General features: G+C 61.6%; 55 protein-coding genes and 1 riboswitch (1 of these 56 cut by a window edge). Of the genes, 32 read left to right on the top strand and 23 right to left on the bottom strand.

The genetic code is table 11. The features are described 5' to 3' along the window. The first annotated feature begins 265 nt into the window (after nt 1-265). The 4 genes from NEZ08_RS16510 to NEZ08_RS16495 all read left to right on the top strand — a co-directional run bounded on the left by NEZ08_RS16510 (nt 266) and on the right by NEZ08_RS16495 (nt 4,637). Nucleotides 266-454 (top strand): hypothetical protein, encoded by a 189-nt coding sequence (locus NEZ08_RS16510; protein WP_298108954.1) that lies wholly within the window; start codon nt 266-268, stop codon nt 452-454. 340 nt (nt 455-794) lie between these two features. Next, nucleotides 795-1,262 carry a hypothetical protein gene (locus NEZ08_RS16505; RefSeq protein ID WP_298108952.1) on the top strand — a complete coding sequence of 156 codons (468 nt, stop codon included), beginning with the start codon at nt 795-797 and terminating at the stop codon, nt 1,260-1,262. Between the two features lie 160 nt (nt 1,263-1,422). Beyond that, nucleotides 1,423-2,916, top strand: coding sequence for an ATPase domain-containing protein (locus NEZ08_RS16500; RefSeq protein ID WP_298108949.1), 1,494 nt, complete (start codon nt 1,423-1,425; stop codon nt 2,914-2,916). Continuing rightward, on the top strand, nt 2,913-4,637 hold the full coding sequence (locus NEZ08_RS16495; protein WP_298108946.1) for a response regulator: 1,725 nt from the start codon (nt 2,913-2,915) through the stop codon (nt 4,635-4,637). The genes NEZ08_RS16500 and NEZ08_RS16495 overlap by 4 nt, the downstream gene beginning before the upstream one ends. Nucleotides 4,638-4,676: 39 nt before the next feature. Here the strand turns inward: NEZ08_RS16495 and NEZ08_RS16490 are convergent, their stop codons facing one another. The 6 genes from NEZ08_RS16490 to NEZ08_RS16465 are packed head-to-tail and all read right to left on the bottom strand — an operon-like array spanning nt 4,677 to nt 10,263. Next, nucleotides 4,677-4,937 (bottom strand): acyl carrier protein, encoded by a 261-nt coding sequence (locus tag NEZ08_RS16490; protein ID WP_298108944.1) that lies wholly within the window; start codon nt 4,935-4,937, stop codon nt 4,677-4,679. Continuing rightward, nucleotides 4,934-6,133 (bottom strand): dihydrolipoamide acetyltransferase family protein, encoded by a 1,200-nt coding sequence (locus NEZ08_RS16485; RefSeq protein ID WP_298108942.1) that lies wholly within the window; start codon nt 6,131-6,133, stop codon nt 4,934-4,936. Before NEZ08_RS16485 ends, NEZ08_RS16490 begins: the two co-directional genes overlap by 4 nt. Before the next feature lie 24 nt (nt 6,134-6,157). Further along, nucleotides 6,158-7,165 carry an alpha-ketoacid dehydrogenase subunit beta gene (locus NEZ08_RS16480; protein WP_298108940.1) on the bottom strand — a complete coding sequence of 336 codons (1,008 nt, stop codon included), beginning with the start codon at nt 7,163-7,165 and terminating at the stop codon, nt 6,158-6,160. A gap of 7 nt (nt 7,166-7,172) precedes the next feature. Next, nucleotides 7,173-8,177, bottom strand: a complete 1,005-nt coding sequence (pdhA, locus tag NEZ08_RS16475) for a pyruvate dehydrogenase (acetyl-transferring) E1 component subunit alpha (protein WP_298108938.1) — start codon at nt 8,175-8,177, stop codon at nt 7,173-7,175. Continuing rightward, entirely contained in the window at nt 8,174-9,958 is a 1,785-nt protein-coding gene (acsA, locus tag NEZ08_RS16470) for an acetate--CoA ligase (RefSeq protein ID WP_298108936.1), read from the bottom strand. Before acsA ends, pdhA begins: the two co-directional genes overlap by 4 nt. Next, nucleotides 9,955-10,263: a hypothetical protein gene (locus NEZ08_RS16465; RefSeq protein ID WP_298108933.1), complete on the bottom strand. Its 309-nt coding sequence runs from the start codon at nt 10,261-10,263 to the stop codon at nt 9,955-9,957. The genes acsA and NEZ08_RS16465 overlap by 4 nt, the downstream gene beginning before the upstream one ends. A 445-nt stretch (nt 10,264-10,708) precedes the next feature. Here NEZ08_RS16465 and NEZ08_RS16460 point away from each other — a divergent pair, with 445 nt between their 5' ends. Both NEZ08_RS16460 and NEZ08_RS16455 read left to right on the top strand, forming a co-directional pair. Continuing rightward, a complete protein-coding gene (locus tag NEZ08_RS16460) occupies nt 10,709-11,179 on the top strand; it encodes an aminoacyl-tRNA deacylase (protein ID WP_298108930.1) in 471 nt (156 codons plus the stop codon). A gap of 76 nt (nt 11,180-11,255) precedes the next feature. After that, nucleotides 11,256-11,429 (top strand): hypothetical protein, encoded by a 174-nt coding sequence (locus NEZ08_RS16455; RefSeq protein WP_298108927.1) that lies wholly within the window; start codon nt 11,256-11,258, stop codon nt 11,427-11,429. A gap of 95 nt (nt 11,430-11,524) precedes the next feature. Here the strand turns inward: NEZ08_RS16455 and NEZ08_RS16450 are convergent, their stop codons facing one another. Together NEZ08_RS16450 and NEZ08_RS16445 are read right to left on the bottom strand one after the other, a co-directional pair. Further along, on the bottom strand, nt 11,525-11,974 hold the full coding sequence (locus NEZ08_RS16450; protein WP_298108925.1) for a YbhB/YbcL family Raf kinase inhibitor-like protein: 450 nt from the start codon (nt 11,972-11,974) through the stop codon (nt 11,525-11,527). Nucleotides 11,975-11,985: 11 nt separating this feature from the next. Beyond that, complete coding sequence (locus NEZ08_RS16445; protein WP_298108922.1) at nt 11,986-14,829, bottom strand: AMP-binding protein; 2,844 nt, start codon at nt 14,827-14,829, stop codon at nt 11,986-11,988. A gap of 132 nt (nt 14,830-14,961) precedes the next feature. Between NEZ08_RS16445 and NEZ08_RS16440 the strand changes: the two genes are divergently transcribed. After that, nucleotides 14,962-15,963 (top strand): MBL fold metallo-hydrolase, encoded by a 1,002-nt coding sequence (locus NEZ08_RS16440; protein ID WP_298108920.1) that lies wholly within the window; start codon nt 14,962-14,964, stop codon nt 15,961-15,963. A gap of 11 nt (nt 15,964-15,974) precedes the next feature. Beyond that, nucleotides 15,975-17,126, top strand: a complete 1,152-nt coding sequence (locus tag NEZ08_RS16435; RefSeq protein WP_298108917.1) for a CapA family protein — start codon at nt 15,975-15,977, stop codon at nt 17,124-17,126. Between the two features lie 52 nt (nt 17,127-17,178). On the opposite strand, the gene NEZ08_RS16430 is transcribed toward NEZ08_RS16435, so the two are convergent. The 3 genes from NEZ08_RS16430 to NEZ08_RS16420 all read right to left on the bottom strand — a co-directional run bounded on the left by NEZ08_RS16430 (nt 17,179) and on the right by NEZ08_RS16420 (nt 19,136). Then, on the bottom strand, nt 17,179-17,382 hold the full coding sequence (locus NEZ08_RS16430) for a hypothetical protein (protein ID WP_298108914.1): 204 nt from the start codon (nt 17,380-17,382) through the stop codon (nt 17,179-17,181). A gap of 396 nt (nt 17,383-17,778) precedes the next feature. Continuing rightward, entirely contained in the window at nt 17,779-18,237 is a 459-nt protein-coding gene (locus NEZ08_RS16425; RefSeq protein ID WP_298108911.1) for a hypothetical protein, read from the bottom strand. A gap of 239 nt (nt 18,238-18,476) precedes the next feature. Then, a complete protein-coding gene (locus NEZ08_RS16420) occupies nt 18,477-19,136 on the bottom strand; it encodes a nitroreductase family protein (protein ID WP_298108908.1) in 660 nt (219 codons plus the stop codon). A gap of 384 nt (nt 19,137-19,520) precedes the next feature. Here NEZ08_RS16420 and NEZ08_RS16415 point away from each other — a divergent pair, with 384 nt between their 5' ends. Together NEZ08_RS16415 and NEZ08_RS16410 are read left to right on the top strand one after the other, a co-directional pair. Beyond that, nucleotides 19,521-19,991 carry an archease gene (locus tag NEZ08_RS16415; RefSeq protein WP_298108906.1) on the top strand — a complete coding sequence of 157 codons (471 nt, stop codon included), beginning with the start codon at nt 19,521-19,523 and terminating at the stop codon, nt 19,989-19,991. A 72-nt stretch (nt 19,992-20,063) separates the two neighbouring features. Further along, nucleotides 20,064-21,431, top strand: coding sequence for an RtcB family protein (locus NEZ08_RS16410; RefSeq protein WP_298108904.1), 1,368 nt, complete (start codon nt 20,064-20,066; stop codon nt 21,429-21,431). Nucleotides 21,432-21,436: 5 nt separating this feature from the next. On the opposite strand, the gene NEZ08_RS16405 is transcribed toward NEZ08_RS16410, so the two are convergent. The 4 genes from NEZ08_RS16405 to NEZ08_RS16390 form a co-directional block, all read right to left on the bottom strand. Then, a complete protein-coding gene (locus NEZ08_RS16405; protein ID WP_298108903.1) occupies nt 21,437-22,105 on the bottom strand; it encodes a DUF1614 domain-containing protein in 669 nt (222 codons plus the stop codon). 12 nt (nt 22,106-22,117) lie between these two features. Beyond that, nucleotides 22,118-22,582, bottom strand: a complete 465-nt coding sequence (locus tag NEZ08_RS16400) for a hypothetical protein (protein ID WP_298108901.1) — start codon at nt 22,580-22,582, stop codon at nt 22,118-22,120. Nucleotides 22,583-22,654: 72 nt separating this feature from the next. Next, on the bottom strand, nt 22,655-23,179 hold the full coding sequence (locus NEZ08_RS16395; RefSeq protein ID WP_298108998.1) for an Hsp20/alpha crystallin family protein: 525 nt from the start codon (nt 23,177-23,179) through the stop codon (nt 22,655-22,657). A 156-nt stretch (nt 23,180-23,335) separates the two neighbouring features. After that, on the bottom strand, nt 23,336-23,596 hold the full coding sequence (locus NEZ08_RS16390; protein WP_298108899.1) for a hypothetical protein: 261 nt from the start codon (nt 23,594-23,596) through the stop codon (nt 23,336-23,338). A gap of 458 nt (nt 23,597-24,054) precedes the next feature. Here NEZ08_RS16390 and NEZ08_RS16385 point away from each other — a divergent pair, with 458 nt between their 5' ends. Further along, nucleotides 24,055-24,498: a DUF3775 domain-containing protein gene (locus NEZ08_RS16385; RefSeq protein WP_298108896.1), complete on the top strand. Its 444-nt coding sequence runs from the start codon at nt 24,055-24,057 to the stop codon at nt 24,496-24,498. 184 nt (nt 24,499-24,682) lie between these two features. On the opposite strand, the gene NEZ08_RS16380 is transcribed toward NEZ08_RS16385, so the two are convergent. After that, entirely contained in the window at nt 24,683-25,960 is a 1,278-nt protein-coding gene (locus tag NEZ08_RS16380) for an amidohydrolase/deacetylase family metallohydrolase (RefSeq protein ID WP_298108894.1), read from the bottom strand. A 162-nt stretch (nt 25,961-26,122) separates the two neighbouring features. Between NEZ08_RS16380 and NEZ08_RS16375 the strand changes: the two genes are divergently transcribed. The 4 genes from NEZ08_RS16375 to NEZ08_RS16360 all read left to right on the top strand — a co-directional run bounded on the left by NEZ08_RS16375 (nt 26,123) and on the right by NEZ08_RS16360 (nt 30,222). Further along, a complete protein-coding gene (locus NEZ08_RS16375) occupies nt 26,123-26,608 on the top strand; it encodes a MarR family transcriptional regulator (protein WP_298108891.1) in 486 nt (161 codons plus the stop codon). A gap of 733 nt (nt 26,609-27,341) precedes the next feature. Next, a complete protein-coding gene (locus NEZ08_RS16370) occupies nt 27,342-29,072 on the top strand; it encodes a methanol/ethanol family PQQ-dependent dehydrogenase (protein ID WP_298108888.1) in 1,731 nt (576 codons plus the stop codon). A 104-nt stretch (nt 29,073-29,176) separates the two neighbouring features. Then, nucleotides 29,177-29,632 carry a hypothetical protein gene (locus NEZ08_RS16365; RefSeq protein WP_298108886.1) on the top strand — a complete coding sequence of 152 codons (456 nt, stop codon included), beginning with the start codon at nt 29,177-29,179 and terminating at the stop codon, nt 29,630-29,632. 20 nt (nt 29,633-29,652) lie between these two features. Further along, on the top strand, nt 29,653-30,222 hold the full coding sequence (locus NEZ08_RS16360; RefSeq protein WP_298108883.1) for a Rieske (2Fe-2S) protein: 570 nt from the start codon (nt 29,653-29,655) through the stop codon (nt 30,220-30,222). Nucleotides 30,223-30,315: 93 nt separating this feature from the next. Here the strand turns inward: NEZ08_RS16360 and NEZ08_RS16355 are convergent, their stop codons facing one another. Both NEZ08_RS16355 and NEZ08_RS16350 read right to left on the bottom strand, forming a co-directional pair. Beyond that, nucleotides 30,316-32,634, bottom strand: a complete 2,319-nt coding sequence (locus NEZ08_RS16355) for a molybdopterin cofactor-binding domain-containing protein (protein ID WP_298108880.1) — start codon at nt 32,632-32,634, stop codon at nt 30,316-30,318. A gap of 2 nt (nt 32,635-32,636) precedes the next feature. After that, complete coding sequence (locus tag NEZ08_RS16350; protein ID WP_298108877.1) at nt 32,637-33,089, bottom strand: (2Fe-2S)-binding protein; 453 nt, start codon at nt 33,087-33,089, stop codon at nt 32,637-32,639. Nucleotides 33,090-33,794: 705 nt separating this feature from the next. Next, nucleotides 33,795-33,856: riboswitch (Fluoride riboswitch) on the top strand. A gap of 101 nt (nt 33,857-33,957) precedes the next feature. On the opposite strand from NEZ08_RS16350, the gene crcB (NEZ08_RS16345) reads away from it, so the two are divergent. From crcB (NEZ08_RS16345) to NEZ08_RS16285, 13 genes are all read left to right on the top strand, one after another. Continuing rightward, on the top strand, nt 33,958-34,380 hold the full coding sequence (gene crcB, locus NEZ08_RS16345; protein WP_298108996.1) for a fluoride efflux transporter CrcB: 423 nt from the start codon (nt 33,958-33,960) through the stop codon (nt 34,378-34,380). Between the two features lie 182 nt (nt 34,381-34,562). Continuing rightward, nucleotides 34,563-34,991 (top strand): fluoride efflux transporter CrcB, encoded by a 429-nt coding sequence (gene crcB / locus NEZ08_RS16340; RefSeq protein WP_298108876.1) that lies wholly within the window; start codon nt 34,563-34,565, stop codon nt 34,989-34,991. 2 nt (nt 34,992-34,993) lie between these two features. Beyond that, complete coding sequence (locus tag NEZ08_RS16335; protein WP_298108873.1) at nt 34,994-35,332, top strand: DUF190 domain-containing protein; 339 nt, start codon at nt 34,994-34,996, stop codon at nt 35,330-35,332. Nucleotides 35,333-35,794: 462 nt separating this feature from the next. Then, on the top strand, nt 35,795-36,334 hold the full coding sequence (locus NEZ08_RS16330) for a hypothetical protein (RefSeq protein WP_298108870.1): 540 nt from the start codon (nt 35,795-35,797) through the stop codon (nt 36,332-36,334). Between the two features lie 427 nt (nt 36,335-36,761). Next, nucleotides 36,762-37,883, top strand: a complete 1,122-nt coding sequence (locus NEZ08_RS16325; RefSeq protein ID WP_298108868.1) for a hypothetical protein — start codon at nt 36,762-36,764, stop codon at nt 37,881-37,883. 59 nt (nt 37,884-37,942) lie between these two features. Continuing rightward, nucleotides 37,943-38,425, top strand: a complete 483-nt coding sequence (gene greA, locus NEZ08_RS16320) for a transcription elongation factor GreA (RefSeq protein WP_298108866.1) — start codon at nt 37,943-37,945, stop codon at nt 38,423-38,425. 133 nt (nt 38,426-38,558) lie between these two features. Continuing rightward, nucleotides 38,559-39,548 carry an ABC transporter substrate-binding protein gene (locus NEZ08_RS16315; protein ID WP_298108863.1) on the top strand — a complete coding sequence of 330 codons (990 nt, stop codon included), beginning with the start codon at nt 38,559-38,561 and terminating at the stop codon, nt 39,546-39,548. 28 nt (nt 39,549-39,576) lie between these two features. Beyond that, complete coding sequence (locus NEZ08_RS16310) at nt 39,577-40,590, top strand: cobalamin-independent methionine synthase II family protein (RefSeq protein ID WP_298108861.1); 1,014 nt, start codon at nt 39,577-39,579, stop codon at nt 40,588-40,590. Nucleotides 40,591-40,647: 57 nt separating this feature from the next. Beyond that, complete coding sequence (locus tag NEZ08_RS16305; protein WP_298108859.1) at nt 40,648-41,838, top strand: ABC transporter substrate-binding protein; 1,191 nt, start codon at nt 40,648-40,650, stop codon at nt 41,836-41,838. Between the two features lie 4 nt (nt 41,839-41,842). Then, nucleotides 41,843-42,712, top strand: coding sequence for a branched-chain amino acid ABC transporter permease (locus NEZ08_RS16300; protein ID WP_298108856.1), 870 nt, complete (start codon nt 41,843-41,845; stop codon nt 42,710-42,712). Continuing rightward, nucleotides 42,712-44,514, top strand: a complete 1,803-nt coding sequence (locus NEZ08_RS16295) for a branched-chain amino acid ABC transporter ATP-binding protein/permease (RefSeq protein ID WP_298108853.1) — start codon at nt 42,712-42,714, stop codon at nt 44,512-44,514. The genes NEZ08_RS16300 and NEZ08_RS16295 overlap by 1 nt, the downstream gene beginning before the upstream one ends. Further along, complete coding sequence (locus NEZ08_RS16290; RefSeq protein WP_298108851.1) at nt 44,495-45,229, top strand: ABC transporter ATP-binding protein; 735 nt, start codon at nt 44,495-44,497, stop codon at nt 45,227-45,229. Before NEZ08_RS16295 ends, NEZ08_RS16290 begins: the two co-directional genes overlap by 20 nt. Before the next feature lie 82 nt (nt 45,230-45,311). Next, nucleotides 45,312-45,710, top strand: a complete 399-nt coding sequence (locus NEZ08_RS16285) for an SH3 domain-containing protein (RefSeq protein WP_298108848.1) — start codon at nt 45,312-45,314, stop codon at nt 45,708-45,710. On the opposite strand, the gene eda is transcribed toward NEZ08_RS16285, so the two are convergent. The 5 genes from eda to NEZ08_RS16260 all read right to left on the bottom strand — a co-directional run bounded on the left by eda (nt 45,701) and on the right by NEZ08_RS16260 (nt 52,026). After that, nucleotides 45,701-46,363, bottom strand: a complete 663-nt coding sequence (eda, locus tag NEZ08_RS16280; protein WP_298108845.1) for a bifunctional 4-hydroxy-2-oxoglutarate aldolase/2-dehydro-3-deoxy-phosphogluconate aldolase — start codon at nt 46,361-46,363, stop codon at nt 45,701-45,703. The genes NEZ08_RS16285 and eda overlap by 10 nt on opposite strands. Then, nucleotides 46,360-47,289 carry a sugar kinase gene (locus tag NEZ08_RS16275; RefSeq protein ID WP_298108844.1) on the bottom strand — a complete coding sequence of 310 codons (930 nt, stop codon included), beginning with the start codon at nt 47,287-47,289 and terminating at the stop codon, nt 46,360-46,362. Before NEZ08_RS16275 ends, eda begins: the two co-directional genes overlap by 4 nt. A gap of 122 nt (nt 47,290-47,411) precedes the next feature. Beyond that, nucleotides 47,412-48,614, bottom strand: coding sequence for a DUF2235 domain-containing protein (locus NEZ08_RS16270; protein WP_298108843.1), 1,203 nt, complete (start codon nt 48,612-48,614; stop codon nt 47,412-47,414). 102 nt (nt 48,615-48,716) lie between these two features. Beyond that, entirely contained in the window at nt 48,717-49,739 is a 1,023-nt protein-coding gene (locus NEZ08_RS16265) for an LLM class flavin-dependent oxidoreductase (protein WP_298108841.1), read from the bottom strand. Between the two features lie 118 nt (nt 49,740-49,857). Further along, nucleotides 49,858-52,026 carry a carboxypeptidase-like regulatory domain-containing protein gene (locus NEZ08_RS16260; protein WP_298108840.1) on the bottom strand — a complete coding sequence of 723 codons (2,169 nt, stop codon included), beginning with the start codon at nt 52,024-52,026 and terminating at the stop codon, nt 49,858-49,860. A 600-nt stretch (nt 52,027-52,626) separates the two neighbouring features. Between NEZ08_RS16260 and NEZ08_RS16255 the strand changes: the two genes are divergently transcribed. The 4 genes from NEZ08_RS16255 to NEZ08_RS16240 form a co-directional block, all read left to right on the top strand. Next, on the top strand, nt 52,627-53,508 hold the full coding sequence (locus NEZ08_RS16255; RefSeq protein WP_298108838.1) for an isocitrate lyase/PEP mutase family protein: 882 nt from the start codon (nt 52,627-52,629) through the stop codon (nt 53,506-53,508). Between the two features lie 146 nt (nt 53,509-53,654). After that, on the top strand, nt 53,655-54,590 hold the full coding sequence (locus tag NEZ08_RS16250) for an ABC transporter substrate-binding protein (protein ID WP_298108836.1): 936 nt from the start codon (nt 53,655-53,657) through the stop codon (nt 54,588-54,590). Nucleotides 54,591-54,600: 10 nt separating this feature from the next. Then, on the top strand, nt 54,601-55,392 hold the full coding sequence (locus NEZ08_RS16245; RefSeq protein WP_298108834.1) for an ABC transporter ATP-binding protein: 792 nt from the start codon (nt 54,601-54,603) through the stop codon (nt 55,390-55,392). After that, nucleotides 55,389-55,600, top strand: partial view of an ABC transporter permease gene (locus tag NEZ08_RS16240; protein ID WP_298108832.1) — the 5' portion only. It continues 550 nt past the right edge of the window; the window shows 212 of its 762 coding nt (coding positions 1-212); it begins with the start codon at nt 55,389-55,391; its stop codon lies off the right edge, out of view. Before NEZ08_RS16245 ends, NEZ08_RS16240 begins: the two co-directional genes overlap by 4 nt.

The raw sequence follows: 55,600 nt of genomic DNA, 5'->3' as shown, positions 1-55,600 counted from the left end.
CACTAACAAATGTTGCGTTGACCGCGCTTTTCCGAAGACTATCGAGCAGAATGACCGCGGCCCGGGTTCACTTTTGGACGAAAGAAGGCGGCTTCCCGCGTCTTGAACTGGTTGCCGGAGAAGGAAAGATGACGGCCCTGGCTCGTGGTCCGGCCGATCGAGGGCTCCTGAACTCCGGCGAAAATCCCGGGCGCTCGAGAGCATTGTACTTTCTCCGGCGCGGGAATCACGCAATGATGATTTCGAATCGATTCGCGGTGAAACGATGTACAGGCGCGAAAATCTGGACCGCAAGATCATGGAGCTTCAGCGGATGCTCGCGGTGACGGATGATCAATTGACGGTTGCGCTCTTGAAGATGGCCATCGAAAGCGTTCTCTACGAGAGAAATTCGCTTGCTTCGGACAGGAAATCAGCGGGCGAGGTGACGCAAAACGAGGTGACACCAAACTAAGGACGGGATTCCCAAACCGTCTGTCCCACCAGTGTCACAAGCCAAGCAACTCTCCGAACTTGAGGTTGAATCGAGGATGCGTCGCCAAGGCGAGAGGAAACCATTTCCCTCTCGCATTTTCAAAGACGCCCGCCGGGCCGCTTGTTGGCCCGTTCATCGAGAGGCATCCCGGCGGACCTGCCCTGTGTTCACAATCGTGCATTAGAAAAGGTCTGTCGAACGACGGCTCAATTTGAGTAAGCGACTTATCGCAATATTGCATGAGCGGCACGCAGATCCGGTCGTATTGGACCGAAGCACTTGAAGATAGGTTGCCGGAGGGTTTCTAGAAGCGAGAATCATGAGTTTGGAATCATCCATTCTGTCGCTGTGCAATCGCGTCGAAGCTATGGCGCCCCGATCCAGAGCCGGAGTCAGCATTGCCAGCGTCGACCGTACGCACCTGGCTCGCGCGATCTTTCCTAGTCTGCCGACAACATTTCAATCATCGATCAGGGATCTTGCGATGGGCGCGCCCTACTTCGGGGCATGTACGGCTGCGATGGATGGCAATGCCATAATCACTTCGCAGGACCTGACGAAGGAAGATCGCTTTGATGAACGCTTCGTCGAGGTCTGCATTCTTCATGGGATCCGCTCGTTGCAGTCTCGCCCGGTCCACGGGCGCGGCAAACATCCTATTGGCACGTTCGTGATGGGATATGCCCAACCCGCCGACCTCCGGGATTTCGACGTTACGTTGATGGAGTTCGCCGCGGACGCGGCCGGAGTGCTACTGCAAAAGCATCTCGACGGCGAACTTGGGTGATGGGCGGCGGCTCCGGCAGGGCTACTGGCTTTGGAGCCCGGCTCACCGCGCCATTACGGAAAATCAATCGCGGAAACCCTTCGGTTTGCTTCTAACTGTGGGAACTTAAAAGGTTCCAAAGGCGTTTCAGGCAACCCGCCCACGATCCCCTGCGAAACGGATGACTCTCGCCAACCACACTCTTCTGCGCGCCCAAACTGGAATCCGCGGCCTGGATGATATCCTGGAGGGCGGTCTTGCTCGAAACCGGCTGCACTTGCTCGAAGGTACCCCGGGCACGGGTAAGACGACCATTGCGCTCCAATTCCTGCTTGCGGGAGCCGCCGCCGGCGAAACCGGGCTTTATGTGAGTCTTGCCGAGACTGAGGAGGAGCTCAGGGAAGGGGCGGCGTCGCACGGATGGTCGATCGGCGAGCAGGTGAAAATCTGCGAACTGGTCCCACCCGAAAGCGTGCTCGATCCGGAGCAGCATCAAAGCCTGCTCTATTCGTCTGATCTCGAGCTTGGCGAGACCATCGAGCGCATTTTTGCAGCGATCGAAGAACATAAGCCGCAACGCATTGTCATCGACAGCCTCTCCGAAATTCGGCTGCTTGCCCAGAGTTCATTGAGGTACCGGCGGCAAATTCTCGGTCTCAAGCACTATTTCGCCCGTAATAAGTCGACTGTTATTACTCTCGACGATCTCACAACGGAAAGCACGGATCGGGCGGTCCACTCCATTGCACATAGCGTGATCCATCTCGACCAGCTCGCGCCGAATTATGGCGCTGAACGGCGGCGCCTGCGCGTAGCCAAATGCAGGGGGCAAAGTTTTCGCGGTGGCTACCATGATTTTGTGATCGAACATGGCGGCATACAGGTATTTCCCCGCCTGGTGGCGGCCGAACATCGGGTGGGTTTTGCAGGTGCCATCCTCAAGAGCGGCATTTCCGAATTGGACTCGTTGCTGGGCGGTGGCCTCACGGCCGGCTCGAGCAGTCTCATCGTCGGGCCGGCCGGCACGGGAAAGTCGCTGCTGGTCCTGCAATTCCTGGCGGCAAGCGTTCGGCGCGGGGAACGGGCTGGTCTTTTCGTCTTCGATGAGGAGCTGGGACTTCTGATCTCGCGCGCCAAGAGCCTTGGTATCGATCTTGAAGCCATGCGCAACGACAACAAGCTGTTTATCGAACAGCTGGACGCCGCTGAATTGTCACCAGGCGAGTTCAGTCACCGGGTGCGCAGGTGTGTTGACCGGGAGAACATCCACGCCCTCGCGATAGACAGCCTGAACGGCTACCATTCGGCGATGCCGGAAGAGCAGTTCCTGATCCTTCATCTGCACGAACTGCTGCAGTATCTCAACCGGCGCGGCGCGGCGACGCTGCTCACTGTGGCGCAGCATGGCATGATGGGCGACATGAAGCAGCCTGTCGATGCGACCTACATCGCCGATACCGTGATCATGCTGCGCTATTTTGAGGCGATGGGTCGCGTTCGGCGTGCAATATCGGTGATCAAGAAGCGCGCCGGTGCGCATGAAGATACAATACGTGAATTGAAGATCGGTGGAGAAGGTATCGTCGTGGGCGAGCCGCTGGTCGAGTTTCAGGGGGTGCTGCGAGGCATACCGACCTATGTCGGCAGCAAGGCGCCGCTCATGGAGAGTCTGTGAACAGGGCAGTTCATTCCGAGGGGACGGAGCGAGCTCTGATCCTGGCGCCGCGCGGGCGAGATGCGGTGCTTGCGCAAGCCATTCTGTGCGAGGCAAATCTGCGAGCGGAGATTTGCGAATCGATCAACGAGCTACTATCGGGGATTCATTCCGGTTGTGAGCTTGCCATCGTGACCGAGGAAGCGTTTCGCGGCATAGACACCCGGCATCTTGCGGAATGGGTCACTCGACAGCCGGCGTGGTCGGACTTCCCCTTCATCGTGCTTACCGAACACGGCGGAGGACTCGAGCGCAATCCGTTGGCGGCGCAGATCACCGACACACTCGGAAGCGTCAGCTTTCTCGAACGTCCCTTTCATCCGACGACGCTGATCAGCGTTGTCCGGACGCATTTGCGCGGGCGGCGGCGCCAGTATGAGTGCCGCAGGCTAAACGAAGAGCTCGAATTCCGGGTCCAGGAACGCACCAAGGAACTCGCTGCTGCAAATCGCCAACTTCTGGCTCAGATCGAGGAGCGTGAGCGCGTTGAAAGCACTTTGCGACAAATGCAGCGTCTGGAAGCGGTCGGACAATTGACTTCAGGTGTCGCTCACGACTTTAATAATCTTTTGACGGTCGTCCTTGGCAACATCGCGTTCGTGGAGCGGGAGTTTGCGGCGCGCGGCATTGATGGAAAGCTGTCTCAGCGTCTCGCAATGATGCGTACGGCAGCCGAACGCGGCGCCAAGCTAACGGATCAATTGCTGTCTTTCTCCCGCCGCCAGCGACTTGAGCCCAGGGTGCTCGATCTCAATGCCACTGTCGCCAGCATGCGGGATCTGTTGCAGAGCACGATGGGCGGCAGCATCCAGATCGAGACCGTGCTGACAGAAGGCCTCTGGCATGCGCTGGTCGATCCAACACAGCTCGAACTGGCCGTGCTCAATCTTGCGATCAACGCTCGCGATGCGATGGGTGTAGGAGGACGCTTGCAAGTCTCGACAGGCAACGTTCGCCTTGGCGAACCCGAAACGCCTGAAGAGCCGGGCCCCGGCGAGTATGTCGAGATATGTGTCTCCGATACCGGTTCCGGCATGTCGCCGGAAGTGCGAGCTCGCGTGTTCGAGCCGTTTTTCACCACGAAAGAAATCGGCAAAGGCTCCGGGCTCGGCCTCAGCCAGGTTCTTGGATTTGCCAAGCAGTCAAACGGCGGCGTGCGTGTTGATACGGTTGAATACGAAGGCACCTCGATTCATATCTTCTTGCCGCGTTCTCAGCTCTCTCAAGAGGCCGAACGCGGCCCCGTTCAGGCACAAGCGAGCAAGTCCGAGTTGCACGCGCGGGTGCTGTTGGTTGACGATGATGATGCCGTGCGACAAGTGACCGCGGACATGCTGAACGAGTTGCAATACGAGGTTCTGGAAGCAGGCAGCGCTGGAGCTGCCTTTGATATCCTCGATGCAGAGCATATCGATTTGTTGCTGCTGGACTTCGCGATGCCCGGGATGAGCGGCGCCGAGGTGGCGCGGCGGGTTCGAACGCGCTACCCATCCCTGCCGATCGTGTTTGTGACGGGATATGCTGATCGTGCCGCACTCAATGGTATCGGCGGATCGCGAACGATAGGGAAGCCATTCAATGTCCGCGAGCTCGCTGAAACTGTTGCGGCTGCTCTGATCGGTTCCAATTGTGGTGATTTGACCTCACGGGAAGTGACACGACCAAGTCGTTGTTTGATGTGAATACGCGCACGCCGTAAAATTAAGATGCGGAAAAGTAACCTAAGCGGTCTTGGCCGATTTCAGCTTGGCTTCGAGATAGGCCACCATGCCGGACAGGGTGGCAAGCTTGGGATAGTCGATCTCCGGAATTTCGAGCCCGGTGCGGTGATGCAGAGCGGTCACGAGGTTCAGAAAATCCATCGAGTCGATGTCAATCGTTTCGCGCAAGTCGGCTGCCGGATCGACCGTTGCGATGTCGATTTCAGGAGCAATGTTGTTGAGTTCTTCCTGTACGACCTTCCGAATGTCGGCTTCGCTCATAGCTTTTCGGGCTCCTGCAACAGTTTACCGATCTCGGCGAGAAATAGTGCGCCTGCGTGCCCGTCGGTGACGCGGTGGTCGCCGGCCAGGGTGATGGTCACCACCGACCGCGGCTCGATTGCGCCGTCAACGACCCAGGGCCGCGTCACCACCTTGCCGAAGCCAACGATTGCGACCTGCGGTGGGTAGATGATGCCATAAAGCGCCTCGACGCCGCGCTCGCCGAGGCTTGAGACCGTAATCGTTGGATCGGTCATTTCCGAGCTGCGCATCCGTCCGGCCCGCGTACGCTGCACAAGATCTCGCATCCCGCTCATCAAATCGTCGAGGGACAGCTTGTCGGCATCATGCAGTGCCGGCGCAGTGAGCCCGCCGCCGCGGATCGCGATGGCTACGCCGACATGCACTGCTGCCGAGGGTTCGAATTTGTTGTCGCGGTAAAAACCGTTGAACGCCGGGAAGCGAGCAATAGCCACGGCGACGGCTTTCAGTGCAAGCGCGCCGATCAAAAGGCGGCCATCCGGTGGCAGGGTGGCGTTCCTTGCGGCGAGCCAATGCTCGCATGGCGTGACGTCGATCTGATGCTGGAGATAGTAATGCGGAATGTCGCGTTTTGATCGCGCCATCGCGGCTGCAATCGCTACCCGCATCGCTGCGAGATCGAGGCCCAGGGGACGCTTCGCTTCAGCCGGCGGCGCGGCCGCAGCAAGATGGCGCTCGACGTCAGTCGACGTGATGGCCCCGCCAGGCCCGCTCCCAGCGATCGCTGAGAGATCGATGCCGCGCTCCTCGGCAAGCCGCCGTGCCGCCGGCGATGCCGCTTTTCGGGCTGCGACGCCGGCAGCTGCCGGTAAAGGCACTGGTGGTCGCGCCGGCGGAGGCATCACGGCGGCGGCCGGTTGCGGTATGACCGGGGGCGCCGGCATAGGCGCGGCAGCAGCCGCCAACGGGGGCGGAGCCGCCGCCTTCGCTTCGCCTTCGGTCCTGATCAGTGCGAGCGGCGTTCCGACCGGCACCTTGCTGTGAAGATCGACGAGAAATTGTACGATCTGACCGGGCTGATAGACCTCAATTTCGATCGCGCCTTTTTGCGTCTCGACCACCGCAACGATATCGCCGCGCTTGACGAAATCGCCCGGCTTCACCAGCCATTCCACCAGCGTGCCGGTCTCCATGTCGGCACCGAGAGAGGGCATGCGAAACTCTTCCACGGCGCTGCCTCATGCCCGGCCAAGCGCCGCCTTCGCGGCGGTCACGATCTTCGGCGCCTGCGGGAGTGCCGCATTTTCGAGATGGCGAGGGTAGGGGATCGGGACTTCCTCGCTGCAAACCCGGCCGATTGGTGCATCAAGCGACCAGAACGCCTGTTCGATGATGCGCATGCCGATTTCCGCGGCGAGGCTACCGGAACGCCAGCCTTCGTCGACAACGACAGCGTGCCGTGTCTTGCCTACCGAAGCCATGATGGTGACATCGTCGAGCGGTCGCAGACTGCGCAAATCGACGACTTCTGCCTCAATGCCTTCGGCCGCCAGCGCGGTCGCTGCCTCGAGCGTCTTCCAGAGCGAACCTCCATAGGTAATCAGCGAGACATCGCTTCCCCAACGGCGGACGACTGCCTTGTCGATACTGACCGCGCCCGCATCTCGTGGCAGCTTGCCGGATATGTTGTAGAGCATGACGTTCTCGAAAATCAGGACCGGATCGGGCTCCTGCAACGCCGTCCACAGCATGCCGCGTGCATCCTCCAATGTAGCCGGCGCAAGCACCTTGATGCCGGGGATATGCGCGTACCAGCCTTCGAGACTGTGAGAATGCTGGGCGGCAAGCTGGCGGCCGGCGCCGGTCGCCATGCGGATCACCAGCGGGACGCCGAACTGATTGCCTGACATGTGGCGCACGGTTGCTGCGCTGTTGAGAATCTGGTCGAGCGCGAGCAGGCTGAAATTTACCGTCATCAGTTCGACGATCGGGCGCATGCCGGCCATCGCGGCACCAATGCCGGCGCCGGTGAATCCGGACTCCGAGAGCGGCGTATCGCGAATCCGTTCCGGTCCGAACTCGGCGAGCAGCCCGTGGCTCACCGCATAGCAGCCGCCATAGCGGCCGACGTCCTCGCCCATCAGGAAGACGCGCTTGTCGCGGGCAAGCGCATCGCGAAGGGCAGCGCGGACCGCTTCGCGGTAAGTCAGCTCGATCGGGTCAGTCCCGGGTAGCTCCTGCTGCATGATGCCCTCATTGACCGGTCGGCACGACGCTGTCGGCATAAACGAAGCGGCTGAGCTGCTCGACAGGCTCCCACGTCCCCGCCTCGGCGAAAGCGACGGCCGCCTCGATCTCGGCATCGATCTCCCCGGTCAAGCGGGAGACCTCGTCCGGATGGATCATGTGATTGGCCTCGAGCCACCCCTGGAAGCGTGCGATCGGTTCGCGCGGCCGCCATGAATCGACCTCGGCCTTGTCACGGTAAAGTTGCGGATCGAACATCGAATGCGCGCGCAGCCGATAGGTGCGGCATTCGAGGAAATAGGGCTTTCGGGTGTCGCGTACGGCCTGCACGGCCCGGCGGGCCGCCGCCTCGACCGCGACCACATCCATTCCGTCGACGATCTCGGACGTAATCCGATAGCACTCGGCCTTGCGGTGGATATCGGTTTCGGATTCCGAGATGGCCAAAGCGGTACCCATGCCATAGAGATTGTTTTCGCACACGAACAGCACCGGCAGCTGCCAGAGCGCCGCCAAATTCAGGCTCTCGTGGAATTCGCCTTCCGCGACCGCGCCGTCGCCAAAGAAGCAGGCATTGACGAGATCGTCGCCCTGCATGTGGGACGCAAGCCCAAGCCCGACCGCCAACGGCAGGCCGCCGCCGACAATGGCGTTGCCGCCATAGAAATTTGCGGCGGCGTTGAAGAGATGCATCGAGCCGCCGCGTCCGCGGCTGCAACCTTCCTGCTTGCCATACATCTCGGCCATCACGGACGTCATCGGCACACCGCGCACCAGCGCCTGCCCGTGCTCGCGGTAGGTCGCGACGATCCGGTCGCGCTTCTCCAGCGCAGCGATCACACCGACAGCAACCGCCTCTTCGCCGTCGTAGAGATGCATGAAGCCGCGAATCTTCTCTTGCGTGTATAGCTCGGCGCACTTGTCCTCGAAGCGGCGGATGCGGATCATCTGCCTCAACATGTCCAGCATATGCTCGCGCGACAAATGCGGCTTTGCGGCTGCGACCGTCATCGTTCCTCGCTTTCCAGCGTCGAGATGTCGCCCTCGGGGAGACCAAGTTCGCGGGCCTTGAGCAGACGGCGCATGATCTTGCCACTGCGGGTCTTCGGAAGATTCTGGCGGAACGCGATGTCCTTCGGCGCGACTGCCGGACCAAGGCGTTGCCGCGCATGCCCGAGCAGTTCCTTGCGTAGCGCCTCGCTTGCCGTAAAGCCATCCTTGAGGGCCACATAGGCCTTGACCACTTCACCTGCGGTCGGCTCCGGAATGCCGATCACTCCGGCCTCAGCGACGGCCTTGTGCTCCATCAGCGCGCTTTCGACCTCGAACGGGCCGATCAGATGGCCGGAGCTCTTGATGACGTCGTCGGCGCGGCCGACGAACCAGTAGTACCCCTCGCTGTCGCGCATCGCGAGATCGCCGGTGAGATACCAGCCGTTCACGAAGCACTTCTTGTAGCGCGCTTCCTCGTTGAGGTAGCCTCGCATCATCGATGGCCAGCCGGGACGTAGTGCGAGTTCGCCCATCGCCATGGGTTTGGTGATTTCGCGCACGCTGCCGCCTTCGAGGTGTTCGACAATCCCCGCCGCAATCCCGGGCAGGGGCCGGCCCATCGATCCCGGCTTCACGTCCATCGCCAGGAAGTTCGTGATCATGATGCCGCCGGTCTCGGTCTGCCACCAGTTGTCATGGAAGGGTTTGCCGAAGGCTTGCATTCCCCACAGCACGGCCTCCGGGTTGAGCGGCTCTCCGACGCTCGCCAGCAGGCGCAGTCTGGAGAGGTCGAATCGTTTGGCGAAATCAGCGCCGGTCTTCATCAGCATCCGGATCGCCGTCGGCGCCGTGTACCAAACGCTGACCTTCTGATCCTGGAGGATGCGGTACCAGCGCTCGGCGTCGAATTCGGCCTGATCGATCACCATCGTGACGCCGTTGGTCAGCGGCGAAATGATCCCGTAGGAGGTTCCGGTTATCCAACCGGGGTCGGCGGTGCACCAGAAAATATCGTCAGGATGGAAATCGAGGGCGAGCTTGCCGGTGACGTTGTGGGCCACGACGGCTTCGTGCACATGGATCGCGCCCTTCGGCTTGCCCGTGGTGCCGCTGGTGAAGTGCAGGAGCGCCATGTCTTCGGGAAGAGTTTGCACGGTCTCGCAGACTTCGGACGCTTGCGCGAGCGCCGCGGCAAGATCGATCGTATCCGGCGGCAGGTTGGCCGAGCATTCGGTCAAAAAGACTTTCTCCAAGCTTGCCAGTTCCTTGCGCCAGGGCTCGATCTTGCGACGATAGAGGGCTTCCGTGGTGACGAGAGCATTGGCTTGCCCGATCGTCATTCGCGCCTTGATGGGCTCGGGTCCGAACGCCGAAAACAAGGGTGAAAAGACGCTGCCGTTCTTTAGCGTGCCGAGCGCCGCAAAATAGAGCTCGGGCACTCGTCCAAGCAGCGAGAAAACGCGGTCGCCCTTGCGGATTCCGTGCTCCGCCAATGTGTTGACGAAGCGGTTCACCTGCGCGCCAAGCGCGCTATAGGTGAAGTCGCGAATCTTGGCGTCGCGAGCGATCCAGCGCAAAGCAAGCTTGTCACCGCGGCCCGCCTTCAGATGGCGGTCGATCGCCTCGTAAGCGATGTTGAGGCCGCCGCCCGGCAGCCCGTCAAGCAAGGCACGTGCCTGGTCCCAGGCGAATTTTCCGATGAAATCCTCGTAGTTGGAGAGGTTGGCGCCAGGATAGTCCTCAGGCCGCTTGCGGATTCGTTCATCGCGAGCGTTCGCTGTCGGGTCCATAGTGATCATGAGGAGGCTCCAGCTTGTTGCGGGGGGCCGACGGGCGCGCCCGGCGCGCCCCTCGCACTGTCCGCGCCGAGCATGACCTCGCAAAGCCGCTGCAACATCGGCACACCGCGCATTTCGGTTTCGAAGAACGGCACGATCGCGCGCACGCCATCGTCGAACTTCCGCCAGGTGGCCTGCATGTGCTCCTGTTGCGAAGCGACAGGTGTTTTGCCGAAGCTCTCCATTCTGTCGCAGAACGAGACCGGGTATTCCATCAGTGGTTCGGCTTCCTTCTTGCTGAAGGACAACATTTCGCGGAACAGCACGAGCCTCCTCGCGGTCTCTTCAGCTTCCTGTTAGTTGAAACTGTGGTTCCTCAAACAGGAGATCGTATTGATCTGCGTCAACCGGTGCTGATCGCGCGGCATAAGCTGCGGAGCTTCGGAAATCGGCGGCTCGAAAATCGCTGTCGCTCGGCGGGTTGGAAGCGCGCCGGACAACATACCTCGCAGCGCAACGCGTGCCCGGAACCGCATTGACCGGGCGACATTCACTGCTGAGGGACCGCAAACAAGATGAAGACGGCTACAAAAGTCCTTTCAGTACCTTGAGGAAGATCAACTCCTTGCCGGTGGTGTGTGGAGAAATGAGCGCTGTCTATGACGTGCTTTTGGATGTTGCGGCGGCACGGTTCGGCCGGTCGTCGCAGCGGGAGTCATTCAAATGGCTTCTCTGCGCTTTAGATAATGGGAACTGGATGGGAGGGACGCTATGGGCATTGCAATTACGCTAGCGCGCTATCTCGCCGAACAAGGCGTCAAATATGATGTTGTGGAGCATCCACACACGGCAACGGCATTGGACAGCGCCAAAACGAGCCACGTATCGCTTGATCGCCTCGCCAAGGCCGTGGTGCTGAAGGGGGACGACGGCTTTATGGTGGCGGTGTTGCCTGCCTCGGGCCACATACAGTTCGGCCAACTCCGCAAAAAGCTCGGAGCAGAGGTGGACATGGCCAATGAAGAGCAGATTGAAGCGCTATTTCATGATTGCGAGCCGGGCGCGGTTCCTGCGCTCGGGGCCGCTTATGGGCTAAAAGTCGTAGTGGACGACAGCTTGGCAGGTGCGCCAGAGATCTATCTTGAGGGCGGCGATCATGCGAGCCTCGTTCATCTCAGCGGCAGCGCGTTTCAGAACCTTATGGCCGGTGCCCGGCACGAGCGCTTCGCAGAAGCTCCGTAGGCGTCGCTTGCCGCAGAAAAAAGTGTGGCGCAGGTAGTTTGCGGCACACCTTGTTATAGGCGGTCAGGATTGTACGATGACGAGCCTTGCAAAGCTCCTCGCCGAAAAGCAGCGGCTGCTGGATCGACTAGAGGAAGGTCCGGGCGTGCATGAGCGCGACGAAATCGAGCGGCTTCTTGCCGAGATTGACGAAGCGCTGGCTCTCCTGGATGACAGCAGACCGGGCATCAGTGGAGATCGCGGCGAATAAGCGTGTCATACCTTGCCGGGGCCGCGAGGCGGCTTGCAGATCCTGACAGTCCGCTCGGTACCTCGCCGCGCATCGAGAGGGCTCAAATGCTACGGCTATTTCTCGTACCAACCGACCAGCGTTGCCTCTGCGAGGATGAACTTGCGCGCCTCTCGTTCGACCTCGCGGCAGGACGGATTGGGTTGGACCCGAAGATGGTCGGTCGAGAGCGCGAGCAGGCGGAAATGGTAATGGTGAGGCCCATGGCCATGAGGCGGGCAGGGACCGCCATAGCCTGTTTTTCGAAAGTCATTGACCGCCTGTTTCATCTTCGCCTTTTCCGCAAGGTTTTCGACAAGCTCCGTTGAGGTCGGCGGAATGTCGTAAATCGCCCAATGGTGCCATGTGCCGGCCGGAGCATCGGGATCATCGCAGAGCAAGATGAGACTCCGTGTTCCCTCCGGCGCATTTGACCATTGCAGGGGCGGCGAGATGTCCTCTCCATCGCAGGTGAACCGTCGGGGAATGGCGGCTCCGTCGGCGAAAGCGCTGGAACTGAGTTTCATGGCATCCTCCATCAGGCGGGAGACGTCGGTTGAGGCTTGACAAGTTCTTCGAGATCCGGCTCCCCGCATCGTGCGAGCATCGATCGACGCACCTCGTCACGCAACTGAGCGATGGATTGAAAATCACGACCTTTGGGAGGCACCGGATCATCGATCTCGATGCTGATCGCGCTGTGGCGGGGAAACCATTGGTCGCTGCGTAACACCGTCCGCGTACCCTTGATGATGCCCGGCAGAACGGGAAGGCCGGCATCGGCGGCGACCTTGAAGGCGCCGAGATAGAAGCCGGACAAGCCGGCCCTGCGCGTAAATGTTCCTTCGGGAAAGAACACCAGGAGCCGGCCCTCCCGGGCGAGTGCGCCCAAGGCGGCCGCATCGGCAAGACTGCCGGACACATCGTAACGCTCGACGAAGGGAGTGCCGAGCCGGCGCAATACGGCTCCGGCGATACGCTGCTGCGCTAATTCGCGCTTCGCAACCATGGCTGGCTCGCCCGGGAGGGTCGCTGCGAGCGCAAATACATCCATGTAGCTCGAATGATTGAAGACGAGCACCGCACCTTCCGCCGGGATCTTTTCGATCCCGCGGATCGTAAGCGGTATGCCCATGGCCGCCAGCGCGGCCCGCCCGATCCGCCTCAGCGCGGCCCAGCGCGACCTGGTATTCGGCAGGATCAGTACGACCCCGCATCCGGCAGCGAATGCGCCGCCGAGCATCGTCCACCACCATGCGGCATAGAGATTTTCGCCGAGCAGTCGGCCCAGCCTTCGCAGCCGTGGACCCGCGCTCGACAGTGCGAGGCGTAGCAGCTGCCACCACAGCGTTGGCTGCGTCTGTCCGATCCGACCGCTCAGGTATAGTTCCCGCGCGGCGCTGCGGCGGATCTTTCCACTTGAGGTCTTCGGGACGGTGCGCGGCGGCGCCAGCCCGATCTCGTCGGGCGGTGTGCCCGCGACATCCGTCACAACGCCATGTGCACGCGCCTGCAAGGCGGCGCGCGCGGCGGGATCGCTCTCGCGGGTCTCGACCAGCACGACAACCCGCTCTGTCCCCGAGGCGCGATCGGGCACGCCAAACACTGCCACACCGCCCTTGTGCACGCCGGGTACGTTTGCGACCGCTTCTTCGATCTCCTGCGGATAGAGATGCCGGCCGGCACGGATGATGATGTCCTTGATCCGCCCGGTGACGAAGATGTCGCCGTCTGCCATGTAACCGCGATCGCCGGTGTCGAGCCAGTCGCCGTGCAGAAGTTCGCGCGTCTTGGACTCGTTGCGAAAATAGCCGCGCGTGGCCGACGGACCGCGAAACTCGATTCGTCCTTCCCGGCGCTCGCCCAGTTCATAGCCCGCCTCATCGACAACTCGGATCTCATGGCCTGAAATCGGCTGGCCGCAAGCCGGGATCTCCAGCACGGCCGCATCGTTCGGATCCGCGGCTTCCGCGATGCCATGAATGCTGAGCTGGTCCCGATTGACCCGATCGATGACCGGGAGCCGGCCGAGCGGCGGGAAGGCGAGGCCGACCGAGGATTCGGCCAGCCCGTAGACCGGCGCCATCGCCTGAGCGGGAAATCCATGACGCGCGAAGCGTTCGGTAAACTTGCGCAAGGTCTGGACGCTGACTGGCTCGGCACCATTGACGAGCATGCGCAGGGAGGACAGGTCAAGTCCCTTGATGTCGTCTTCGGTGATCTTGGCGAGACAGAGTTCGAAGCCAAAGTTGGGCGAGGCCGAAAAAGTCGCGCGATACCGGTGCATCGCCCAGAGCCAGCTTTGCGGGCGGACCAGAAAGCTGAGCGGCGACATCACATAAAGCGGCACGGCGAAGTGCAGACATCCGAGCCAGGCACCGATAAGCCCCATATCGTGATAGAGCGGCAGCCAGCTGACGAAGATGTCGGCGGAACTCGCGTCCATCGCGACTCCCAGCGCGCGGATGTTGGCGAGGAGGTTTGCGTGAGAAAGTACGACGCCCTTTGGGTCGCCGGTACTTCCCGATGTGTATTGAATGAGCGCAATTGCGTTCGCGTCCTGCAACTGCGGCAACGTGACCGGCTTCGCCGATGCTTCAACTTGCGGGACGGTCATAACAGTATGAAGGCTTTCGACCAGATTGCCGAGCAAACCAGCCAGCGTTAACCCTTCTTCCGGCGTGATCAGCATGCTCGTGCCGGCGTTGCGCAGGATCCCGGTCTGGCGCCGCAGATGCTCCTCGAGTTGCGAAAGCCGCATGGGCGGGTAGATCGGCACCGGTATCGCGCCCGCATAGAGGATGCCGAAGAAGACCACAAAATACTCGACGCTGGTTGGCAGCATCACCCCCACCCGGTCGCCGGGCAGGATGTCATGCTCTATCAGCCCGGCCGCTATCCGCCTGGCCCTGGCTGCCAATTGTCCATAGGTGAGAGAGCCGAGAACCGTCGCTTCGTCCTGCAACACGGTCAGATGTAGCCGATCGGCGTGCCGTGCGGCGTGCCACTCGAGCACCTCGATCAGTGTGCGGGCTTCATTGGCGGCCGGGACCGCGGGCAGGACGGATACGGGTGCGGCGGCGAATGCCGCGTGCTCAAGCTCGGGCCTGGCTTGTTCAAGTGCGCGAGCGAGATCCTCGACGGTTTCAGCCTCCCCGATCGTTTGTGCCGGAAGGCGCACTTGGAAGGCGCGTTCGATGCGCAGGATCAATTCAGTGCGGGCGAGGCTGTCAATTCCGAGGTCGCGCTCGATGCGGCTGGATGGATTGACGTCGATGAACCGGCTGCGCTGGGGGTGAAGCTCGCGGACGAGGTCGCGGACGACCGCAAACAGGTTATCGCGGCGCAACTGCTCCATATTGCCCGGTGCCAAATCGTCCATAGTTTCATCTAGAGCGCAACGTCAGGCCGGCATTGACCAGGATCAACTTGCTGTCGCGCGCGAGGCTTAAGTACCGTGGACCAGGGCGAGACGCTCTGCTGCGACGAAGCAAAACCGCTGTGAGAAACGCCGATGCGGCCGCTTTTTCATCCGACTCTTGTCAACGGCCGCTGCGGAGATCCGGCCCTCTACGTCGAGACGCTGTTCGAAAGCCGCTGCCTGTTGTTCGATCTCGGCGATATTGCCTCACTCTCTCCGCGCAAGGTGCAACGTATCGACCGGATATTCATCTCCCACGCGCATATCGATCATTTTGTTGGGTTCGACCATCTGCTTCGACTGCTCGTGGGACGCGAGAAGTGCGTGCATATCCACGGTCCGCCGGGACTCGCCAGGCGCGTTTATCACAAGCTGCAAGGCTATCAGTGGGACCTCGCGGAGGGCTATCGTTACGATCTGGTCTTCGTCGTCAACGAGCTTGAGACGCCGCAATCCATCGTGACCACCCGTTTCCGGCTGAAAGCGGGGTTTGCCGCAGAGGCATTGGGTTCGAGCGCCACCATTGACGGCGTGCTCTGCGAGGAGCCGACTTTTCGCGTCTCGGCGGCGGTCCTCACGCACCACGCTGCCTGTCTCGGCTTTGCGCTGCAGGAGGCGGCCCATATCAACATCTGGAAAACCCGGCTTTCCGAGCGCGGTCTTCCGGTCGGCGCTTGGCTGCGTTCGCTCAAGCGCGCCATCATCGAAGGCCGCGCGGACGACCATTTGATCCAACTCGATGAAACGGCGGCGGCCGGCCGCTTTGCGCGGCTCGGCAGCCTGCGCGATCTCGCGACAATCACCGCCGGCCAGAAAGTCGCCTACGTGACCGACGTTGCCGATATCCCATCCAATCGTGCCGCGATCATTGCGCTCGCCCGGAAAGCGGATCTTCTTTTTATCGAAGCGGCATTTGCGGCGAGGGATGCCGAACTTGCGCGACAGCGCGGACATCTGACGACCGCCGCTGCCGGAGAAATCGCGCGGGAAGCCGGGGTCCGCCGCGTCGAGCCATTTCACTTTTCTCCCCGTTACGCGGGCGAAGAACGGCAGCTCCTCGATGAGGTGATGACGACGTTCAGGCAGACGCACTGAGGTGGCATTGCATGCACGAGCATCGGGAGCCGCATGTCCATCAACGATCGCTACGGCTGTTTTTGTGCGGCGATGTCATGTGCGGTCGTGGTATCGACCAGATACTGACCGATCCCTGCAGTCCCGAAATCTACGAGGACTACATGAGCTCGGCCGGGGATTACGTTCTGCTTGCCGAGCAGGCGAACGGGCCGGTTCCGCGGCGCAATCACCCATCCTATGTCTGGGGCGAGGCGCTGGAATATCTCGGGCATATGCAGCCGGATGCGCGCATCATCAATCTGGAAACCGCAGTGACCCGCAGTGATGATCACGTAGATAAGGGCATCAATTACCGCATGAGCCCGGAAAATGCCGCATGTCTTGCCGCCGCCGGGATCGATTGCTGCACGTTGGCTAACAACCACGTGCTCGACTGGGGGCGCGCCGGTTTGAAGGAGACCTTGGCGACTCTGCAGAGGCTGGACATCAAGGCGGCCGGCGCGGGGTGGAACGAAGCAGAGGCTCGCGCGCCGGCCGTGCTCAATCTGTCGAAAAAACGCCTCCTGGTATTCTCGTTCGGCTCGCCGTCGAGCGGTATACCCGTTGACTGGGCGGCGACGAACCGTGATCCAGGGGTCAATTTTCTGTCCGATCTGTCCGAGACGACCGCGCTGCGGGTCGCTGCACGGATTCTAGCGCTCAGCAAGCCAGGCGATCTTGTGGTCGTTTCGATTCACTGGGGGTCTAATTGGGGATACCAGGTCCCGGCGGAGCAGCAGCGAAGCTTCGCTCGCAAGCTGATCGACAAGGCGGGCGTGTCGATCATTCACGGACATTCGTCACACCATCCGAGGCCAATCGAAATCTATCGCGATCGCCTCATCCTGTACGGCTGCGGTGATTTTCTGAATGATTATGAAGGTATCCGCGGGCACGATCGCTACCGCGATGACCTCGTGCTGATGTATTTTGCCGATCTGGATTCGGGCCGGGGGTGCCTTTCCGCACTCAAATTGGCGCCCTTTCAGATTAGAAAGTTCCGTCTGTCCATTCCGTCGCAAGGCGACATCGAATGGATTCAGGCGACACTCGATCGGGAATGCCGGCGATTTGGAACAAGAGTCGTGCTTGCGCCCGACGGCCAGCTGGAAGTCGCCATTACATCGGCCGGCAGTATCTAATCAAGGAATGGAACGCATCCGGTCCTTGCGGCGTTCGGACTGCCTTCTTGAATCAGGACATCTCCTCGAAACAGAGGTACTTCTTGTGCAGGGTCATCGACGTTTTGTAGCCGTCGAGGGTTATGCGAACTGAATCCCGGTATCTGCCGGAGCCGACGACGATGCCCTGCTTGCTGGCAAGGCGCGGCCCAGCGGCATCGGTGATCCTTATACGCGCGCCGATCTTGAATTCAGCAGTGAAGGTCGGTGTTTCCATTGACTTTTCCCAGCCCCGGGCAAAATGGGGATGGTAGATTTTGGGGCAAATAACATAGGTTACTTGTTGGACATTTCTCCCCAGATCCGTGCTGCCAGCCGCCACGGATCATAGGGGAGGCGGTCGCCGTCGCCCGGCAAGCTCTTGGAACAGACGGGCATTCAGCCCGCCCCCCGTCAGCATCGCCCGAATGTTCCTTTTTTGAACTTTGGTCTTGTGCGCGGTGCCCTCGCGCCTCAAGTTAGAGGAAAGGGCGATGGTGAGAGCGGGGTACTCACAATGCCGGACTGGATCGTAAGGGCAAATATCGAGCATTTCAGAAAGTTGCTCGAGACCGAGAAGGACCCGCGAAAGCGCGCTGTCATTGAACGAGAACTGGCGGAGGAAGAGACAAAGCTAGCCGTCCTTCTCAAGGCTCGTGGCGAGAGGAAAGAGCACTGAGTTGCAGTCTTTCCACTCCCGCCAATGGGTCGGCCGAACATAAACGTACTCGTTGGTTTCTGCCTTGACCCAGCCGCGAAGAACGCGGCGGCACGGAAATATGAGCGCGTAAACCCCACCCGCTTTAATGACGGCCAATTGCAAATCGCGACCGAACGGCGCGGTTCTTATGGTCTGCCACTCCATGGCGACCGAATAATCCACTCGCTCTGTTCGGCCTTGATCCCCGTCAATGACCTTGAGCGACGGTACCCTTTTGGAGCGCTCCGCGAGAGGGAATGGGTCGTAATGTCTGACGCCCAGAAATGTACTGGTAGAGGCTTGTTCGAGCAGGCCTTTCGAGTGCTTGATCAGCGTCCGGGCGCGCGTCACCACGGCCACATGATTGAATGAGTTGGGACGGCGGAAAGGCACCGTGCGCTCCTTCGCGTTACAGGCGGGAGCACGAACCGGTCTCTCAGCCACCGGCGCCTACCTTGGGGTCTCGGCCAGTGGTACTTGCATGCTAATCGTTCCTGGAACCGGTTGCCAGGGAAATAACCCCGTAAGCAGCGGTTTGCGCTTGCCGAACCGGTGGCGTCGCCCCCGTGTGGCGTGCGCGGCGATCTGCTGAGTGGTGCGGATGTTAGAACGCAACCACTAGCGAGACCTGCTTATCCGGCGTGTGCCGGATATCCAACCGTTTGGGCAAAGGTAACGAACTCATCGTTGCCAAGCTGCATGGCTTGGGCGAGGGCTCTTTGATCGACTGCGCCGCGAAACACCGTTGCGAGTCCTTCCGATGCACAGAACAGATAGACATTTTGCCCGATGAAGCAGGCGTCGGCTGATGCATAAAGGCGCCGGTCCTCGGCCGACGCATCTAGCATGCGTTCGCCGTGCGCAACGTAGACCAAATTCAGCGGCGCAGTTCCGACAAAATCCTGCAGGCCGGTTCTGGCGCGAATATCATCTTCAAGATGCCGGGCAAGGACATGACGCCTGGGATCGTAAAGCCAAGTACCGTTCGCCATCACCGCATAGACATCGATGACCATAATGTGCCGCCAGTATGGTGCGGTCCGGTCCCCGCTCGGTCGGTTGATGCCGAATGCGGACCACAACAGGTCGGACAGTAGCTGGGGGTCCAGATGTCTGCTGGAATATTCGCGCGTCGAATGGCGGAGCATCAGGGCCTCATTCAGGGGCATTCCACCCGACGTTCGCGCCGGCGGAAGCTGCATGATCTTGGCGTCAGAAGCTGCTGCAATTCCGGTTGCCGCGACCGAAGCGGCGGATAGAAGTGCGAAATTGGTTTGCCGGCGCGTCATCATGAGACCCTCCCATGTAATGGAAGCAAACGCTTGACCAGAAGCGGCAGTTGTTTGTTGATCGAGGTCAAGGCGTGGGGAAGGACAAGCCCGCGAGCTTTAGTCGCTTGGCGAGCACGGATCGGCGTCAGCGGGTTACGTGAGAGAGTGCAATCTCCTTTGCGAGAGCGGTTCTGTGTTCGCATTTCATCCGAGGCGGGTTGGAGCGCTTGGGCATCCGTGCGTGGCGAAATAGGCGTCGGCTTCTGACGACAGATGCAGCGCCTCGCCGTAAGCCTCGCTCCCACCCAGGATGGTCCCCTCCCGGTCGCCGGCGATGCATGTTGATCTGCATCAACCTCAGACCGGCAAGGAGTGTTGATCTATCAGCCTCAAGCGAGGCTGACCATGCAAGCATTTGGAGCTGCGCCCGCGGGTTGCCGTCGATCGTCGGAGTTTACCGGCGGCGGCCGGTGGGAACACTTTGCTCACGATGCCGACATCGGCGTGCGGGGTTGGGGCAGCACGCCCGCCGAGGCTTTCGAGCAGGCGGCCAAAGCCCTGACGGCGGTGGTGACGGACGCGAACGTGCTTCCCCGATCAGAAGTCAGCGTGAGTTGCAGCGCGCCGGACCTCGAACTGCTGTTTGTCGAATGGCTCAATGCGATCATCTATGAAATGGCGGTGCGCCGGATGTTGTTCGGACAATTCATGGTCCAGATCGAGCAAGGCCGGCTGAAGGGAACGCTATTGGGAGAGCCCGTCGATGTCCCGCGGCATGCTCCCGCGGCCGAGCCGAAAGGTGCCACTTACACCGCCCTCGAGGTCACCCGAGGTTCTGACGGCCTTTGGTCAGCCGCCTGTGTCGTGGACGTCTAGGGCGTTCGTATGGAGACAGCGCTTTTCACCCGGATTGACCCGACGACGTGGCGGTTGGAGCCCTCCGGCGCAATGCGTGTGCCCGTTGTGATCTACGCCGACCAGGGTCTCATAGAGAGTATGGACGACAAGGCAATCGCACAGGCGACCAATGTGGCAACCTTGCCCGGCATAGTGCGCGGTTCCTACGTGATGCCGGATGGGCACTGGGGATATGGATTCCCGATCGGCGGCGTCGCCGCATTCGATCCCGATCACGGAGGCATCGTCTCCGCAGGAGGCGTCGGCTTCGATATTTCCTGCGGCGTCCGGACCATGCTCACGGGGCTCAAGGTCGCCGAGATCTTGCCAAAGCAGAAACAGCTTGCCGATTCCCTGTTGCGGCAGATTCCTGCCGGGGTGGGTGGCACTGGGACGATCACGCTGGATGCAATCGATATGGACGCCATGCTCGCCGGGGGCGCGCAGTGGGCGGTTGAGCGCGGCTGGGGAGAAGAAGCCGATCTCGAGCGCATCGAGGAAGAAGGGCGGATGGCCGGAGCGCGGCCTGAATGCGTCTCTGATCGCGCCAAGGAACGCCAGCGCGAAGAGATGGGGACGCTGGGCTCCGGCAATCATTATCTTGAAGTCCAGGCTGTGGCGGAGATCTTTGATCCCGTCGTTGCCGAAATTTTCGGAATCGCGAAGGACAATGTCGTTGTCACCATTCACTGTGGCTCTCGCGGCCTCGGACATCAGATCGGGTCCGAATTCCTCAAAGAAATGGTGGTGACGGCTGCTGAGAACGGCATCGTGCTTCCGGACCGCGAACTGGCCTGTGCGCCAATCAATTCCGAAGTTGGTCAGCGTTATCTCGGCGCCATGCGTGCGGCCACCAACTGTGCGCTGGCAAACCGGGAAATTCTCGGTCATTACGCCCGGCGCGTCTTCGCCCACTTCTTTCCGCATTCTGAGCTTCGTGTCCTCTTCGACGTGTCCCACAATACCTGCAAGGTGGAAACCCATCTGGTCGAAGGGAAACAGCGGAAGCTGTTCGTGCATCGCAAGGGTGCGACGCGGGCCTTCGGGCCAGGTCACGAAAGCCTGCCGGCAGCGCTGCGTCCGGTGGGCCAGCCGGTATTGATCGGCGGCAGCATGGGCACGGGCTCGTACATCCTTGTCGGCGATGCCAGGAGCGAAGCACAAGCATTCTCCTCGGCCTGCCACGGAGCAGGTCGGGCGCTGTCTCGTCATGCGGCGCTGAAGCAGTGGAGCGGGCGCAAGATCGTCGATGATTTGGCCGCGCAGGGAATCTTGATCCGCAGCCCGTCGACCCGCGGCGTCGCCGAGGAAGCGCCGGGGGCCTACAAGGATGTCGGAGCCGTGGTCGCGGCGGCGGAACGCGCCGGGCTCGCGCGCAGGGTGGCGCGGCTGCGGCCCCTGATTTGCGTCAAGGGATAGCCCTTTCAGGCAAGATACGCGGCAATGATCCCGGAGAGCACGATGCCATCAAAAGTGCCGGCTCCGCCGATACTCGCGACGCCTGCGTCGGTTGCTTCAATCTCCTTGAGGTGCAAAAGGTCCGCGCCGATCAACGGACCCGTGACGCCGATCACAAAGGCTACCGGCGGCGCCGCTTCGGGTACGAGCAGAAGAGCGAGCACGGCAGCCGCAAAGGGAGACAGAAACGCTGGCATGGCGATGCCAATTCCCTTGACCGGTTGTGCTACCGAATAGCAGATGCCGATATTGACGAGGCACCCGAACATGCCCAGCGCCAGCGCGCGCGGAGCGAGCGTTGCAAGATAAGTAATCTCGTAAGCGCACAGTGCGACAGGGATGATGCATCCACCAAGGTTGACGGCAATGATCGTCTGCTGTGCGTGCCTTGCGAATTGCGGCCAGAAGTCCGCGAGCCCATAGACCGCGAGCGGATTATTTTGGACTTGTCTTTCCCGGCGAAGCCTCACGATTGGAATATTTACCAGGCCTCCGAGAAACATTGCGACCACGAGTGTCAGTGCGACCGATGGGCCAAGGTGCAGCTTTTCAAGGCTTGCAAGCATGAGCCCGCCAAATAGAAGCGGGGAAAGGACCAGCAGGGTCAGGAAGAAGAGCAAGGCGAAGGCGGGCACCTGGACCTTTCCTTACGCGTGATGACGACCCGCAGTCGCGGGGTGACGGTCTACCAGAATGGCGTCAAGAAGCTCATTCAAATGCCGCTCTGCCGGCGCCCCATCTATGTCCGCCGTCACCGCCGTAACGCCGCGACCTTGACGGATAAACTGCTGATAGAAAGTGCCGAGGTCGATCTGTTGGTCGGTGGCTTCGGCGCCGGACGAACGAGGACCCGTATCGTCTTCCGTCGCAATCGTCAGGGTCCAGCCGTCGCCCCTGTGCGCCGGCGTCACCTCCAACGTCGCCATCGTCGTGACTTCGCTGAGATCCTCTCGGTCTTCGTCACCAAGGTGATATTCCGCACGTTCGGCGATGTTGCGCACCTCCACCCGCCGTCGGGCGTCAAACCTGAAGAGCGATGGCGCGGCTTGCTGTTCCGCCACAAGCCATCTGACGATCTGTTCCGGTTCGATATCGATCGGATATGCCGTCACCATTCCCTCCATTCAAATTCGATCGTGGGGCTTCCATTTCTGTAGCCCCACGAATGACCTCCGACTCAAATGTCAGGCTGCTTTGACCTCGATCTTTTTCGCGGGCTTTTGCGCTTCCGCCGTCTTCGGCAGTGTCACCTTGAGGACGCCATTCCTGAATGCCGCCTCGATCTTGTCGGTGTCGACGCCATCAGGCAGCGCGAAATAGCGCTCGAACGAACCGTAGCGGCGCTCGGAAACGTAGTAGTCCTTCTTCTTTTCTTCCGCCTCTTCCTTCTTTTCGCCCTTGATGGTGATTCCGCCATTGGCAAGACTCACCTCGATATTCTTTTCATCGATTCCCGGCATTTCGGCCGTGATCTCGTACGATTTATCGCTCTCGGCGACGTCGACGGCCGGCGCTGCGGCGAACTTCCTCGGCCAAGCTCTTTCGAATGCAGCGAGCGAGCGGATCGGCCGGCGCCAGAAATCCTCGCTAACATCGTCGAATACGCGGTCAATTTCTTTCCGCAACGACTCGAAGGGGCGCCATACCTCACCAGCAAACGCCGGCTCGCTGGCTTTCCTTGTGACCGGCAGCTTGGTTTCTGTTGTCATCATCGATACTCCTCTGTTGTGAGAGCGTCATTCATGGGCGGTCTTCCCAGCGCGCGCTTGATCTTGCGCAAGCTCGGGTGCGGCGAACACATGAAGCCGTGCAATGCCGCTCGAAACCTCGCAAACGATGGGAATTGACCAGCCCATGCCGGAACCTCAACGCGTGCGCAGACCTTGATCGTCGTTGTCCGGCGTCAGTATCGCGACAATTTCGGCCGCGATACCCCTTAGAGGTTCGCCGGCACCAAAGATGTCCCGATCTCCGGAGAGCCATGTTGCCGCCTCATCGAGGTCGCGAAGGCTTGGCCGGAGCGCGGCGATATCGAGGAGGTCGTTCTCGTCCAGGGCGCCCAGAACCGCTTTGATGTCCCTGGTAGAAGCCGGTTCGTGCAACTGGGTCTTCGGATCATTTGACATCGGCAAGCCTTACGCACCGATTTCGCGGAACATGTGCTGCATCAAGCACTGCTATGAGGGACCCGCGCCGCCCATCACGGTCGAAACCGAGGTCGCCCTCGGGGTGATCCAGATGGAACGGCACGGACCTGCCGCCGCGTTTCATCAGCAGAGGGGTTCGTCGCCTTGGCAAATCCACGCCCGTAGCGCTTCACTGCCTTGCTTCACCGATCTTGCCTCCGCACGACGGATTGGAAATTAATGCGCGGAAGCAGGTTTCCGGACATTGATTTGAATCAACCGATGCCGAAACGACAGAGTCTTGGACCGGCGCAGGCCCAAGCAATCAAGACAGTCAGGGTTGACATCGATCAAATCGCGTCGAAGGCCGATGCGGCTAGATCGCGTGGTCCCCACCGCAAGACAGGTGATTGCTCAAGGGGGCATGCAACTGTCGGGGTCGGCTTGGAGTTTACGCGATGAAAGACAATCCAAAGGCAGCAGAAGCCGAGGCGGCGTCTCTCACTATCTCTCCCGAGAAGGTTTGCTTTATCATCATCAAGGCGCGCGAATTTGATGCCAAGGACGAGACCACCGAGCCGGATCCGGGATCAAATCCGTCGGACGATAAGGATATCAGTGTGCTTGAGGAGCATGCTGACGACCCCGTGGTCGAAGAACTCACATCTCTCATCGATTCTCTCTCCGAAGATGAGCAGATCGATCTAATTGCCTTGATGTGGCTGGGCCGCGACGACTATTCGTCCGGTGATTGGTCCGAGGTGCGGGAAGAGGCCGCGCGTGCGCACAACGAGCGTACAGCAGAGTATCTGATCGGTACTCCGCTCGCAGGCGACTTCCTCGAGGAGGGGCTATCGAAACTCGGCTATTCCTGCGAGGAGTTCGAGGTCAATCGTCTGTGACTGATCCGGCTACCGGAACCTCAGCAGCGGCGAATAAACGGCGAAGCGCTGTACCGACGAGCCCATGATAGATGATCCCCAGGGGCACGTAGCCTTCAAACAATCCAATCGCGCGCACTGAACCTGACCGGTGCGGGGCGGCCTCGATTACGCAAATTCGCCCCTTGCGTTCGTGCCCTTAACGCTAGGCAGCCACCGCGTGCGGCAGGATCGGGGCGATGGCATCGTAACGGACGCCCGCCCGCAAACAGAACGCCGGCTGCAACAGGCTGTCGGCTACCACCTCGGTCTTTTCATTGTCGCGCAGGATATAGCGGCCGCGCTGTTCGTTGAGAACGGTGACGTCGGCTTCGACACCCGGGCGTAGCGTGCCGATCTCGCCCGCGAGCCCGAGCATTTCCGCGGGATGCGAGGTCACCATCGGCACGACCTGCTCAAGCGAAAGTCCGAGCGCCATCATCGAACTCATGGCCTGCACCAGGCTGAACTTGGCCTGGCCCGCAAACGGATGGTTCTCGTCGTCGGCGTGCTCGTCGGGGGTGCCGGCGGGCGCCGGAACATGGGTGTTATAGCCGTGAATGTCCGCACCCAGCGTGGTGGGGATGATGCCGGCGTCAATAGCCTTGCGCGCGAGGCGATAGGAGAAATGACTGCCGTGGCCGACGTCGATCCTCAAGCCCTTGTCGAGTGCGGCCTGAATTACGGGATGCACCTCGCCTTGCCGATTGACAAAGCCGCCAGGATGCCGCGTGAACGGGTGGGCGAGAATATCGCCGTTTCGCAGCAGCGGAACCACGCGTTCCAGAATGGTGTCGACGTCTTCGCCATTGGCACCGCTGGCCGGCAGGCCCCAGAGCTGGCCGAAATGGACGTAGACCGGAAGATCGGCGCGGCGTCCGATCTCGGTCGCCATTTCGATGACGCGAATGCCCCAGCGGGCGAAGCCGCCGATTTCGGCATGCGCCTTGATGCCGCGAACAAGGTCGGGATTGGCTTTGGCGGCCTTCACGGTGGCGTCGATGTCGACGCAGTCCGGGCTATAGAGGTTCGGGTAATAATGTCCCTCCAGACCTCCGACCAGATAGGCCGACAGGAACGCCAGCGTGCGCGACTTCGCTTGCCCGGCAATGAAATTCCGGAAGCCGGGCAACGTCATGCAGGACGGACCGCCCTGATCGACCAGGGTCGTCACCCCGGACTGCACGCCGACCATGTCAGCGTTCACACCGAAGCGGCCGGTTACATACTGATAGACGTGAGCGTGGGTATCGATGAGCCCCGGCAGGACGAGCTTGCCGGTGACGTCGATGACGTCCCTGGCGCTGGCCGGCAGGATATCGGATTGGACCGCGGCAACCCTGCCGTCGCGGATCGCTACGTCTTTCAGGCCGTCGACGCCCGCGGCCGGATCGATCACGCGGCCACCGCGCAGGAGCAGGTCGAAGCTGGTATTTGCGGACATTGGCTGATCTCCTTTTCCCGGTGGCGGGTTCGATTTGCGACCATAGGACCGGCGGAATGCGAAGCATACTTCGTATTGTGAATGCAGCAACATTCGTGCCATAGACCCGCAGGATATCCGTCGCATCAAATCGGTGCGGCGAGGGCGAAGGATGGAACAGGAATGACCGGCAAGACAGTGCGACAGCGCGGCAGCTCTTGGCAGCTGGAGAAACGGCCTGGATTTCTGATCCGGCGGCTGCACCAGATCCATGTCGCCTTGTTTCAAAGGAAATGCGCCGGCTTTGACATCACACCGCTGCAATACAGCCTTCTGACAGCATTGGCGCGGCGCGGCGCGGCAGATCAAACCACGCTCGCCGCGGAAGTCATGCTCGATCGCACGACCACAACAGGAGCGCTTAAGCGACTGCAATCCCGCAAATTTATCGAACGCGCCGTGCATAGCCGGGACCGCCGGGCGCAGATGTGCCGGTTGACCAGATCCGGCGAACGATTGTTGCGGAAGATCGAGGCGCCGGCACGCGCGGCGCATTATGAGACGCTCGACGGCCTGAGCAAGGCTGAGCAAAAGCGGTTTATCGCAATGATGCAGAAGGTCGTGGCAGGTCGTGACAGGCTGAGCGAAACTGCGGACGCTCCAGACTGACGGACCAGGATCGGCGATCGGGCGGCTAGAATCCGTGCAATCTGCCTGAAATGCAGCCGTCTCGAATTCGGTCCGTGTTCGGGGAGCCGATCAAACGAAATTGCGAAGCATCTGACGTTATTTGGGCTGCCGAGAGCCGCGAAGCCGCGGGATGATGATCCGATCAAGACGACGTAAGGGAAACGGGCGAGAAGAAAGAGCCGGCTTGCTTCGCATGTCGTAAACTGCTGCCACGGCGGGCGAAGTCGAGTCATGCCCGAGCTGCTTTGGGATATGGTATGCAAGAGCGGCGGCTTCAATCAGGATGGAAGGGTCGACGATTGGTGACTCCGCCTGCACATAACAAAGTGCCGGCCTCTCGATCGAACATCTTGATCTGTGCATAGCAGGACAGCGGAAACCGAAAGGCTGCCGACGATTGTTTCGCGAAGGCATTCGACGGTCTTTTTTTTGCCTCGGGCGACGCCCAAGATGCGCTCATAAGTTGCCGACAAGATAAGCCGCCGCCGCGATATTCAATGATCTGCGGTCGTTGGGACCAGCGCGCTGCCCGCTCGTTTGAGCGGGCGGTTACGACACCAGACGACTCTTTCGCCGTAACGGCGTCAGGATTGGAAAAGGAGGTGTTCGACAGGGCTGAGGGGGCGCGGTCGCAACTGTTTCCCGTGCTCCGGACGATCGTACTGACCGCAATGCGGTAAGCGAAAAAAAGCAGCATAGGGAGATAGCGTCCATGACCAGAAAGCAATGGCTTTTATCGAGCGTTGTCGCGTTCACGACCCTTCTACCAACCGCGGTCTTCGCCGGTCCGATTGACAACTACAGTCCCGTGACATCAGCCCGGCTCGAGCACCCGGAGCCGGAAAACTGGCTGATGACGCGCGGCAGCTACAAGGGCTGGAGCTACAGTCCACTCGATCAAATCAACACCGGCAACGTGAAGTCACTGGTGCCGGTGTGGGCTTTCTCCACCGGCGTTGATTCCGGCCACGAAGCGCCTCCCATCGTCAACAACGGCGTGATGTTCATTTCAACACCATACAGCCAGGTGGTGGCGCTGGATGCGGCGACCGGCAATCTGCTCTGGCGCTACAAGCCCAAGCTTCCCGAGGGGTTCAGTGCGCTGCACAACACCAATCGCGGCGTGGCCCTGTATGGCGACAAGGTCTATGTGGCCGGGCTTGATGCCGTGCTGGTGGCGCTGGACGCCAAAACCGGCAAGGTCGTCTGGAACACGAAGGTCGAGGATTGGAAGAACGGTTACTACATGACCATGGCGCCTCTGGTCGTGAAGGGGAAGATTCTGGTCGGCGTTGCCGGCGGCGAGTTCGGCGTGCGCGGCTTTGTCGAAGCGTTCGATGCCGAGTCGGGCAAGTCGGTGTGGAAGACCTATTCGGTGCCGGCACCCGGCGAGCCGGGAAGCGACACTTGGCAAAAGCCCGACACTTGGAAGACAGGCGGCGGGTCAACCTGGATGACCGGCAACTATGACCCGGATACAAACACGGTCTATTGGGGAACCGGCAATGGCTCTCCGTGGTTCGGCGATCAACGCCCGGGAGACAACCTCTACACCTCCTCGACGCTCGCGCTCGATGGCGATACCGGCAAGATGAAGGGCTATTTCCAGTATCACCAGAACGAGTCGTGGGACTGGGATGAGATGAATGCGCCGATGCTGGTGGACTTCCAGAAGGACGGCACCACGACGTCGGGCCTGCTGAAGCCGGCGCGCAACGGCTATCTCTACTGGCTGAAGCGCACTCCCGAAGGCCAGATTTCCTTCATCAAGGCCGAGGCTTACGTGCCGCAGAACGTGTTCAAGAGCATTGATCCCAAGACCGGGCGGCCTGACGTCGATCCGGCCCACAAGCCCGCCACCGGCAAATCGGCGCAGTTCTGTCCCGGCCTGTGGGGCGGCAAGGACTGGCCGTACGAGGCCTATAATCCGAAGACCGGCATGGTCTACATTCCCTCCAACGAAAACCACTGCAACACCCTGGAAGGCAAGGTCGAGGAGCGCATTCCCGGGCAATGGTGGACAGGCGTCGGCATTCCCGACCTGCACTTCTCGGTCGACACCAAGGCGAGCTTCTACGGCGAACTCCAGGCCTATGACGTCAACACCGGCAAGCGGGCCTGGCGCAACCTGTATTCGGGCTCGATGATGTGGGGGTCGGTGCTCACAACGGCCGGCGGCCTGCTGTTCACGGGCGGCACCAACGACCGCGAGTTCCGCGCCTATGATGCCAATACCGGCGAGCAGCTCTGGCACTTCAAGACCAACTCCGGGGTGATCGCACCGCCCTCGACCTTTGAGGTCAATGGCGTGCAGTACGTGGCGGTTGAGTCCGGCTACGGAGTCGATGCCGCATTCCAGGAGGGACTGATGAGCGAGCTGGTAGGCTGGCAGAAGGACGTGCCGCAGGGCGGTGTCGTCTGGGTCTTCGCCGTCTCCAAGTGAGCCCATCCTGGTTCGCGATCGGCCGCCAGACATGGCGGCCGATTTTCCCGGCAGGCTCGGGCTTTGCCCTCTGCCGAACGATCTCACATCTCGGGATTTTGACGATGCAACATGTTCGAACGGGATCAATGCTGATCCGCCTCTCCGCCCTTGCAGCGATTGCTGCACTTGCGACCGCGTCGGCCCTCCCGGGCGTCAGAGCGGCGCAAGCCGATGAATCGCCTGCCTATGTCGTCGAGGTGACCGACGTGTCCGCCAAGGTCGGCGAGCCGGCGGTGCTGCACGCCACGCTGCACATTCGCGACGGCTATCGTGTTCTTCACGGCTACAACAATCGTGTCATCGAGTTGTCGTCGTTTGACGACGGGGTCGCCTTCGAGCACCGTGTGGTGCGCGGCACCGTTCAGGACGACGGGCTTGATTTCGCGATCGACGTGCGGCCCACCAAGCCTGGCAAACATCCCATCAACGGCTATTTCAGGGTCGGCTACATCCACGGTACGGACGAGCTGTCGATGGTTTCGCTGCGCCTGATCGCCAACGTCAACGGCACGGAATGAAAATGAAGGATGTTGGCCCCATGCCGTGCGATGATCGGCTGCACTTTCGCTGCTATCGGAGGCGAACATTCCTCACGCTGGCGCTTGCACCGCTGCTGGCGGTCGGCGCGCAGGCCGAGGAGGACGAGTCCGACAAGCCGCCGGCGCCCGACGATCGCTTTACGTTTCTGACCGGTCCGAAAAAGGGGCAGGTGGTGCGCGCCGAGGATCTCGCGCTCGGCGGTCCGCAGATGCAGGTGTTCCCGATGGCTCCGGACGGCACCGTGCGTAACAACCGACTCAGTCTGGTGATACTGGCAAGGTTCGACCCCGCCACGCTAAGCGAAGAAACCCGGGCGCACGCCGCCGATGGCGTCGTCGCCTACACGGCCGTCTGCACGCACCAGGGTTGCCCGGTGAACATGTGGTCCACGGATCGCAAAGCCTTTGTCTGCTCCTGCCACGGCTCGGTCTTCGATCCGAGAAATGGCGCCGAGGTGCTCGACGGTCCGGCCCCGCGCCCGCTTCCGGCGCTCGGACTGAAGCTCAAAGACGGCGTTGTGACGGTTGCCAGGACTTTCACGAGCCGGGTCGGCGGCACGCAGGGCTGAGCTGCGCCTGAGATCGCGCGGCGCGCGGATATCGAGTTTGGATTGCGTCGACCTGCCTTTCGGCAGATCGACGCAATGACACAACCGCTCCCCTCACGTCTCCAGTTGCTTGCCGATCGGAAGCGCCCGGATGCGTTTTCCGGTGGCAGCGAAGATTGCGTTGACCAGTGCCGGCGCGAACGGCGGTACACCAGGTTCGCCGACGCCGCTGGGGGGCGTCTCCGGTCCCGGCGGTACGATGTAGACATTGGTGACGCGCGGCGATTCGTCGATCCGAATAACCGGGAAGTCATCCAGATTCTTCTGTTGGACCTTGCCGTCCTTGAAAGTGATCTCGCCATATTTGGCGAGACTCAATCCCATGACGGCCGCGCCTTCGAGTTGCGACTGGATGCGCTCGGGATTGACAAAAGTCCCGCAATCGATGGCGGTATCGACCCTCGGCACCGTGAGCTTCCCCTTTTCGTCGACAGCGACCTCGACGATGGTCGCGATATAGCTGACGAAGCTGCGGTGGACCGCGATGCCGAGTCCATGCCCCTTCGGCACGGACCGTCCCCATTCGCCTTTCTCGGCGACCAGTTCGACCACCTTGCGCAAGCGCGCGGTGTCGATCGGATAGCTGCTGTAAGGCTCGCCGTAGTTCCAGGGATCTTTGACCGAAGAAAGGTTCACGATCCTTGGCGAGCCGATCAGCTCCAGCAGCATTTCCTTTTGATCGCGGTTGGTCGCATGGGCGATTTCGCCGACCATCGACTGCACCGCAAACGCCCGCGGAATGTTCGACACCGAACGGAACCAGCCGATACGCGTGTGCGCCGCGGCTTCCGGGTTTTCGCACTGGATGTTGGCGATCTCGAACGGCATATCGATCAATCCCATGCCGAGTTCGAACGGCGCCTGATGCACCGCACCCGCTGCGAAGGTGGAGGCGATGCTGGGCGCAACGCTGCGATGCCGCCACGCGATGACCTTGCCGTTCTTGTCGAGGCCCGCCTCGATGCGCTCGACGGAGACGGTGTGCAGGAAGTCGTGACGGACGTCGTCCTCCCGCGTCCATTGCACCTTCACCGGCGCGCCGAGTTCCTTCGAGAGCAAAGCCGCTTCCAGGGCGAAATCGCATTTCGATTTGCGCCCGAAGCCGCCGCCGAGCAGCGTCACATTGACGGTGACATTCTCGACCGGGATGCCAAGCGTCTTGGCGACGTCTTCGTGCGTGCCTCCCGGGCTTTGCACGGGAGCCCAGATTTCGGCCTTGTCGCCCTTGACGTTGGCGACCGCGACCGGCGGCTCCATCGAGACATGGGCGAGGTGCGGCAGATAGTATTCACCGACGACCACCTTGTCCGCACCTTTCAGTGCGGCGTCGACATCGCCTTCCTTGCGGACGACCAATCCCGGCTTCCTCGCAGCCGCCTCGAGTTCGGTCCGGTAAGACACGGAATCATATTTGCCATTTGCTCCGTCGTCCCAGATCAGTTTCAGTGCATCGCGACCCTTGATCGCGGCACCGGTGTTGCGCGCGATGACGGCAACCCCGCCAAGCGGCTGGAATTTTGAGGGCCAAGGCCATCCCTTGACCTCCATCACCTTTTCGACGCCGGGCACCTTCATCGCTTCGCTGCCGTCGAACGACACCAGCTTGCCACCGGTCACCGGCGGTCGGGCGATCACCGCATACTTCATGCCGGGCAGGCGGACATCCGCGCCATATCGCGCCGTTCCGGTCGTGATGTCGCGGAGGTCGACGATGGAGACCTCGCCCTTGCCGAGATAGCGGAAGTCCTTCGGGTCCTTTAGCTTCAACCCGTCGATGTTGGGCACCGGTTCCTTTGCTGCATCGGCGGCAAGCTCTCCGAACCCGATCTTTCGGCCGCTGGCATTGTGGACCACCTCGTGATTGGCGGCCTTGACCTCGGTTGCAGGCACGCCCCAGCGCTTGGCCGCCGCGGCTTCCAGCATGGTGCGTGCGCAGGCGCCGATCTGCCGCATCGGAAGCAGATAGTGCCGCGTGCTGCGCGATCCGTCAGTATCCTGATTGCCATATTTTGCTTCGTCGCCAGGGGCCTGCTGAACGTGAACGCGGGACCAATCGGCTTCCATTTCTTCAGCGACAATCAGCGGCAGGCTGGTCCGCACGCCCGTTCCCATTTCCGACCGGTGCGCGATGATCGTAACCATCCCGTCCGGCGCGATCGAAACGAACACACGGGGATCGACCACGACGCCGTGCGGCATCTTGCCGGCGCCCGTCTCATACGCGGCCAGCGCCGGGCGGGACGTCAAAGGGGCTGCCAGCACGAAGGCGCCGGCAATTCCCAGGCCCTTGACGATGTCACGTCGCGAGACGTTCTCGACCTTGATCGAGCGCTCGAAACCACGAAGCTTGTTGGGATTTGCTATGATATTCATGATCACACCCCCGTCGATGCGAGATGGACGGCGTTTTCGATGCGCTGATAGCAGCCGCAGCGGCAGATGTTACCCGACATCGCCTCGCGTATCTGGTCGTGCGATGGCTTGGGGTTTTGCATCAAGAGCGAAGCCGCCTGCATGATCTGCCCGGCCTGGCAAAAGCCGCATTGCGGCACGTTGGCCTGACGCCAGGCCTTCTGAACCGGATGGTCGCCGGTCGGGTGAAGGCCCTCGATCGTTGTGACCTCACGGCCGGCGACGTCCGAGACGGCGGTAACGCAGGAGCGAACGGCTTCCTTGTCGAGAAGCACCGTGCAGGCGCCGCAAAGCGCCTCACCGCAACCAAATTTGGTGCCGGTCAGGCCAACCTCGTCACGGATAAACCAAAGCAGGGGAAGAGTCGGATCGCCTTCCCAGGTCTGCTCCTGGCCGTTTATTTTCAATTTTATCATGATGGTTCCTCCCTCTTGAGATAACCGCATTCGCCGAGCGCCCTCGGGCTGGCAAAATCTGGATGAGAGAGGTGCAATGGTTTCTGAAACCAGTCTTCAGAACGCCTTGCGTCCTTCCATCGTGGTCCGAGGCGCGCCCCTCATCTCACTGCGTCGGAAATTTGCGCCGAGAGGCGGATTTGGCACGAGGTCGCTTTCGCACTTTTGTTTGTCAAAAGCGAGACGGTCGAATTGATCGGCGTCGATATGTCAACCGGACCGCGAGCGTCCAGCCGGGGACAGTCCGCGCTTCGGGCTTTTCGGGTCGCCTGATCGTCGCGCTGCCGCCGCGGTGATCCTCGCGCTTGAGGGAGCGCTTTTCCTGTTCACCTATGCTTGCCTCGCATGCCTCATTTCTCAGTCTCGAATAGCATGGGCACAACCCCGTGCTCGGCGCGGCGTGAGCATGCTTGATCAAGACCCTCGGGATAAGAGGCTTCGTTGATTGCAAGCATTCGAATCTCGCCATCCGCGATGCGCCGCGCCATCGTCGTGGCCTTTCCGCGCGTGGCCAGGGGCAATTCGTCCTGGCCGCGAAACCGTGACGGGTGAACGCCTTAGGGATGGCTGTGTCGAACCGGGCTGATCCTGGTCAACGGCCGGTTCTCCCGTTCGGGCTGGTTCAGATTGAAGCTTGCGAATAGCCAAATGCGAGATAGGATTGCATCAATTCAAGGGAATGGGGTTCTCCCGGTAACCGCCGCAAGGCTGATGACTCCTACAAGGCGCTTTGCGTCGGTAGGAGCATGTCCGTACTCCTCCGCAGGAAGCACCTGGGTCTGATCGGCTGCCTATCCAAAAGGGGCGGCCGGTGACCGGCATGTTGAAGATGCCGGAAGCGGAGCCAGTTAGGAAAGGATGGATTGCAGTGCTGAGCGGATTGCTGAGCGTCATGGTCGGAAGCGCGCTGGGAGGTATGACGCGCTATTTCATTTCCGGCTTCGTAGCCCGCCGGGTCGGCGAAACATTTCCGTGGGGCACGCTGATTATCAACGTCAGCGGCGCTTTCCTGATCGGCATGTTCGCTGCGATCGCCGAAAACCAGACCTCGCTGCTGGCGTCGGCGGATGGTTGGCTGTTTGCGGTGACAGGGTTTTTGGGCTGCTACACCACGGTTTCCTCCTTCAGCTTGCAGTCTTTGGCGCTTGCGAGAGATGGCGAGGCCGCCCGCGCGTTGGGCTATGTTGTCATCTCGGTAGGGCTTAGCCTTGGCGCTGCCGCCCTGGGCTTCTACCTGGTGGAGTGGGTTTGAGATTCGCTACAATCTGGCCGCGAATTCGCAAAGCGAATGTCAAATCCTGAACTCCACCACATATTTGCCGGTGGTCCTTCGATTCTAACATTCGCAAGACTGTCCGCTGAAAAGTTGAAACCGACCAGTAGCCATCTTCTTCCACTGAATCGGATTCTTCCACTGAATCGGAAATCTCGACAATGACTGCCGGCAGGAAATCGATCAACTGGAGTACGCCGATGCTGTACGCTTTTGTCGCAGCCGGCGGCATGCTTGGCAGCGTGGCACGCTATCTGGCCGGCCTGCTGATCCCCTTGGTCTCGGGATTTCCTCTTGCAACGCTGTTCGTGAATATCACCGGCTCGTTCATTATCGGATTCTACAGCACGCTCACTGGCCCCGACGGGCGGTGGCTTGTGAGTACACGGCAACGTCAGTTCGTCATGACCGGCTTCTGCGGCGGCTATACGACCTTCTCGTCCTTTAGCCTGGAAACATTCAAGTTGGCGCATAACGGCATGAGAGCGATGGCGTTGACAAATATCGGGATATCCGTCGTGACCTGGCTCGTTGCGGTCTGGCTTGGCTACGCGGTCGCAAACCGTGTCAATCGGTTGAAGGGGAGTTGAAGATGCAAATACCCAAGCAGGCGTTGTTGCTGCGGATCTTTATCGGTGAGGACGATCAATTCGAGGGAGCGCCGCTGCATGAGGCTATCGTGCTGAAGGCTCGCGAGCTGCAAATTGCCGGCGCGACTGTTCTTCGCGGTCCGGTCGGTTTTGGCGCGTCGAGCCGGCTGCACACAATGAAGATCCTGCGCCTTTCCGAAGACCTGCCGCTCGTGATCGAGATCGTCGACAGCGAGGAGAAGATCAACGGCTTCCTGCCTGTATTGGACGCGATGATGTCCAGCGGACTCATCACGCTCGAGAAGGTTCAGGTGCTCCATTACGGCTCAAAAAGGCAGTGATGGCAGCCGCTCGCCGCGACAATCCTGTCGCACTTATGCTGGCGCGCGGCGCTTTTTTGCCGACAAGTTCCTGCAGCGCGGCGGTTGCCGGTGGGATTGCGGTCATGGCGATCCCTTGGAAGATGCAGTTCGATAACACTCAGCTCGACATCGGCCAAGTCGTAGCGCATGATCCGACCCCCAGTGTTCCCTCCTGAGCTTGAATCATGTTTGGCCCAATCGCCTGGAGAAATTGAGTACACGACCTGGACAGCGGCCTTAATGGGCCAGTCGTCTCACTGCGCCTGACGCGCGCCTGGCCCGTGACGAAGCGTTGCGAACAACGAAGCGCGATCGGGCGAGAGGCCGCATTCGATGAGGTGAAGAAGCCGCATCGCTCAGATGCATCGGCTCAAGCCTGATTCTTGTCAATCCATCGTTCGAAAATCGGCGAGCCGCTGCGAGCGCGGTCATGGTTGCTTGATGAGCCTGCTCGATTCCGCGACGGACCTCGTCACTGTCGGTCTTCGCAGCCGCATAGATTTCCGAAAGATTGATCAGCTCAAAGCCCGCCCGCACGACATCCAGACCACACAACGCCATCACGACGCGGATGGTGGGCTCGCTTTCACCAAATGCCAGCAGTTGAGCGCCAAGATCGGCAAAGGTGCAATGCGCTTGTCGCAGGTTTCGCGCGGCCTGGTCGTACGCGCGGATCTGCCTGGAACTGACTGCCAGCTCCCTCGGGCCCGGTGGTCGCAAGTTTCGGAACGCAAGCATCCGCTCGATCGCGTGCTGCCGAAGATGCAAAATTGTCTGTATCGGTCGGCCGATCAACTCAACGGTCACCCGGGCCAGAAAGAAGACGGCAGGAATCGTCACCAGGTAGACATACCACTGCATGTCATGCCCCAATTAAAGCAGGCGGTTGAATTTCGGTTTAGCCGGCTGCCCCTGATGTCGGCTGCGCAGCAGGCGATTCCGCGCTCCCCAATCGCGGCTTGCCGGATCAATCAACCCTAATGGATCGTTACTCACAAGGCGGAATCGATGTCTGACCTTCAGCCTCTGCGGGCTTGGTTAACGGCGTTCGTGACAGGCGGGCACCAGCGGTCGATACAAAACCCTGCGTCGTCCTCCAGGCGTCAGTTTTGCAAATGTTGGAATCAAAGGACCTTGTGGAGCTTTGGATTCGCCGTTCGCTTTGAGAGTCCGCCGTACAACGGCAACGGATGTCAAATCCAGTTCCTGTTCGTGCGCCTGCGCCGCAGACGATAGTGTCGACGTGCCGGACGCAACCGGGATCGCAAGCCGCATGTGGTGGGCTTCGCGTCGGTCGCGGGAACCTGCGCCGGTTTTCGGTGAAATAGCAAAGGCAGCGCCACTTGCCGGGCTTTACTCCATGGATTGATCGGGTGAAGATACGGCGGGATTTAGCCAGGTACGGACATTGGCCATCAATCGGCGGATCGTGGCGATAGCACTCTGGTGCCGGGAAATCACCATTCCGGTTGCGGTGCTTGCTGTGCTCGTCATTGCGAGCTTTCCGCTAAGCGACGTTTATTCGCTGGCCGTGGCCGAGGTCACGCCCGCCGCAACTGAGGTCGCGCCCGTTCCCGCAAACATTGTTCTTCCCAGCGAGCCGGTGACGGCCACGATCGATCCGGTGGTCAATCCAGCGCCAGCGCGCGAGGTGGATGCATCGAAGCTCGATAAGCCGAGCGTGGATGCGCCGGGCATCGCTCCGCCTGATGTGATCGATCCATCGAAGGTCGACAGGCCGGCGGCAAGCCAGACAGTGGTGGCCGCGCTGGAAACGCCGGACGAGCAGCCGTCCAAATCGTCGCTTGAGGAGACGCAGCCGAGCAATGTTGCGGGTCCGCAGACCCAGGAAATCTACGACGCAAGCAGCCCGATCGAGATTGTCGACGACTGCCTGGTGCTGGAGACCTGCGTCGATCGCTACCTCTGGCAGCTCTACCAGCGAACGCCCAAGGAAGATGCGATCCGGGAGAGCACGCAGAGAAAGGTCACGATCCGAAAGAAGGGCAAGCTGAAGACGGTGACCAGAACGTCAACGATCGTCATCGACGAGGATTTCGCTTGGAAGGACCCCAAGGCGGCGACGCACGCGAACATGTCGCTGATGGATTACGTGATCGGCGGCGTCGACCGCAGTTTCAAGCTGAAGCTGTTCCAAATGCTGCGCGCGGCGGATGAGGCCGGACTGGCGCCCGGGATCACCAGCGCGTTTCGCGATGATTACCGCCAGTCGATTGCGAGCGGCCTGAAGGCTGCCGATAACCGGTCCTATCATGGCGGCAGCCTTCGTGGCGGCTACGGCCACGGCCTTGCGGCCGATATCGTCAGCATCAAAGGCGCCTCGCGCGGGGAACGACTTGCCTCCAGCGAAATTCTCTGGAAATGGGTCGACGACCACGGCAGCGAGTTCGGACTCGGGCGTCCCTACCTCGACCGGGACCCTCCGCACGTGGCCCCGATCGACGGCGAGGAGATGGCCCGTCATCGTCCGGGGCTGAAAATCCGGCAAGCCACTGCAGCCGCTAATTAAAGCCGGCGATCGTTCCAAAGGGCGATCAAGCTGCCGCGCAGATCCAAGAGGATTCGAGTTTGAGCGTTGCCTTTACCAAGGAAGAGAGTGCCGAAACCGCGTCTGAAACGCTGTTGCCGGATCGGCCGATCTCGCCTCATCCGAATCTCGTCACCGAAGCCGGATTGAAGGCGCTCGAAAGCCAGTTGCGCGAGGCGCGCGAGGCCTATGAGGCGGCGCAGCGCATCGAAGACGTGAATGAGCGGCGGCGGCAAGCCGCCATACCGCTGCGCGAGGTGCGCTATTTCTCGGAAAGGGTGCGAACGGCGCAGCTCGTGGCAAGCCCGTCGTCTGCGGACAGCGTCGCCTTCGGCAGCACGGTGACTTTCCGCCGCGAGGACGGGCGGGTGCAGACATATCGCATTGTCGGAGAGGACGAAGCCGATCCCAAGGCCGGCTCGATTTCCTTCGTGTCTCCCGTGGCGAAATCGCTGTTGGGCAAGGCGGTCGGCGACGCCGTGGAATCCATGGGCCACGAGCTCGAAATTATCGCAATCGCGTAAAGCATGGCCATGGGCGTCATCGTGGTGTTTGACGCGCCGAGCCGGTGTCACGAAACCTGCATGGCCTTGCAACGCTCAAGCCATCGCGTCAGTATGACCTGCCAATGTGCCGCAACAGGTGCAAGGGGGAGGAATGCCGCTCCAGCGATGTCTGATGATCGCCATTGCGTTGATTCTTGCCACGCCATTCGCTCCGTCGCGCGCAGCCGATAAGGCGACGCTGCTCCTCAACTGGTATCTCTATGCCGAGCACGCACCGTTCTTCCTCGGCAAAGAGCGCGGATATTTCGAGCATGAAGGCATCGAACTCGACATTCAGGAGGGCCGCGGTTCCGTCCCGACGGTGCAAGCGGTCGCGGCGGGAACCGCGACGTTCGGCTACGCCGATCTGGCCTCGATCCTGAAGGCGGCGGACAAGGGTGCGCCGGTCGTGGTCGTCGGCGTACTGCTGCAAAAAAGCCCGATGGCGTTCATTTCCCTCGCGGAGAAAAACATCCGCTCACTCCAGGACCTTCGCGGCAGGTCTTTGGCGCTGACGCCCGGGGATTCGCTTTCTCAGATTCTTCCGCTGGTGCTTGGTAAGGTCGGCATGAAGGAAAGCGACATGACGATCATTGCCGGCGATAACCGCGCGAAGTTGAACGCGGTCATCAACGGCCAGGCCGACGCCATGCTCGGCTATTCCATGGACCAGAATTTGCGGATCGCCGCTGCCACGCACAAGCAGGTAACGGTGCTGCCGTTCGCCGATTACGGTGTGAACCTCGCGAGTTCGTCGATCGTCACGGCGAAAGATACAACTGAGAAGCATGCGAACCTCGTCATGCGCTTCATGCGGGCGGCGACGCGCTCGGTCGCCGATGCGGAACAGGATCCCGCCGCCGCCGTGGACGCGATGCTGAAGGTCAGCCCCAAGGCAGGCCTGCGCGACGACCTGATCGAAGGGCTGAAACTGACCGTGCCGCTCTATCATACCGACGCCACAAAGGCCGAGCCGCCGTTCCGAGCCAACCGGTCCGATATCAAGGCATCGATCGACCTGTTGGCCCAGTCGGGCACCATCAGCCACGCATCAGCCGGCCGCATGGACGACTTCATCTCGTTCAAATTCCTGCCGAACTGATCGCAATGCGTAGGAGAGCAAAGGAAAAATGCCGCCACCCAATGCAAGAATAAGAACAACGACGGTTGGCTCCTATCCCGTTCCCGATTGGCTTGTGGCCCTGCCGTCCGAACAGGCGCTTCTCGATGCGACTCGCGTCGTCATTTCGACGCAGGAAGAAGCCGGCATCGACGTCGTCTGCGACGGCGAACTCTATCGCTTCGACATCAATCACCCCGAGACCAACGGCATGATCGAATATTTCGTCAGGCCGATGGCGGGCGTGAGCCAGAGCATCGAATTCGCCGAGCTGATGAAGTTCCGCGAAATGCCCGGGATGAAGTTTCGCACCCGGCCGCCGGGCATGGTGGTCGGCCCGCTCGGCAGCGGTTCGCTCGATCTGCCGATCGCCTGCGAGCGGGCAAGGGCGATGGCAACGCACCCGTTCAAGTTCACGCTCACCGGCCCGCACATGCTGGCGAAGACGCTGATCAACCGTCATTACAAGGACCGGCGCGAACTCGCGCTCGCCATTGCGGCCGTGCTGGCGGAGCAGGTCCGGCATATCGAGGCCGACATCGTGCAACTCGACGAAGCCAACCTGCCGGGTCACCCCGAGGAATGGTCATGGGCAGCGGAATCGATCAACGTCGTGCTGGACGCGGTCAAGACCAAGGCGGCGGTTCACCTTTGCTTCGGCAACTACGGCGGTCAATCGATTCAGAAGGGGAGCTGGAAGAGCCTGATTGACTATCTCAACGCGCTTCACGTCGACCACATCATCATGGAATGTGCGCATCGCCCGGTGGAGGAGCTTGAGTTCTTCAGGGAATTACGGCCGGAGATCGGCTTCGGGCTTGGCGTGATCGATGTAAAGGTGACGGAGATCGAAACGCCCGAAGCGGTCGCGCGATTCATAGAGCGCGCCGAGAAGACCCTTGGACCGGGCAGGGTGAAATATGTTCATCCGGATTGCGGCTTCTGGATGCTCAAACGCTCCATCGCCGACGGCAAGATGCGCGCAATCGTGCGCGGCCGTGATCTGTTCGAAGGTAGATCTTAGGATCAGAACTTCGCGCACAATCTGAATCAAGAACAAGCGGGCAGGGAGAAAACACCCATGACGATCACGAGACGCGAATTTACCTTGGGCACGGCCGGCCTTGCCGGCGTCGCTTCGGCAGGCTTGCTGGGGCCGGCCCTGGCACAATCCGGCACCATCAAGATCGGCTGGCTGGGCGCTCTCACCGGCGCGAGTTCGGCGCCGGGAATAGGATTTGACCGCGGCTTGCGCTACGCGGTGGAGGCGGTCAACGGTGCCGGCGGCGTCAAGGGCCGGATGATCGAGCTCGTCACTCGCGATACGCAGGGCGATCCCACCAAAGCCGTCAACGCGACCCAGGAGATGATCAGCTCGGTCAAGGTCGCCGCGATCTTCGGGCCGACCAATTCGGGCGAGGCACTGGCGACCACGCCGATCATGGCGCGCGCCAAGATGCCGAACCTGCATCCTTGCGTCGTCAACTCCCTGATCGACCCGCGCAAATATCCGAATTCGTTTCGCATCGCGCCATCCAATTCGCAATGGGACGATGCGGTGAGACACTACTGCCTGCAAGTGCTGAAAATTAAGAAGGTCGCTGTGATCGGCGACACCACGGGCTATGGCACGACGGCGACCGGCGACTCGGTCGCCGGTTTCAAGAAGGACGGTGCCGAGGTGGTCTATACCGCGCAGATCGACGCGACGCAGCCCGACATGACACCCGATATGCTGCGGATGAAGAATGCGGGTGCCCAGGCGATCGTCGCGTGGAGCACGTCGACCGGCATGGCGGCGCGGCTCTTTAACGCACGCGCCGGGCTGTCGTGGGACGTGCCGTTCGTCGGCCATCCATCACTCGGTTCCGGCGAGGTCGGACGCCTGATCGACAAGCCTGCGAACTGGGACAGGGTCTACACGGTCAACTACCGCAGCTGCAGCTTCGATGCGCAGGGCAGGCTGCCGGCGCGAACCCAGAAATTCCTCGATCAGGCAAAGGGCAAGATCGATCTGAAAGACACCTTGCTGTGGTGGGTGCTCTGCGGCGTCGACGTGGTCCAGCTGCTTGCAAAGGCGATCGAAACCGAAGGTACCGCGGGCCCTGGTCTCATCAAATATTTCGACGGGCTCACCAACTATCCCGGCCTGTTCGGCGACTACACCTGGTCGGTGACGCAGCACAATGGTTATCCGACCGACGAGGTCGTGATGGGTGCGGCGAATTCGTCGAAGGACGGCGCGCTGAACCTCGCGCCCGGCTACGGCTAGCGCCATGGCCTTCGGAACGCTGGGCTCCATCCTGGTGACGGGGCTTGCGATGGGCGCGGTCTACGCCCTCATCGGCATTACTTACAATCTGATGTTTGCGGCCTCGCGGGTGATGAGCTTCACCGCGGGCCAGCTCGGCATGCTTGGCGGCGTGCTCGGCTCATTGTTTGCGCTGCGCCTCGGCCTGCCGCTGGTTCCGAGCTTCCTCCTGACGCTCGCCGGCTGCGCCGCGGTGGGCGTCATCACCGAATTCATCGCCGTGCGGCCGGTTCTGAAAAACCTCGACCAGCATCTTTATGTCCTTTCGACGCTGGCGGTAGCGCTGATGATACAGCAGGTCACGGCGATCGAATGGAGCACCGAGCCGCAGGCGTTTCCGCGCCTGTTCGGCCTGGGTGCGGGCATCTACGATGAAAGGTTCTGGCTGCCCGTGCTGGCTTGCGCCCTTGTCGTTGCATTTCTTGAATGGATGCAGCGCCGCACGCTGATCGGCCGCGCTTTCCTTGCCGTCGCGGAGGACAATTTTGCCGCCCGCGCGCTCGGTCTGCCCGAGCGAAATCTGCGCATCGCGAGCTTTGCGCTTGCCGGCGTCATCGGCGCGCTGGCCGGTTTTGCCGGTGGGGAATTGATGCTCGCCTTCGTCGCCAACGGAGCGCAGCTGAATTTCTACGGCTTCGTGCCGGTGGCGCTCGGCGGCCTCGGTCAGAACCGCGGCGCCGTGATCGGCGGTCTGGCTCTCGGAATTTTCCAGCAGGCTGCGAATTTTCTGGTCGGCGGCATCTTCGCTTCCGTTGCCGTTTTCGTGGTTTTCATCGTCGTGCTGCTTGCCGCACCACAGGGCTTGTTCGGCACTTCGCGCATGAGGCGTGTTTGATGGCAAGCGTGCAGGGGCAGCCATCGGCCGCAGGTCTTGCCTCGGCGTTTCGTTCGGGTTGGGCGAACCGCGTTGCGCCCATCGCGGCGCTTGCAGTGGCTCTCGTGCTTCCTTTCATCGGCAACGACTACTGGGCCGTGATTCTCTCCCGCGCGGCGGTCTATTGGGTGTTGGTGGCGGGCCTCAACCTGATCGTCGGATTCGCCGGGCAACTCGCGATCGGCTATGTCGCGCTGCTGACGCTTGGCGCCTATGTGACGAGCGTACTCGCCGCCGGCAATGTCATGCCCGCGATGCCGCTGGTGGTTTGCTTTGCCGCGGCCGCCATCGCCGGCGGCGCTTTCGGCGTCATCGTCGGGCTGCCGGCGCTCAGGCTGCGCACCTTCTACTTTGCGATCTCGACCCTTGGTTTCGCGACGATCGTCACCCAGATCGCGCTCGCCTGGCGGAGCGTGACCGGCGGCGGCATAGGCTTGTCGGGACCACAGTTTCCGGAGCCGTTCGACACCGCATGGGGGTTCTATGCGGTATGCCTGATTGCGGCGGCGTTCGCGACCTGGATTTCCTACAACATCGCGCATAGCCGGTTCGGCCGAGCGCTGGTCGCCATTCGCGATGCCGATGTCGCGGCGGAAGCCAACGGCATTTCCAAGACAGCACTGCTGATTCCCGTGTTTCTGCTCGGCGGGGCGCTTGCGGGGATTTCCGGCGGCCTGTTTGCGACGTTGCAGACCTACATCACGCCGGATGCGTTTACGTTCGACCTATCGATCCTCTTCTTCATTGCGATTCTGATCGGTGGGCGCGGCTCGATCCTGGGACCGCTGCTCGGCACCATCCTGTTGACGATCCTGCCGGAGATCGCCGCGCCGCTCGCGTCGTGGTCGACTTTCCTTTACGCCGCGCTGCTGCTGGCCATCGTGCTTGCGATGCCCGGCGGCATCTCCGAGCTGTTGGACTTCGAGAACAGGCGTCCCTTGACCAGCGGTCGCGCCATCGTGCCGAACCCAGCGTTGCTTTCGGGAATCTTCGCCAGGCGTCCCGCCGCGGAAGCCTTGAGCTTGAAGAACGTGGTTCTTTCCTTTGGTGGCGTGCGGGCGCTCGACGGGCTCGATCTCGACATCAAGCCGGGCCACGTGCATGGGCTGATTGGTCCCAACGGCAGCGGCAAGACCACCGCGCTCAACGTCATCTCCGGATATTACGCGCCGCAGCAGGGCGAGGTGCGGCTTGGCGGACATCCGCTGGCAGCGGGACATCCGGCGCAGCGCGCGCGTGTTGGCATCGCGCGGACCTTCCAGACGCCTCACGTCGTCGGCGAGGAGACCGTGCTCGAAAACGTGATGATCGGCGGCACGGTGTCGGGGCGGGCGAATTTCCTGGCGACGTTATTCTCGTTTCCCGTACGCCGCCGGGACGAACGCGAACTGACGGCGAAGGCGATGCGCGCCCTGGAAGCGGTGGGTCTCGAGGCGCTGGCGCCGGTGAGGGCGAGCCGTCTTCAACACAGCGAACTGCGCTTCATCGAAATCGCGCGAGCCTTGATGCTGTCGCCCTCGGTGCTGCTGCTCGACGAGCCGGCCGCCGGCCTTTCGCCCGACGAGATCAAGCGGCTCGGCGCGCTGATCGGCGAGATCAGCCGGCACGGCACTGCGGTGCTCCTGGTCGAGCATCACTCCGACCTCATTTTTGCCATCTGCGAGAGAGTGACGGTGCTGAACCAGGGGCGCGTGCTCGCGCACGGCACGCCCGCGGAAATTCGAAGCCACAAGGATGTCGTAAGTGCCTATCTCGGAGTCTGATATCCTTCTCGACGTGCGCGCGCTTGAAAGCGGCTATGGCAAGATCGGCGTGCTGCACGGCGTCTCGCTGCAGATCCGTGCCGGCGAAATGGTGTCGCTGCTCGGACCCAACGGCGCCGGCAAGACGACGCTTTTGCGTGCGATCTCCGGCCTGCTGCCGTGGAGCGGAGGCGACATCGTGTTCGGTGGGCGCTCGCTGAAAGGAGCGGGGCCGCGCGAAACCGCGCGTGCCGGTCTGGTCCATGTCATCGAAGGCCATCGCGTTTTCACCCAGCAGACCGTTTTCGACAACCTGCTTCTGGCCTGCTACGACCTGCCGCGCCGCGAGCGCGATTCCCGGATCGAGGAGGCGCTGAGCTATTTTCCGGAGATTGCCGACAAGCGCAAAAATCTCGGCGGCTCGCTGTCGGGTGGCCAGCAGCAGATGCTGGTGGTTGCGCAAGGGTTGGTCCGCCGTCCGCGCCTTCTGATGCTGGACGAACCTTCGGCGGGTCTTGCGCCGGTGCTTGTCGACCGCGTTCTTGCCGTCGCCGGAGAATTGCGCCGCACGGGTACGGCCGTGCTGCTGGTCGAGCAACTGGTCGAGAAGGCGCTCGCGGGCTCCGATCGCGTCTATGCGCTGGCCGGCGGACGCGTCGTTCTCGAATCCGAAGCCGGCAGCCCCGATCTGCCACGGCAGATCGAGCAGGCCTATTTCGGTCACGTGGTGGGCTAAATGTGAGCTTTCAGGAGGTTGTCCATTCGCTCCTGAGTTGGCATCCTCTCCGGCTGGCGTCACGAAAATGGGGTATTCAGCCATGAGCTTCGCAAGGGCGGCGTCCGCAGCTATCGTCACCGTGCTGTCGGTGGTTTCCGCGACGGCCAAGCCGATCGCCACCACCGGCGAAACCAACTTGCGCAAAGGTCCCGGCACCGACACCGAGGTTCTCACGCTCGTCCCGAAGGGAGGCGTGGTCGAGGTCGGCAATTGCACCAATGGTTGGTGTGCGGCGTCTTTTGACGGGAAGGATGGCTACGTCATCGCCCGCAACGTCGGTATGGGACCGCGGCCGGCGCCGCGCGGGCGCCGGATGGGCGACGTGCAAGTCTACGACCAGGGACCACCGCCGACTTATTATTACCAGCCCTATCCCTATTACGGTTACCCGTATTACGGATGGTATCGGGGCTGGGGGTGGGGCCGGCGCTATTGGTGAGCCGTCGGCGCGCGTGATCGCAGCGCAGCCGCCGCGCGGGCGCGTTGCTCGATGGCGGGCCAGGCGGCTGAAGTGATGTCGGGAGTCGGCGCCACCCAGGAACCGCCAACCGCCGCGACCTTCGGATGCGCGAGCCATTCCACCGCATTGGCCGCGCCGATTCCGCCGGTCGGACAATAGCGAACCTGCGGGAACGGTCCGCTGAGCGCATTCAGCGCCGGCAGTCCTCCGGCCGGCACGGCCGGGAAGAACTTGACGATATCGAAACCGTGCGTCACGCAGGTGATCAGATCGGACGCGGTCTGGATACCTGGCGCAAACGGCAGCTCGCAGATTGCGGCGGCGGTGAGGAGATCGGCCGTCACGCCGGGGCTGACCGCAAACGCAGCTCCAAGCGTGCAAGCACGTTCGAGGTCGCCCGGGGTCAAGACGGTGCCGATGCCGACCACGGCTTGCGGCACTTCCGCCATGATGGCGCGCGCAGCTTCCATTGCCGCAGCCGTGCGCAAGGTGATTTCGATCGTGGGCAATCCGCCGGCGACGAGCGCGCGTGCCAGCGGCACCGCGTGAGAAGCGTCCTCGATGGTGATGACGGGAATGACCGGCGCCAGCGCAAGGATATCCAACAGTTGCCGCCGGCTCTTGTCGCTCATGTTTTCTCTCCGCTCCTGAACACGCTTGCTGGCATGGAAGCGCGCGGGATCACCGCGCCCGGCAACATGATCACGGCGCCGGCCAGCCGATGACCGGCAGCTGCGGCTTCGCGCGGCGGCGCGCCGTTGATGCGAGCCGCGATATAGCCGGCATTGAACGAATCTCCTGCGGCCGTCGTATCGACCGGCTCGACCACCTTTGGCGGCGGGACTTCGATGCAATCACCGCCGGTCGTGACAACGCAGCCCCGCGGCCCGAGCTTGACGGCGATCTCCCTCACTCCGACGGCGCGGTAGCGTTCGATGCAACGATCGGGCGTTTCGTTGCCAACCAACGCCAGTTCGTCCTCGAAGGTCGGAAGCGCCAGATCGACCAGGGGCAATATCTCGGAGAAGGCGCGGCGCGCGGTCGCCGTATCGCTCCAGCCGCGCGGGCGATAGTTGCCGTCGAACGCAACTTTGCCGCCGTTTTGTCGCGTCGCCGCCAGAAGTTCGCGCAGGCGCGCACGGCCTGCCTCGCCATAGAGCGACAGGCTGATGCCGGAAAGATAGAGCCAGTCGAATTGCGCCAGACGCTTGAGCTGATCTCGATCGACCAGTTCGAAGAAGTCGCGCGCCGGAGCGCGATCACGCCAGTAAAGAAAGGTGCGCTCGCCGCGAGCGTCGCGCTGGATCATGTAAAGGCCGGGCAGGCGTCCCGAGGCCCGGATCACAAGGCCGGTCTTGATGTTTTCGCTGCGCCAGGCGGCCAGCATCTCTTCGCTCAATGGGTCGTCGCCGAGCGCCGTGACGTAGGAGGTGTCAATGCCGAGCCGAGCCAGATACAACGCCGTATTCAGCGTGTCTCCGCCAAAGCCGCGCCGGAACGAGCCGTCGCTCCTTTGCGAGAATTCGATCATGCACTCGCCGAGAGAGGCAACCTTCATGATCACGCCTTAGGCGCGCTTGCTGCGATATGCAAGAGCGGAAGGCGAATGATCGCCGCGTCGTAATGCGTTCGCCGAACGGTCAGCAGGAATAGGCGACAGGCAGCGATGTTGCGCGCTATCTACCCGGAGTTCTGAGCAGAGAGCGGCGATGGCGCAGTCGGTCCCGGTTCGACCGTGTACAATTTCGGCATGTTGACCGGCCGGTAAGATGGCTTCTCGTTCATCCGATCGACCACCGATTGATGAATCCTGGCGCCCTCCGGGATCAGTCGGGGCTCGCCCCGCGGCAGATAGTAGCCGAGGAAACATTTGCGCTCCGGCCATTCGCGGTATTTTTCCGGCTTCGGCCACCATTCGAGAATCTCCCAGGCTGCGTTCATCGAATCGTGCAGCGGGTCGGTCACGCTTGGCGGGGTATAGTGGTGGACGCCCGTCGGCCGCGGCAGACCCCAGGCGAGGTGATCGACCATGGAACGGTCGACGCGAAGGCCAGCCTGCGTGGCCTGATCGATCATCCACAGCAGCGGGAATTTCGAAGGCCCGCTTTCGGACTCCCGATAGCCGCCGCCGACGTCGCAATGCACGCCGGCGAACCAGACCTGGCGGATGTCCTGATCGATCGCGCTCGATGGATCGAAGATATCGGGACGATACTTTTGCGGGTCCCTCCAGTGGTTGAGACGGAACATCCGTCGTCGCTCGTCGATCGACATCGCCTGGCGGAATTTCTTCACGCTCGGATTGGTCCGCGTATAGACCAGGGTCTGCAGGTGGCCGCGGCCCGGAACGATGATCGACGCTACGGTGTCCCACACTCCGAGAAATTCGATTGGAATGTGGTAGCCGCCGGCGATGCGGCTGAAGTGCCAGGCTTCGTCGAGGAATTTGCTATCAGTGCTCTGGCTGGTTGCGCTGGCGTTCTTGTAGGCGGTGAGGGCCGCGCCTGCGAGGTCGAGTTGGTCCGTCGGCAAGAGCCCGATCACATGGATGAAGGCGGCCAGCACGCGCACCGTATAGGCGCCGCGGCTGAAGCCGAACAGAAAGACCCGATCATCTTTCCGGTATGTTCTGCACAGGAAGCGGTAGGCGGCCAGCGTGTCCTCATCGAGTCCGGCGCCGGTGGCAAGGCTAAAGACGGCCTTGGACTCCTGCTCGAACCGCCGCCACGTGCTATGCAGGCCGATGGTGCCGACGCCGGGGTGATAATAGACCCGCTGGCCCTCGTCCTTGACAAGGACGCGGAACAGCTTGAGCACGTTCGAGATCGTGTTGTTGATCTCGTTGCCGGTGCCATCGCAGCATATGACGATGTCCTTCGCCATGCTGTCCCCGCGAAACTAGCCGCAGACGAAGTCTCATTCGTAGGGCAAACTCCCGACGGCATCAATCTCGAATTGAGGTAACCGACAGGCCCGCTCTCGTCTTCACCGCCATCCTAGTGCGGGTGCGACATGCGCAAGTATGGCCTGGATCACATGCGCGTTGTAGTCGACGCCGAGCTGGTTCGGCACGGTGAGCAGCAGCGTATCGGCTTCCGCGATCGCCTCGTCCCGCTTGAGCTGCTCGATCAGCACGTCCGGCTCCGCGGCATAGCTCCGGCCGAAGATCGCGCGCGTGCTCGCATCGATGAAGCCGATCTGGTCTTGTCCTTCGCCCTCGTGTCCGAAATAGGCGCGGTCGCGATCGTCCACCAGCGCGAAGATGCTGCGACTGACCGAGATGCGAGGTTCGCGGGCGTGGCCGGCCTCTTTCCAGGCGGCGCGGTAGGCGCGGATTTGCTTCGCCTGCTGGATATGAAACGGCTCGCCGGTCTCGTCGTTCTTCAATGTCGAGCTCTGAAGGTTCATGCCGAGCCTGGCAGCCCAGACGGCGGTGGCGTCGGAGCCGGCGCCCCACCAGATGCGCTCGCGCAAGCCCGCCGAATGCGGCTCGAGGCGCAGCAGGCCGGGCGGGTTTGCAAACATCGGCCGCGGATTGGGCTGCGCAAAGCCCTTGCCGGCGAGCAGATCGAGAAAGACTTCGGCATGTCGCCGGCCCATCGCGGCGTCGTCCTGACCTTCGGCTGGCTGGTAGCCGAAATAACGCCAGCCATCGATCACCTGCTCGGGCGAGCCGCGGCTGATGCCGAGCTGCAAGCGTCCGCGCGAAATCAGATCGGCGCTGCCCGCGTCTTCGATCATGTAGAGCGGGTTCTCGTAGCGCATGTCGATCACGGCGGTGCCGATCTCGATTCGGCTGGTTCTGGCGCCGACCGCGGCAAGCAGCGGAAAGGGCGAGGCGAGCTGGCGCGCGAAGTGATGGACGCGAAAATAAGCGCCGTCCGCCCCTAGCTCTTCGGCTGCAATCGCAAGCTCAATCGATTGCAGCAGCACGTCGGAGGCCGAGCGGGCCTGCGATTGCGGCGAGGGATTCCAGTGTCCGAAGGAAAGAAAGCCGATCTTTTTCATCCGGGCAATTTAGTGACACCCGCGATGATTTGCCACTCCCGAAGCACATGTCTCAAAGCCATCAGGCCGGGCTCCATCCAATGGAATCCGGCCTGATTCAAGAACCGTTCGAAAGAGCTCAATGCGCCAGCGGGTCGGGCCGCATCTGCACCTTGAACACCTTGGGATAGGCCTCCTTGCCGCCCTCGCTGTGGAAATTCGCGCGGGTGCCCGAGGTGGTCCAGATGCCGCGGCCCTTCCAGCCCTTGGAGTCGTCATCGATCCGGCCGTCCACATTCTTGGTGAAGAAGCCGAGCGGGTAGGGCACATGCAGCGTGACGAACTTGCCGTTCACCAGCGCCATCAGCGCTTCGGCGCCATTGGCTTCCGCGATCGGCACGTTGGCGCCGAGGCCCAGGATGTTGTAGCGGTCGACCCAGACATAATAAGCGTGGTTGGCGCTCCCCTTCGGATCAAGCCCTTTGAATTGCGGGCCCGGCAGGCGGTAGAGATGCCAGCCTTCCGGACATTGCTTGCCGTCCGCGGTGGTCGGGCCGTTGAGCGGGCCCTTGCACAGCCTGCGATCGAAGCTTGCGAGCTGGCCGCTCGACAGCGCGGTCCAGACCACGCCGTCGAGGCCGATATCGATGCCGCGCGGACCGAAGGTGCCCTCCGGCGGCTGATACACTTCCGCCAGCGCGGTGTTGACGGGATCGGGGCCCGGCGTCAGGCGAATGATGTAGCCGGGCTGATCGATGCGCGAGAAGCCGCGATCCATCGCCTGACCCCAGATGGAATCGTCGACCGGGCTCGGCATGATGCCGTAGAACGACGCGGCGATGCGCTTGTCCTTGCTCGGGTCGACCGGGTCCTTCGCGCCGACATAGGCATCGCGCTTGCCGTTGCCGTTGGTGTCGATGATGAGCGGGGTCCAGCCCTGCGAGGCGACACCATCATGCGTCTCGCGGAACTTCTTGACATTGAGCCAGCCGACAATGCCGCCGCCGAGGTTCGGACCGCCCGCGCTCATCCACAAGGTGTCGTTGGCGTCATGTCCGAAATAGAGATGATGGGTCGAGAAGCAGGTGTTGATCATGTCCCACTTGCCGGTCGCCGGATCGAAGTGCGACAGCTCGCGCACGGCAGTTGCCTGCGGATCGACCTTGGCCGCGGGGAGATCCGAGCCCTGCTTGCAGTAATCGGGATTGGCCGGCGGCCGCAGCTTGGCGGTGAACCAGACCTGGGCCTTCTCATCCATCATCACGTTGTGGATCGAGGTATGGCCGTCCCAGATCGTCTCGTCGCCCCAATAGGCCGAGGTGCCATGCGGCGCATCGGCCGACCCCGTCATCTTGGGATCGAGATAGGGCTCCTTGATCGTGGCCGCGACGTTCTTGACCGGATCGAGCGTCGGTATCAGGTCCGTGCTCTCTTCAGGTGATCCGTAGATCAGGCCGTTTGCGTTGACGTGCGGGTTGCGCTTGTCGGTCGAGATCGCATCGTGCTGGTAGTGCGTCGGCGAGGCCCAGTCCCATTCGGTGTAGACGACATTGCGCTCGATGCCTTTGGGACGTTCGGGCTTGTCGAACGGCAGTTCACCCTTGGCGATCCGGTCGGTCCAATTCGAAAACACCTGATAGACCTTGTCGGGTCCGATGCTGTTGATCGCGGTCGCCATATACGCCTGGGCCTGACCGGCTTGCGTGCGCATCGCCCATGCGAGCTGCGAGTCGCCATGCGCCTCATCCATGAACAGCTTCGGGACCTCGCGGATGCCGCGCGAGCCGAGGGCATGGCAGGACTGGCACATGTTCTTGACCGTGTCGACGAACTGCGCCTGGCTCTTCATCGTCTCCGGCATCTTGTTGCCCTTGTCGCCGGTGCCGGGGAATTCGCTGGCTGCGGGAATGTTGAGCAGCGAATACCAGTACATGCCGGGATAATGCTGCGCATCGGCGGCAGCGGAGGCGGCAGGCTTGACCTTGAAGTCAAGAAGCTTGCCCGGGCGTGAATCGACTTGCGCGCTGTCGGTGAGGCCATAGCCACGAACCCACACCTTGTAGTTCGCGTCCGGCAGCTCGGGAATCACAAAGCGGCCCTGGTCGTCGGTGACCACGATCTTTGCATACCTGGTCGGCAGGTCTTTGGTCTCTGCGATGACCCAGACGCCGGCCTCGGGGCCTTTTTGGCCGATCACCTGCCCGCCGATGTCGTGGGCCGAAATGTCGATCTTGGCCGCCATCGCGCCGCCAGCATGCAACAGGGCGAAAGCGCTCACGCCTGCGGTGAACCATTGATTAAACTTCATCAGATGTTCCTTGAATAGACGATACCCCCGGCCGCGCGTGATCGCGCGCGGCTTCCTCGTGGCGTGAATTTGACATTCGCACCCACCGAGTCGCGAGTTCGCAAAACGAATGTCAAATCTCAAACTCCACCAGAACCATTTATCTGCTGGTGGTCCCTCGATGCAAACGCTCGCAAAAACGCGCGGCTGAGAAGGGCGGCGAATGTTAGAATCGGACCACAAGCCGAGATATTTCGGCCAAAGCGTTTGCCTTGTCGAGAGCCTCCTCAGGGGCCGTGACCCGCTTCTCACATGGTGAAAAGGCACCTGGTGATTGGTGAGCCAAATTGGGTGTGCATGTCGACGGCCATTGCTGCGCGGAAGGTGTTGCGCACTGCGGTCGGCTACCTCTGATCGATGCACGCTGGCGCAATTCACCGGCGGCAGCGCGGACACAAGCGCTGATTTTGTCAGATACCCCCTTGGAATCGAGTGATTGACGTTTAACATGGCGTCCAAGTTGTAAGTCCAGCAAGACAAAGAAGAATACGTCTTGAACAAGAGCAGGGAAAGGCGGCCGTCGAGAGTCGTCACCCTCAAGGAAACAAGTGGGAGGACGGCTTGGCGGAAGCAACATCGCTTCGCGCGCTGCTGCAACGCGATGGGTGCCTGACGCTTCCGGGCGTCTTCGATGGCATCTCGGCGCGAATGGCTGCGAGCACTGGATTCGATGCGCTTTACATGACCGGCTACGGCGTCGTCGCCTCGGCGCTTGGCGTGGCAGACGCCGGCACGGCAACCTTCACCGAAATGCTGGACCGCGTGCGCTGTATTGCCGGCGCGACGAACCTGCCGTTTCTCGCCGACGGCGACACCGGCTATGGCGGGCTGTTGAACGTCGACCGCACCGTGCGCGGCTACGCGGCAGCCGGTGCTTCCGGCATCCAGCTTGAGGATCAGGAATTTCCCAAGAAGTGCGGCCACACCGAGTTTCGCCGCGTCATTCCCGCCGACGATGCTGTTGCCAAGATCCGCGTCGCCGTCGAGGCGCGGCCGAGCCGGGACTTTCTCGTCGTCGCGCGTACCGATGCGCGCTACGCCGAGGGACTGGATGCCGCGTTGCGCCGCGCCGAGCGATTTCTCGATGCCGGAGCCGACGTGCTGTTTGTCGAGAGTCCGGAAAGCCTGGAGGAGCTGCGGCGCGTCGCCGAGACCTTCAAGGGCGCGATACTGCTCGCCAACATGGTCGAGGGGGGCCGCACGCCTTATCTGTCTACGGGCGAACTCGCGGCGATGGGGTTCAAGATCGCACTTTATCCCGGCTCCGGCTTCCTCACCGCCGCGGGCGCCCTGCAGATCGTCTATCGCCACCTGAAAAGCGAAGGCATCGGCACCGGAAGCCCGGCTCCGATGCTGCCGTTCTCCGAGATGAATCAGCTGATGGGCTTTCCCGCCGTGCATGCTTTCGAAAAGCGACACGGCCTGAGCGGCAGCCAGGGCTAAAGCCATTTCGTCTGATATCTGAACCAGAAATGCTCCAGCGAAATCGTCAAAGGGTCACCGCCTTGGCACAGGGACAAACGACAAAGACAAAACAATTTTTCCGGCTTGCGCGCCTGGGGCTTTTTCTCGCTCTGGGCGCGGCGATCATGCCCTGGACATCGCGGCAGGCGCGAGCCGAAACGATCACGGTGACGCATTGGGGCGGGCAGTTCTATGGCGTTCCCTATGCGGTCGCGATGGAGAAAGGCCTTTTCAAGAAAAATGGAGTTGACGTCACCGGCATTTTGACCGCGGCCGGCGGCGGCACGGCCGTGCGCAACACGCTGGCGGGAGGCATTCCCTTTGGCGAGGTTTCGCTGGCGGCCGCCGTGCAGGCGATCAATGCCGGACAGAAACTCATCATCATCGGTGCCGGCGCATGGTCCGTCGCCGACCAGATGTGGCTGGTGAAAAAGGATTCGACGCTCAAAGGCATCAAGGATCTCGCCGGCAAGCGGGTTGCCTATACTGCGCCGGGCTCGGTGAGCAACATGCTGATCCTGATGGCGCTGAAGGCGAGTGGCATGACGCCGCAGCAGGTGAACCTCGTGCCCGCCGGCGATCTCGGCGCCATCATCTCTGCAGTCGGCAGCGGCGCGATCGATGCCGGATTCTCCGACGAGCTGATCTACGCCCAGCACAAGGACCTGGTGAAGCCGCTATTCATGGTCCGCGACGTTCTCGATCCGCGCATGATGCAGACAGTGATGATCACGACCAGCGAATACGCCAAGGCGCATCCCGATATCGTCAAGGGCCTTGTTAATGCCCGCCGCGAGGGTCTCGCCTATGCGCTCGACCATCCTGACGAGGCTGGCGACATCACGGCCAAGGCCTACAACAATCCAAATGTCGCGCTTTTTCGAGATCACGTCCGCGAACTGGTCAAGGTCAATTACTGGAGCGACGGCCGGCTCGATTACGCCAGCATGAACCGCATGGTCGAGGGCCTTCAGATTACCGGACAGGTGAAGGGCGAGGTCGATTGGCCGAAATACGTCGATACATCCTATCTGCCGGCCGGTTTGCACCAGACGCAATGAGGGTTTTGTGGTGAGTGAGGAGCCGCAGGTATCCTTGAAGGAAGTGGTGCGCGAGTATGACGGGCCACCTGCCGTACAGGCGCTTGGCCCGGTCAGCCTCGACATCAAAAGCGGCGAATTCTTCTCCGTTGTCGGTCCATCCGGCTGCGGCAAGTCGACCTTGCTGGATGTCGTCGCAGGTCTTGCGCGCCCGACCAGCGGCAGCGCGCGCTTCGAGGGCAAGGAGCTGCGCGGTGAGGTCCCTGACGGCATCGGCGTCGTGTTCCAGGAAGATTCGAGCTTGCCGTGGTTGAGCGTGCGCGACAATGTCGCGTTCGGCTTGCGCACTTCGCACCTGCCAAGACAGGAGGTGGCAAAGCGCGTTGAGCATGCCATCGGCTTCATGGGCCTTGCGCAGTTTGCCGATCACTATCCGGCGCAGTTGTCCGGCGGCATGCGCCAGCGCGTCTGCATCGCGCGAACGCTGGTGCTGCGGCCACGCCTGATCCTGCTGGACGAACCCTTTGGCGCATTGGACCAGCAGACGCGGCTTCTGATGGGCGACGAGCTGCTGCGGCTGTGGCGCGAGACCGGCGCGACCGTGCTGTTGATCACGCACGCGCTTGATGAAGCGGCGATGCTCTCGGACCGGGTCGGCGTGATGAGCGCACGGCCGGGCCGTTTCATCGATATGGTCGAGACCGGATGGCTGCGCGACCGCGACAGCCGCGTGGTTTCCGATTCCCGGTTCGGTGCACTGACCGGGCGCTTGTGGTCGTCGCTTCGCGAGGAGTCGCTCAAGGCCATGGGTCGCGCCGCATGACGCGCCGGCGCGCAGCCCTCATCGTGCGCACCGTCATATTGGCGACGCTGATTGCCCTGCTCGAAATCGGCTGCCGCACGGGTCTCGTCGATCCCCTGACCGTGCTCGCGCCCAGCGACATGGTCGCAGCCATGATCGGTCAGCTCCGCTCCGGCGAACTCGACGCGAGCATCATCACGACGTTCTCGACCATTACAATCGCGTTTCT

Origin of the sequence: Bradyrhizobium sp. (assembly GCF_027451485.1) — a bacterium.
Classification (GTDB): Bacteria; Pseudomonadota; Alphaproteobacteria; order Rhizobiales; family Xanthobacteraceae; genus Bradyrhizobium.
This window is presented reverse-complemented; position numbering and strand designations above follow the sequence as displayed.

Excerpts from the sequence above, each read along its gene's own strand:
- NEZ08_RS16510 (WP_298108954.1), top strand. The coding sequence starts at position 266 with ATGTACAGGCGCGAAAATCTGGACCGCAAGATCATGGAGCTTCAGCGG.
- NEZ08_RS16505 (WP_298108952.1), top strand. The coding sequence starts at position 795 with ATGAGTTTGGAATCATCCATTCTGTCGCTGTGCAATCGCGTCGAAGCT.
- NEZ08_RS16500 (WP_298108949.1), top strand. The coding sequence starts at position 1,423 with ATGACTCTCGCCAACCACACTCTTCTGCGCGCCCAAACTGGAATCCGC.
- NEZ08_RS16490 (WP_298108944.1), bottom strand. The coding sequence starts at position 4,937 with ATGAGCGAAGCCGACATTCGGAAGGTCGTACAGGAAGAACTCAACAAC.
- NEZ08_RS16485 (WP_298108942.1), bottom strand. The coding sequence starts at position 6,133 with ATGCCCTCTCTCGGTGCCGACATGGAGACCGGCACGCTGGTGGAATGG.
- NEZ08_RS16480 (WP_298108940.1), bottom strand. The coding sequence starts at position 7,165 with ATGCAGCAGGAGCTACCCGGGACTGACCCGATCGAGCTGACTTACCGC.
- pdhA (WP_298108938.1), bottom strand. The coding sequence starts at position 8,177 with ATGACGGTCGCAGCCGCAAAGCCGCATTTGTCGCGCGAGCATATGCTG.
- acsA (WP_298108936.1), bottom strand. The coding sequence starts at position 9,958 with ATGATCACTATGGACCCGACAGCGAACGCTCGCGATGAACGAATCCGC.
- NEZ08_RS16460 (WP_298108930.1), top strand. The coding sequence starts at position 10,709 with ATGGGCATTGCAATTACGCTAGCGCGCTATCTCGCCGAACAAGGCGTC.
- NEZ08_RS16455 (WP_298108927.1), top strand. The coding sequence starts at position 11,256 with ATGACGAGCCTTGCAAAGCTCCTCGCCGAAAAGCAGCGGCTGCTGGAT.
- NEZ08_RS16450 (WP_298108925.1), bottom strand. The coding sequence starts at position 11,974 with ATGAAACTCAGTTCCAGCGCTTTCGCCGACGGAGCCGCCATTCCCCGA.
- NEZ08_RS16445 (WP_298108922.1), bottom strand. The coding sequence starts at position 14,829 with ATGGACGATTTGGCACCGGGCAATATGGAGCAGTTGCGCCGCGATAAC.
- NEZ08_RS16440 (WP_298108920.1), top strand. The coding sequence starts at position 14,962 with ATGCGGCCGCTTTTTCATCCGACTCTTGTCAACGGCCGCTGCGGAGAT.
- NEZ08_RS16435 (WP_298108917.1), top strand. The coding sequence starts at position 15,975 with ATGCACGAGCATCGGGAGCCGCATGTCCATCAACGATCGCTACGGCTG.
- NEZ08_RS16430 (WP_298108914.1), bottom strand. The coding sequence starts at position 17,382 with ATGGAAACACCGACCTTCACTGCTGAATTCAAGATCGGCGCGCGTATA.
- NEZ08_RS16420 (WP_298108908.1), bottom strand. The coding sequence starts at position 19,136 with ATGATGACGCGCCGGCAAACCAATTTCGCACTTCTATCCGCCGCTTCG.
- NEZ08_RS16415 (WP_298108906.1), top strand. The coding sequence starts at position 19,521 with ATGCAAGCATTTGGAGCTGCGCCCGCGGGTTGCCGTCGATCGTCGGAG.
- NEZ08_RS16410 (WP_298108904.1), top strand. The coding sequence starts at position 20,064 with ATGCGTGTGCCCGTTGTGATCTACGCCGACCAGGGTCTCATAGAGAGT.
- NEZ08_RS16395 (WP_298108998.1), bottom strand. The coding sequence starts at position 23,179 with ATGACAACAGAAACCAAGCTGCCGGTCACAAGGAAAGCCAGCGAGCCG.
- NEZ08_RS16390 (WP_298108899.1), bottom strand. The coding sequence starts at position 23,596 with ATGTCAAATGATCCGAAGACCCAGTTGCACGAACCGGCTTCTACCAGG.
- NEZ08_RS16385 (WP_298108896.1), top strand. The coding sequence starts at position 24,055 with ATGAAAGACAATCCAAAGGCAGCAGAAGCCGAGGCGGCGTCTCTCACT.
- NEZ08_RS16380 (WP_298108894.1), bottom strand. The coding sequence starts at position 25,960 with ATGTCCGCAAATACCAGCTTCGACCTGCTCCTGCGCGGTGGCCGCGTG.
- NEZ08_RS16375 (WP_298108891.1), top strand. The coding sequence starts at position 26,123 with ATGACCGGCAAGACAGTGCGACAGCGCGGCAGCTCTTGGCAGCTGGAG.
- NEZ08_RS16370 (WP_298108888.1), top strand. The coding sequence starts at position 27,342 with ATGACCAGAAAGCAATGGCTTTTATCGAGCGTTGTCGCGTTCACGACC.
- NEZ08_RS16365 (WP_298108886.1), top strand. The coding sequence starts at position 29,177 with ATGCAACATGTTCGAACGGGATCAATGCTGATCCGCCTCTCCGCCCTT.
- NEZ08_RS16360 (WP_298108883.1), top strand. The coding sequence starts at position 29,653 with ATGCCGTGCGATGATCGGCTGCACTTTCGCTGCTATCGGAGGCGAACA.
- NEZ08_RS16355 (WP_298108880.1), bottom strand. The coding sequence starts at position 32,634 with ATGAATATCATAGCAAATCCCAACAAGCTTCGTGGTTTCGAGCGCTCG.
- NEZ08_RS16350 (WP_298108877.1), bottom strand. The coding sequence starts at position 33,089 with ATGATAAAATTGAAAATAAACGGCCAGGAGCAGACCTGGGAAGGCGAT.
- crcB (WP_298108996.1), top strand. The coding sequence starts at position 33,958 with ATGCCGGAAGCGGAGCCAGTTAGGAAAGGATGGATTGCAGTGCTGAGC.
- crcB (WP_298108876.1), top strand. The coding sequence starts at position 34,563 with ATGACTGCCGGCAGGAAATCGATCAACTGGAGTACGCCGATGCTGTAC.
- NEZ08_RS16335 (WP_298108873.1), top strand. The coding sequence starts at position 34,994 with ATGCAAATACCCAAGCAGGCGTTGTTGCTGCGGATCTTTATCGGTGAG.
- NEZ08_RS16330 (WP_298108870.1), top strand. The coding sequence starts at position 35,795 with ATGAGCCTGCTCGATTCCGCGACGGACCTCGTCACTGTCGGTCTTCGC.
- NEZ08_RS16315 (WP_298108863.1), top strand. The coding sequence starts at position 38,559 with ATGCCGCTCCAGCGATGTCTGATGATCGCCATTGCGTTGATTCTTGCC.
- NEZ08_RS16310 (WP_298108861.1), top strand. The coding sequence starts at position 39,577 with ATGCCGCCACCCAATGCAAGAATAAGAACAACGACGGTTGGCTCCTAT.
- NEZ08_RS16305 (WP_298108859.1), top strand. The coding sequence starts at position 40,648 with ATGACGATCACGAGACGCGAATTTACCTTGGGCACGGCCGGCCTTGCC.
- NEZ08_RS16300 (WP_298108856.1), top strand. The coding sequence starts at position 41,843 with ATGGCCTTCGGAACGCTGGGCTCCATCCTGGTGACGGGGCTTGCGATG.
- NEZ08_RS16295 (WP_298108853.1), top strand. The coding sequence starts at position 42,712 with ATGGCAAGCGTGCAGGGGCAGCCATCGGCCGCAGGTCTTGCCTCGGCG.
- NEZ08_RS16285 (WP_298108848.1), top strand. The coding sequence starts at position 45,312 with ATGAGCTTCGCAAGGGCGGCGTCCGCAGCTATCGTCACCGTGCTGTCG.
- eda (WP_298108845.1), bottom strand. The coding sequence starts at position 46,363 with ATGAGCGACAAGAGCCGGCGGCAACTGTTGGATATCCTTGCGCTGGCG.
- NEZ08_RS16275 (WP_298108844.1), bottom strand. The coding sequence starts at position 47,289 with ATGAAGGTTGCCTCTCTCGGCGAGTGCATGATCGAATTCTCGCAAAGG.
- NEZ08_RS16270 (WP_298108843.1), bottom strand. The coding sequence starts at position 48,614 with ATGGCGAAGGACATCGTCATATGCTGCGATGGCACCGGCAACGAGATC.
- NEZ08_RS16265 (WP_298108841.1), bottom strand. The coding sequence starts at position 49,739 with ATGAAAAAGATCGGCTTTCTTTCCTTCGGACACTGGAATCCCTCGCCG.
- NEZ08_RS16260 (WP_298108840.1), bottom strand. The coding sequence starts at position 52,026 with ATGAAGTTTAATCAATGGTTCACCGCAGGCGTGAGCGCTTTCGCCCTG.
- NEZ08_RS16250 (WP_298108836.1), top strand. The coding sequence starts at position 53,655 with ATGCCCTGGACATCGCGGCAGGCGCGAGCCGAAACGATCACGGTGACG.